This is a genomic window from Pantoea trifolii (assembly GCF_024506435.1).
In the GTDB taxonomy this organism is placed as follows: Bacteria; Pseudomonadota; Gammaproteobacteria; order Enterobacterales; family Enterobacteriaceae; genus Pantoea; species Pantoea trifolii.
Window position 1 is genome coordinate 2,296,040 of record NZ_JANIET010000001.1, and the last position, 56,836, is coordinate 2,352,875.

Below are 56,836 nucleotides of genomic sequence, written 5' to 3' on the forward strand. Positions count from 1 at the left end.
ATGGCGGCTGTTGCACTCATACCAATAGCTGAAGCCCGGCTCATCAATGGCGCGCAGACGTTTCAGGCGCGTGCGATACAGCGCCGCGCGCTCAAAGGCGGCGTCCAGCAGCGCGGAACGCCCGAGCGACAGTTTGATCACGTCGTAACAGAGTTCGAGCGCATCATCCAGCAAGGTAAACATGCGCATGATGTTGTTGTCGCTCAGCAGATCGCGCAGGTTGCCGCGAAAGCCCGGTTCGCCAAGCGTCAGTCGGAAATCCTGCGCGCACTGCGCCAAGCGATCGGCAGATTTCTGCAGCTGCTGCACATCCCGCACTTCGGTGCGATAGGCAATGATGATGTCTTTGGCGAGGTCCTGCAGTTGGCGGCTCGACAGCTGCTGACCGAAATACTGGCTGGCGATATCGGGCAGCTGATGCGCTTCATCGAAGATCATCACATCGGCCTCTGGGATCAGTTCGCCGAAGCCGCCCTCTTTCACCACCAGATCGGCGAGAAACAGATGATGGTTCACCACCACCACATCGGCATCCATGGCTTTTTTGCGCGCTTTGACCACGAAGCAATCTTTGTACAACGGGCAATCGCTGCCGAGGCAGTTATCGTTGGTGCTGGTGACAAAGGGCCAGATCGGACTGTCTTCGGCCACGCCGTTGCAGTTGCTGACGTCGCCATCGGTGGTTTCTGACGACCAGCCGCGCACGCTGATCAAATCGCCCAGCGCCTGAACGCTAAGATCGCCGCCGGTTTGATTCTGCTGCTCAAGACGTTCGAGGCATAAATAGTTGGAGCGCCCTTTCAGCAGCGCGGTTTTGCCGCTGAACTTCAGGGCACGCGCGATGGTGGGCAGATCGCGGTTATAGAGCTGATCCTGCAACGCTTTGGATCCGGTGGAGACGATGACTTTTTTCTTCGCCCGCAATGCCGGCGCCAGATAGGCATAGGTTTTACCGGTTCCGGTGCCCGCTTCTACTACCAGCTCGCCGCCTGTTTTCACCGCCTCGGTTACCGCTTTGGCCATTTGGCGCTGTGCTTCACGCGGTTTAAAGCCCGGAATTGCCTGCGCCAGTGCGCCATCAGCTGCAAAATCGTCTGCCACACTTCCTCACATCAAAAATTAAAACCACTGTAATTATGTCAGGATTCCCGGCGGGCAACCACAACAGATGACATGCGCCCCTGGGATATGGCAGGCTAGCGCAGCAAAATTAAAGGAGAACAGCATGACCATTACGCGTATTGATCCAGAGCACCGCATGTCGGAAGCCGTGGTGCATAACCAAACCGTCTATTACACCAGCGTACCGGAAAACCTGGATGAAGATGCGGAAGCGCAAACCGCCAATGCCTTGGCAGTGATTGACGCCATTCTGACGCGCGTGGGATCGGATAAGAGCAAGATCCTCGACGCCACCATTTTTCTGGTGGAGAAAAGCGATTTTCCGGCGATGAATCGCGCCTGGGATGCGTGGGTTTCGCCAGGCAATGCGCCGGTGCGTTGCACCGTGCAGGCCGGTTTGATGAACCCGAAGTATAAAGTCGAAATTAAAATCATCGCCGCGCTGTAAAATCCGTTCGGGCGTTATTCGTTGTCGTCTTCTTCATCCTCGTCGTCTTCGAACATCGCCCGAATGGCTTCACCTTTATAGGTTTGACGAATCTCCTGCGCCACCTGCGCAATCGCCTGTCCGCTCGACATACCGCCCGCCATCAATTCCTGGATGCGTTCAACCGCTTGCTGCTGTTGCTCATGGGATAACGCTGGAAGACCTGTAAACATAATTCACTCCTGGTGCATGGGGGACGCATTATTACCACGTGGAACAAACGGGTGCCAGCAACAAAAAAATATGTCAGGCTAGCGACCTGCTTGCTGAAGTGATTTGTCCCATGATGGTAAAAAGCCTCGTTCTGAAGTATACGCCCGAAACGCTGTTACACCTTTTTGCTCCGCTGGCCCACCAATGCTGGGCGATGTTGCTGACCTCCGGCCAGGCCGACCACGCGGATAACCGCTTTGATATCCTCACCGCCGATCCGCGCACGACGCTGACCACACGCGGTGCCAGCACCGAAATTGCCTGCGGTAATGAGGTCATTCATTCCGCCGCCGATCCGTTGCTGCTGGTACAACAGCAATGTGACGCGCTGGGTGTGACGCCTGCTTTTGATGCCGATTTACCCTTTCAGGGCGGTGCATTGGGTCTGTTTGGTTACGATTTGGGACGGCGCTTTGAAACTCTTCCAGAGCACGCGCAGCAGGATCTCATCACGCCGGATATGGCGGTGGGCATTTATGACTGGGCGCTGATCGCCGATCACCATCTGCAAAAATTGACGCTGGTTTCGCTCACCGATGCCGAGCAGCGTTGGCAATGGCTGCAAGCACAAACCGCGCCGCCAGCCGAGCCCTTCTCCTTAACCAGCGAGTGGCAATCGAATCTCAGTTTTGACGCCTATGCGCAGCGGTTCAACGCGGTGCAAGCCTATATTCAAGCCGGTGACTGCTATCAGGTGAATCTGGCGCAGCGTTTTCAGGCGGGCTATCGCGGCGATGAGTGGCAGGCATTTTTGCGTCTCACGCAGGCGAATCGCGCACCGTTCAGCGCCTTCCTGCGTTTGCCAAACAGCGCGCTGCTGAGTTTATCGCCGGAGCGCTTCCTCGCTTTACAGCAGCAAGAGATTGAAACGCGTCCGATCAAAGGCACCTTGCCACGTCTGGCGGATGTCGAGGCCGATCGTTTGCAGGCAGAGAAACTTGCTAACTCAGAGAAAGATCGCGCTGAGAATCTGATGATTGTCGATCTGCTGCGCAATGATATTGGCCGCGTCGCCGTGCCCGGCAGCGTCAGCGTGCCGGAACTGTTCGTGGTCGAGCCTTTCCCGGCGGTGCATCATCTGGTCAGCACTGTACGTGCACGTTTACCTGAGACGCTGAGCGCAACCGATTTGCTGCGTGCTTGCTTCCCCGGTGGTTCCATCACCGGCGCACCGAAGATCCGCGCGATGGAGATCATCGAAGAGTTAGAGCCGCATCGCCGCAATGCGTGGTGTGGCAGCATCGGCTACATCAGCCTGTGTGGCCGCATGGATACCAGCATTACCATTCGCACCCTGATTGCGGAGAACCAGCAGCTTTATTGCGCTGCCGGTGGCGGATTAGTGGCGGATAGCGACCTGAACGCCGAATATCAGGAAACCTTTCACAAGGTGAATCGTATTCTGCCCAGCCTGCGCGATGAGACCTGAAATGAGTTTAACCCTTGAGCAGTTCCTCAGCCGCTTTGTCCTGCAACCGCCTTTGCACGTGCCAAAAAGCGCTATCAGCGGACGCCGTGCGGCGGTACTGGTACCGGTGATCGCCGGCGCAGAACCTGGCTTGCTGCTCACGCGCCGCTCATCGCATCTGCGTAAACACGCGGGACAAGTGGCATTTCCCGGCGGCATGCAGGATGCCACTGACGCGTCATTGATCCACACCGCGCTGCGTGAAGCACAGGAAGAAGTGGGAATTCAACCGGAGCAGGTGCAGATTATTGGCGTTCTGCCGCCGGTAACCAGCAGCACCGGTTTCGCCGTGACGCCGGTAGTGGGCATTATTCCAGCTGATTTGGCTTTGCAGCTTAATCCGGACGAAGTGGAAAGCGCCTTTGCCATGCCGCTGGCGGAAGCGCTGCGCTTGAGCCGTTACAGCGATCTCACCTTGCGGCGCGGTCATCGCCAACATCAGGTTTGGTTATCCTGGTATGAGGATTACTTTATCTGGGGCATGACCGCCGGGATTATTCGTGCGCTCGGTCAACAAATCGCCCTGCCGTAGATCTCCTAATGCTTTTGAGTGGGCTCTGACACATCTGCTGCGCCTCTGGCAAATGTGCCTTCTTCAACAACGTGCACGGAAGCTTAGGAGCAGGCCGGTGCCGCTTTTGGTCAGGCAATCCGCAGCGCTGAACGAAGCGAGGAAGCCAGGAGAGCCCGCAGGACGCGGGCGAAAGGCGGAGCCGGGACAGGGACGTCCCGTCTCCGCCGGTCCGTCAGGCTGATGAGCGAAGTGAAGGTACCGCGCTAGCGGCGTGAGGACCGCCGGACCAAAAGTGGCCCCGGCCAGCGCACTCGTCGTCGGCATAACTATCCATCAATGTGCTCAAAACTCACCGCTTCGTTAGCTTTTAGCCAGGAAAACCGATCCGCTTCACAACTGTAGAAACGGATAACTATTTCTGTGGTTTATAATTAGTTTATTTCATGCGAAAAGCTGCTCGTTATCCGGCATGGGCGATTACTATTAGCCGCATAAACGGCTTCTGCCGTACAGAATAAGATTTGTGAGGAGTGTCACCGGTGATTAGTGTTTTTGACATGTTTAAAGTGGGCATTGGTCCATCCAGTTCACATACCGTCGGCCCGATGAAAGCAGGCAAGCAGTTTGTTGAACTGCTGGCCGAACAAGGCAAATTGCAGGACGTGACGCGCGTGGCGGTCGACGTCTACGGTTCGCTGTCGCTCACTGGCAAAGGTCACCACACCGATATCGCTATTATCATGGGCCTGGCGGGTTTCGAACCGGCCACCGTGGATATCGACGGCATTCCCGCGTTCATCAAAGACGTGGAGCAACGCGAACGTCTGCTGTTAGCCAACGGCGCGCGCGAAGTGGACTTCCCCCGTGAAGGCGGCATGGTGTTCCGCAGCGAAAACCTGTCACTGCATGAGAATGGCATGACGGTGTTCGCTTTCGCTGGCGATCTATTAATTCTGAGCAAAACCTACTATTCCATCGGTGGCGGTTTCATCGTTGATGAAGAGCATTTCGGCCAGCCGGTGCTGAACGAAGTTTCTGTGCCGTGGCCGTTCCACTCTGCTAAAGAGCTGCTCAGCCATTGTCGCGAAAGCGGTCTGTCGCTGTCGGGTTTGGTGATGAAGAACGAACTGGCGCTGCATACTCGCGACGAGATTCACGCCTATTTTGGTCATGTGTGGCAAACCATGCAGGCCTGTATTGATCGCGGTCTCAATACCGAAGGCGTGCTGCCGGGCCCACTGCGCGTACCACGTCGCGCAGCTTCCTTGCGCCGCCTGCTGGTTTCATCTTCTAAGCATTCGAAAGATCCGATGGATGTCATCGACTGGGTGAACATGTTCGCGCTAGCGGTCAATGAAGAGAATGCGGCCGGTGGCCGTGTGGTGACAGCACCCACCAACGGTGCCTGCGGCATCGTGCCGGCGGTGTTGGCCTATTACGATCACTTTATCGAACCCGTTACGCCCGATATCTTTATCCGCTACTTCCTCGCCTCTGGCGCTATTGGCGTGCTGTACAAAATGAACGCCTCTATTTCGGGTGCCGAAGTGGGTTGCCAGGGCGAAGTCGGCGTGGCGTGCTCCATGGCGGCGGCCGGTCTGGCGGAACTGCTCGGCGGCAGCCCGGAGCAAGTGTGTGTCGCGGCGGAAATCGGCATGGAGCACAATCTGGGATTAACCTGCGATCCGGTCGCCGGTCAGGTTCAGGTGCCGTGCATTGAGCGCAACGCCATCGCTTCCGTGAAAGCCATCAACTCCGCGCGCATGGCGCTACGTCGCACCAGTGAACCGCGCGTGTCGCTGGATAAAGTGATTGAGACCATGTACGAAACCGGTAAGGACATGAACGCCAAATACCGTGAAACCTCACGCGGCGGATTGGCGATTAAGGTCCAGTGCGACTAATACTCCGCTGATGATTAAAGCAACAGTTGACTATTTTTCTGCATCTGTTGCTACCTCCAACTGAGTAAACCAGATACATTGATTTTGCGCGCGGCCCTTTGTGGCCGCGCTTTTTTTAGTGCCGTATTTTTTATTCAGCCGCGCTAAACCTGGCCGCCTCAATGCCGATAACCTACACGTTAATTTGGCTTCAATCTTTGTTTTGCAAGGTGGTTACTGATGCTCATTCCCCAGCAATTTGTGGGTCAATTTCTCCGTAAGCGACTGCTTATTGCGTTAGTGATCGCCTCGCTGGTTCTGGTCCTGACGCTAACTTTTCGTTATATCGAAGAGAAATCGCGCATTGAGCAGCAGTCGCTGAATTTCGCCACCCGCGCGATTGAACGTTTTGATCGCATGTTCTCGCCGCTGGATGTTTCCGCCAACAACACGCTTGGCCTGGTTGGCGTACCTTGCGCGCAGGTGCGCTATCCGCTGATTGAGAAAATTGCCGCGCTGCAAACCGTGCGCACCGTGCTGTTGGTTCAGGACAATACGCTTTACTGCTCCAGCATTTTCGGCCCGCAAAACCTCTCCTTCAGCCAAACCTACCCTGAGTTAGCCATCAATAATCAGCGCATGATGTTAGCCACGGATAATGATCTGCTGAAAGGATCGCCGGTGCTGCTGCTGTGGACGCCAAAATCGCTGGATAACCGCGAAGGTCTGCTGCAAGTCATTAATATTGAGTTGATGACCAACTATCTGCTCGAGCCGCAGTTGCCGTGGGTGGAGCGCGCGATCTTTAACGTCGGTGGTCAGAGCCTTGAATACGGCAATCCGCTGATTGAGCAAACCGAACCGTCTGAAGATGAAGTGGCTTACGATCAGGCATCGCTGCGTTATCCGTTCAGCATCACCTTGTACGGCCCTTCACCCGCCTGGCTGGCGCTCAACACGCTGCCTTCTCAGTTGCCGCTGGCGCTGATGCTGAGCCTGCTGATGGGTTACATCGTCTGGCTGGCGACCGCCAACCGTATGAGTCTCAGCTGGCAGATCAGTTATGGCATCACCGCTAACGAATTTATGGTCTATTGCCAGCCGCTGATTAACGCCAAAAGCGGCGAGTGTGACGGCATGGAACTGCTGCTGCGCTGGCATAACCAACGTCAGGGCTGGATTGCGCCGGACGTGTTTATTCCGCTCGCCGAGCGCCAGAACCTGATCGCGCCGTTAACCCGCTTCGTACTGGCGAAAGTGGTGGATGAGCTGCCCAACCTGCCGCAATGTCCGTCGTTCCATATTGCGATTAACGTTGCCGCCAGCCATTTCCGCGATCGCGCCATTGTGGAAGATCTGCAGAATATCTGGTGGCCCGCCAATCCGATGCCGAAACTGGTGGTCGAGCTGACGGAGCGTGATGCCCTGCCGATTATCGATCAATCGGTGGTGTCGCAGCTGCATGAGATTGGTGTGCGTCTGGCAATTGATGATTTCGGTACTGGCCACAGTTCGCTGGCTTACCTGAAAGACCTCAAACCGGACGTGCTTAAAATCGACAAGATTTTTACTGCCGCCATTGGCACCGACGCCATTAACGCGACCGTGACCGATATGGTGATCTCGCTGGCGCAGCGCCTGAATATTTCGCTGGTGGCGGAAGGTGTGGAAACTGCGGAACAGGCGCACTATTTGCGTGAGCGCGGCGTTGACCATCTGCAAGGCTATTTCTACGCGCGTCCCATGCCGATTGAAGATTTCCCGCAGTGGCTGGAGCAGCATCAGGCGCAGTTAAGCGCATAAAAAAAACGGCCACTTATGTGGCCGTTTTTACTCGCATCAATCAGCTTACTTACTCGGCGTGTTCTTCGTGATCGAATGGCTTATCTTTGGTCACGCGCACCAGGTCGATACGGTAATCGGTCGCCTCAATCACCTGGAAGTGCAGCGGCGGCAAATCAATCACCTCGCCCGGCAGCGGCAGCTGGCCTTTCTGCGCAATCAACAAACCGGCTAACGAAGCGTGATCTTCATCGGCCTTCACTAACTCGTGATGATCCAGCAGCTGTTGCAGCGAGTGCAGATCGGTACCGCCCTTCACTAACCAACCGTCGCCATCGGCAATGATATCTGGCGTTTCATCTTCATCCGGGAACTCACCGGCAATCGCTTCCAGCACGTCCAGCGGCGTGATTAAGCCCTGTACCACACCAAATTCGTTGGTAACAATCACGAAGCTACCTTTGGCACGACGCAACACGCCCAGCAGATTGATTGGGTCCAGCGTTTCCGGTACCACAATCGCCGGGGTATTAGCAGCAAAGGTTGCCACATCCATACCGTGTTCCAGCGCCACCAGCAGCTCTTTAGCACGCACCACGCCAATGATTTCATCCAGCTCACCACGACACACCGGGAACAAACTGTGTGGCGTATCCAGCAGCTGAATACGGATTTCATCCAGCGGGCGCGAAACATCCACCCACGAAATGTTACCGCGCGGCGTCATGATGCTGCGGATTGAGCGTTGCGATAACGTCAATACGCCGTTAATCATGTAGCGTTCTTCGTCTTTAAACGCTTCCTGCGGCATCGCTTCGGTCAACGAGGTTTCTTCCGTGGTCGTCGCTTGCTTACGCTGGCGTCCGCCCATCAAACGCAAGATCGCTTCGGCGGTGCGTTCACGCATCGGGCGATGTTCCTGATGCTTAATAAAGTTACGGCGCGCAATGTGGTTAAACAGCTCGATAATGATCGAGAAGCCAATCGCCGCGTACAGGTAACCTTTAGGAATGTGGAAACCAAAGCCCTCGGCCACCAGCGACAGACCAATCATCAGCAGGAAGCTCAGACACAGCACCACCACCGTTGGGTGTGCGTTAACAAAATTCGTCAGCGGTTTTGAGGCCAGCAGCATCACGCCCATAGCGATTACCACCGCAGTCATCATCACCGGCAGATGGTTCACCATACCCACCGCAGTAATCACCGCATCCAGTGAGAACACCGCATCCAGCACGACGATCTGAATCACCACCGCCCAGAAACTGGCGTAGCTCTTATTGCCCTGATGTTCGAGTCCGCGGTTCTCGAGTCGCTCATGCAGTTCCATGGTTCCCTTGAATAACAGGAACAAACCACCGAACAACAAAATTAAATCTCGTCCGGAAAAGCTGAAATCGCCTACGCTGAATAGGGGTCGCGTCAGCGTCACGATCCAGGAGATGAGTGACAGCAAGCCAAGACGCATAATCAGGGCGAGCGACAAACCAATCAGTCGGGCTTTATCGCGCTGCTTTGGAGGCAATTTATCCGCGAGGATGGCGATAAACACCAGGTTATCAATACCGAGAACGATTTCCAGCACGATCAGCGTGAGCAAACCCGCCCAAATTGAGGGGTCGAAGAGAAATTCCATCAATGACTCCTTACCGAACGTGATGGCGTACGAAATTGCATCTGCACCAGAGGGCGAGACGAGGGATCGTTACAGTTGGTGATAGCGCTGAAGAGCGTAAAAGCAGGCGCGGAATAGCGCTGAGAACATGTTGAGCGACGTCGGTGACGGTCCATAAAGGTGAGCTGAAGCCCGGTACTCCTGAATAAAAAACAGAACGCTAATGTATCAGTTACATCAACGACGTCAAAAAAATTTATTACATTTACAAATATCTACGTGAACGCATGAATAACGAACAAAAGTGCACATTAGCGCCGTTACGCTCGAAATAGCTGACAAACATCACATAATTTATTTTTTCGATCACTAAAATAAATCGCGACCTTATCGCTGTGCAGCGGATTGTTTCGTTTTATTTATTGATGCTCTTTCTCAATCACATCACTAACGATCCACCTGAAACACTAACGGTAATTTTCAATGATTCCCGGCAATGCCAGAGAATCTCTCACGCGAACGGAGGTAGCAAGTGACCATTGCTATTGTAATTGGTACACATGGCTGGGCGGCAGAACAGTTGCTTAAAACAGCAGAGATGCTGTTGGGTGAGCAGGAAAATGTCGGATGGATTGATTTCGTTCCCGGCGAAAATGCAGAAACGCTAATCGAAAAGTATCAGGCACGGCTGGCAGATCTCGACACGTCAAAGGGCGTGTTGTTCCTGGTCGATACCTGGGGTGGCAGTCCATTTAATGCGGCCAGCCGCATTGTGGTGGACAAGGATGGCTATGATGTCATCGCCGGCGTCAACATTCCGATGCTGGTGGAAACCCTGATGGGACGCGATGACAATCCATCGCTGGAAGAACTGATTCACATCGCGGTAGAAGCCGGTCGTGAAGGTGTTAAAGCCCTCAAGACTGAAACGCCTGCGCAAGCCGCAGCGGCACCGGCTCCGGTTGCAGCGAAAGCGCCCGCTCAGCCGCAAAAACCGATGGCACCTGGCGATCACATGAAAATCGGCCTGGCGCGTATTGATGACCGCTTGATTCACGGGCAAGTGGCCACGCGCTGGACCAAAGAGACCAACGTTAGTCGCATTATCGTAGTGTCTGATGAAGTGGCCAACGATCATGTGCGCAAAACCCTGCTGACGCAGGTGGCCCCGCCGGGCGTCACCGCGCATGTGGTGGATGTCGACAAGATGGTTCGCGTGTGGAACAACCCGAAATATGGCCAGGATAAAGTGATGCTGCTGTTCACCAATCCCACGGATGTAGTGAGGATTGTTGAGCAAGGCGTGGACATTAAGTCGGTCAATATTGGTGGCATGGCGTTCCGTCAGGGCAAAACGCAGGTGAACAACGCGGTATCGGTGGATGAAAAAGATATCACGGCATTCCGCAAACTTAATGAGCGCGGTATCGAACTGGAAGTACGTAAAGTGTCCAGCGATCAGCGACTGAAAATGATGGACCTGATCGCCAAGGTCAATCCGTAGTTCGCCCTTTGCCTGCATATGTGGGCGAATTTTAGAGACCTTGCAGAGGAGAAATGCAATGGAGATAACCACGCTACAAATCATTTTGATATTTATTGTGGCCTGTATCGCCGGAATGGGATCGATTCTTGATGAGTTCCAGTTCCACCGTCCGCTGGTGGCTTGTACCTTAATTGGTGCAGTCCTCGGTGATATGAAAACCGGTATCATCATCGGCGGTACGCTGGAGATGATTGCACTGGGCTGGATGAACATTGGTGCGGCTGTTGCACCAGATGCGGCGCTGGCTTCGATTATCTCAACCATTTTGGTTATCGCTGGTGGTCAAAGCGTCGGTGCTGGTATCGCGCTGGCGATTCCACTGGCCGCAGCCGGTCAGGTTCTGACCATCATCGTGCGTACCATCACTGTCGCCTTCCAGCACGCCGCCGATAAGGCAGCCGAGAAAGGTAACCTTAATGCGATTAGCTGGATCCACGTTTCTGCGCTGGTATTGCAGGCGATGCGTATTGCCATCCCAGCTTTGATCGTGGCGATTTCTGTTGGTACGCACGTGGTTCAGGAACTGCTGAACTCGATTCCTGAAGTGGTCACCAACGGCCTGAACATCGCCGGCGGCATGATCGTGGTAGTCGGTTACGCGATGGTCATCAATATGATGCGCGCGGGCTACCTGATGCCGTTCTTCTACCTTGGCTTCGTTACTGCAGCCTTCACCAACTTCAATCTGGTTGCGCTCGGCGTGATTGGCGTGGTGATGGCGGTGCTGTATATCCAGCTGGCACCGAAATATAACCGCGTTGCAGGTGCTGCAAATGCCGGTCCTGCAAACAATGACCTCGATAACGAACTCGACTAGGAACAGGTGAAATCATGGTTGATACAACTAACACTCCAAAGAAACTCACCCCCGGCGATGTCCGTGGTGTGTTCCTGCGCTCTAACCTGTTTCAGGGTTCGTGGAACTTTGAACGTATGCAGGCGCTGGGTTTTTGCTACTCAATGGTGCCGGTGATTCGTCGCCTCTATCCAGAAAACAACGACGAACGTAAACAGGCGATTAAACGTCACCTGGAGTTCTTCAACACCCACCCTTACGTGGCAGCGCCGGTATTGGGCGTTACCATGGCGATGGAAGAGCAGCGTGCCAACGGTGCGCCGATTGATGATGCGGCGATTAACGGCATCAAAGTGGGTCTGATGGGGCCGCTGGCAGGCGTAGGTGACCCGATCTTCTGGGGTACCGTGCGTCCGGTGTTTGCTGCACTCGGTGCTGGTATCGCCATGAGCGGCAGCTTGCTAGGTCCGTTACTGTTCTTCATCCTGTTTAACGCGGTTCGTCTGTTAACGCGTTATTACGGCGTGGCGTACGGCTACCGTAAAGGTGTGGATATCGTCAGTGATATGGGCGGCGGTTTCCTGCAGAAACTGACGGAGGGCGCGTCGATTCTCGGCCTCTTTGTCATGGGGGCCTTGGTTAACAAGTGGACGCATGTGAATGTACCGCTGGTGGTGTCGCGCATCACGGACCAGACCGGTAAAACCACGGTTACCACGGTGCAATCGATTCTCGATCAGCTGATGCCTGGCCTGATTCCACTGCTGCTAACCTTTGGCTGTATGTGGCTGCTGCGTCGTAAAGTGAATGCGTTGTGGATTATCGTCGGCTTCTTCGCCCTCGGTATCTTCGGTTACTGGATCGGCCTGCTCGGTCTGTAATCAGCCAGCCGGGAGCCACGCTCCCGGCTATTTTTGAGCGGCATTACCTGAGCGCCCACGTTGAGGTAATTTCGATTGAGGAAGAGTATTTTATGTCACTGACTGACGCGCTGATCGCCCTGCTGATTGCAGGCTTCATTCTTTTCGCTATCTATGATGAAGCGATCCTGCCGCGCCGCAACGGCCCGACCAAACTGCGCGTCGCGCTGCGCCGTCGCCATAAGATCGATAGCGCCATTTTCGTGGTGCTGCTGCTCATTCTTCTGTGGAACAACATTGATAAACATGGCACGCAACTCACCACCAATTTGCTGATGGTGCTGTGCTTTATGGCGATTTGGCTATTCTGGGTGCGTAGCCCGAAGCTGCTGATGAAGGAAAATGGACTGTTTTTTGGCAGCGTGTGGATCGATTACGCTCGCATTCAGAGTATGAACCTGTCGGAAGACGGCATTCTGGTGATGCAACTGGAGCAGCGTCGCCTGCTGATTGCCGTCAAACAGCTTGATGATCTGGAACGTATCTACAATACGCTGGTGGAAGCGCGTTAATCGCGCTGCCACAACGTTAGCATGAAGTCGGCATCACAGGTAAACTCGCTGGATGCCGCAAGGTCCTGCCACACCTCTTCGCGCGCACGCCAGGCAAATGGCGTCATCTGCAATAAGCTCACCGCCTCACTTCCGCTCAACGTCATGCTGTAATTCTGGTTTTGCTGACTGATCTGCTTAAAACCGGCATACATCTTCTCTTCTGCCGCATGCAGCTGCACTTCGCAATAAATCAGCGCCTTGAATTGCTGCAAGTGATGCGGACCCGGCGTCACCGTTAGCAGGTAGCCACCCGCTTTAATCACACGGCTCAGCTCCTCTTCATTACAGGGCGCATAAATGCGCACTACGCCATCCAGAGAAGCATCGGCAAAAGGCAAACGCTGGCTGGAGGCCACGCAGAATTTCACCGTGCGATAGCGTTTAGCGGCCATGCGAATCGCTGCTTTTGCGACATCCAGACCAAAGAGTTGTGCCTGCGGCAACGCATCGGCCAATGCTGCGGTGTAATAGCCTTCTCCGCAGCCGATATCTAATAGCTGCGAATTTTGATTACTCAGGTGCTGCGCAAGGATTTCGGCAACACCCGCGCGCAACGGCTGATAATGTCCAGCATCGAGGAAGGCACGCCGTGCCTGCAGCATCTCAGCGCTATCGCCCGGTTCGCGCGAACCTTTGTGCTGCACCGGCAGCAAATTGACGTACCCTTCTTTGGCCTGATCAAATTGATGCCCAGCATCACAGCGGAAGCTATTCGCCTGCTGCAATAAAGGCTGATGACAAAGTGGGCAAATCAAAGACATAGATAACTCCGGGTTAGCAATTCGCGGCGCAGTTTACCCTGATCATCTGGCTACAGAAAGGATAAAAGAAAAAGCCCCGTTCAGTGAACGGGGCTTTAGGATTCGTTTCAGTGGTGCATGGCACCGAGCCTGAGGGCGAAATCAGATTGGGGTAACGTTGACCGCAGCAGGACCTTTCTGGCCGTCCTGGATTTCGAACTCAACGCTTTGGCCTTCGGCCAGAGTTTTAAAACCATTGCCCTGGATTGCAGAGAAGTGTACGAACACATCTTTGCTACCATCAGCAGGAGTAATAAAACCAAAACCTTTAGACTCGTTGAACCACTTAACCTGACCTTTAATCTTTGCCATTTCGCAAATTTCCTTTCAATGATTATATTGCCCGCAGGCAGACTTACAGATAAACCAGAGACATTACTGAATGAGGCACTAATTTAAGGTTCGGCAAGGAAGCGGTATTCAACGTCAACGTCTTTACTCGTAACTTCTTTACTGAAGATGCCATACATAAACAGAACTGTACCTCGTTTGACCCACGATTTGTTATCACATATCCGTAAATTAATGGCAAGCCATTTTTAAACGGTGATCGACGTGACGCACATAATTAGTTAATTGCCGCTGCACTTCATCAATCAACATATTGACACCCAACTCGTTAGGTGCGCAAAAAAGGGTTATCAGTCAGTATAGTTAGCGCCTAATCCTCACTTAGTCAAGCGCAGCGGTAATGTCTAAACAGGTACATTTTAAAGGGGTAAAAAGTACGACAAAAATATTGCACTAATATGGCATCAATAAAATATTCCACTAAAAAGTTCGCCAGCCACACAACAACTGCGCGCCGTTCAAATCTTGTACAAATAGTTTTCTCAGGTATAAGTTATTAATTGCTTTGCACCAAAATCAGGAGAAACCAATAATATGCGCCCCATATAAACGCATTAACATTGGGTGGCATTTATCTCAATTTTAACTATCAACCCAACAATTAAATGTTAAAAAAAACATTGATGAGCTTGATTTAACAAAAACTCCTTAGGATTAATCTTAGTTGAAATTCTTTCTGGCAGAGATCATCGCTATTCATACTTGATTCAGGAAGCGAATTCACTAAATGGCATTATCCCGCCACGCACCATTTCAGTGCGCAGCCGGTTGCCCTGTCGGCGATTAATTCACCCCTTCCAACGCCTTAACGTTCCGGGATCATCCGAATAAAATCGCGTTTTTCATCCGCGTCTTCATCCGCTAGTGGTTTTGCTGTGGATGGCTGTGCGTCAACCAGACGACGCAGCAGCACATTCTGTTTCTTTTGCTCTTCGATAACGGCTTCCAGCAAACGGATCTGCTCACTGGCACGCACGCTAGCCCGGTTAACAAAGAACCAGACAATAAAGGCCACAAGAATGATGATGGCCAGAACGCCATAGTTGAACAGCGGGCTGGTGTTTGCGGCTAATTCGTTCATAACTGCCTCTGTAGTCAAAAATCAAACCTCTACTCCGCCGCTGATTCTACTCGTTGCCGGGGCAAAAGATAATGGGTAGCGACGGAAAGCAGATTATCCCGCAAGACCTCTTTCAGTTATCTCTGATCGATTCGATAGCGAAAGCGAGGCATGCTGCTACAGTAGATTCGCAGCCATGTTGGACGCGCTGCGTTGTGTATCACAAGGAGAAAAGATGAAACTACTTATTCGGACGATTATGCTGGTGGCACTAATTTGGTTGGCGATGCTGCTAACCGGCTATGGCGTACTCACCGGCAGCAATAAGAATGCGGCGGGATTGGGACTGCAATGCAGTTATCTGACCGCACGCGGCATGATTACAGCACAGTATCTGCACACAGACAGCGGTATCGTCGGCGTAACGGATTGCCCACTGCTGAAGAAAAGTGGCGAAGTGGTCGACAATTAAACGTTGAAACGGGCTGGAAACAGCCCGTTTTCATTTCAGAACGGATAGTCGTGATAGCCCATTTGTTCAGACAGATTGCGCGCCGCACGGTGCAGCATCGCCACATACTCATTTTTGGCTTCTTCTGAAAAACGAATGGTGGGGAAAGAGATGCTCAATCCCGCAATCACCACACCAAAGCGGTCAAACACCGGCACCGCGATACAGCGTAAGCCCTCTTCCTGCTCTTCATTATCTTCGCCAAAACCCTGCTCTTTCACCTGATCCAGCACCGCCAGCAGCGCTTCTGCAGTGACAATGGTTTTGGCAGTGCTGCGGCGGAACTCCACTTCGCTGAGGATCTCCTGTACTTCAGCGCGATCGCGCCATGCCAGTAACACTTTACCAATTGCGGTGGTGTGCAATGGATTGCGGCGGCCGATGCGCGAATACATGCGCAGGTTATACAATGAATCGATTTTATGGATATAGACGATGCTGTCTTCTTCCAGCGCACCGAGGTGAATGGTTTCTTTGGTCAGACGTGACAGCTCACGCATCTCAATATCGGCGCTACGAATCAGATCGACGTTCTGTAACGCTTTGGCCCCGAGCTCAAACAGCTTAAGCGTCAGCGAGTATTTCTCACTTTCCCCTTCCTGCGCCACATAACCAAGCGATTTCATGGTCTGTAAAAAGCGATAGACGGTGCTTTTCGACATCATCACGCGTTGGGACAATTCGGTGATTCCGTGATCGCGCTCTTCGCCCAGCGCCTGCAGAATGCCAAACACTTTCATCACCGATGAAACCGAGTCCGGCTGTTTATCGTTATCGCTGCTCGCCATGGCGCGTATCCTTTTTTGACAGTGTTTCAAAAAAAACGGAACAGAAGCGCCAGTATATGCTTTTCAACCTGATGGCGGCAACGACTGACGCTAAGTGACACATCCACACGTAATTTTATGTCAATGAATGCGGTGCTTTTCGGCAGCGAATTGATTAGCATGATGATATTCACTTCCTTTACTTACCTAACTTATGCCTTCTACTGTTGCTCAGGATGGATTGCCCATTCCACAGCGCTATGGCGCGATCATTACCATTGCACTCGGTATCATGATGGCGGTGCTGGATGGGGCTATCGCCAACGTGGCTTTGCCGACCATTGCCCGTGAACTGAATGCCAGTCCAGCCGAATCGATCTGGATTGTTAACGCCTATCAAATCGCTATCGTTATCTCGCTGCTGTCGCTATCGTTTCTTGGCGATATGCTTGGCTACCGCCGCGTCTATCAGGTTGGACTTGCGCTGTTTATCGCCACCTCGCTGTTTTGCGCCCTCTCCTCATCACTGAACACGCTAACCGTGGCCCGCGTGCTGCAAGGCTTTGGTGGCGCAGCGCTGATGAGCGTCAACACGGCTTTAATCCGCATCATCTATCCGCAGCGATTTCTCGGACGCGGTATGGCGATCAACTCGCTGATCGTTGCGGTGTCGAGTGCGGCTGGCCCCACTGTGGCGGCAGCGATTCTTTCCGTCGCCAGTTGGAAATGGCTGTTCCTGATCAACATTCCACTTGGCATCGTTGCGTTATGGCTGGCGTTGCGTTTCCTGCCGGATAACCCGCAGAAAGCCAAACAACAGAAATTCGACGTGCCCAGCGCCGTAATGAATGCCCTGTTCTTTGGCCTGCTGATTACAGCACTGAGCGGCTTCTCGCAAGGGCAAAACGGCTGGTTGATTGTGGCCGAGTTGGTGGCATTAGTGTTGGTGGGCATCGTGTTTGTCCGTCGCCAACTGGCGATGCCGGTGCCATTGTTGCCGGTGGATTTGCTGCGCATTCCGATCTTTTCGCTCTCGATTGGCACCTCAATTTGCTCATTCTGCGCGCAGATGCTGGCGATGGTGGCGCTGCCGTTCTTCCTGCAAAACGTGTTGGGTCGTGATGAAGTAGCAACCGGTTTGCTGCTCACGCCGTGGCCGCTGGCAACCATGGTGATGGCGCCGATTGCGGGTCGACTGATAGAGAAATTCCATGCCGGATTATTGGGCGGATTGGGATTAGCGATGTTCGCTGCCGGCCTGTTCCTGCTGGCGCTGTTGCCGACTCAGCCAACGGATGGGGATATCATCTGGCGCATGATGCTATGCGGTGCCGGTTTTGGCCTGTTCCAGTCACCTAACAATCACACCATCATCACCGCAGCACCGCGTAATCGCAGCGGTGGCGCCAGCGGCATGCTCGGCACCGCGCGTCTGGTAGGACAAAGCAGCGGCGCGGCGCTGGTGGCGCTGATGTTTAATCTGTTCAACGATAGCGGCACGCACGCGTCACTGCTATTGGCGGGCAGCTTTGCCAGCGTCGCCGCCGTGGTGAGCCTGGCGCGTATGACGCAGACAAGGCAGACTGTCGAATCCTGAAAACAACAAGGGCGCCATCTGGCGCCCTTGTTCTTGGTATGTCGACAATGACTACTTCAGGTATTCACCGCTGCGCAGCGCTTCGATACGTTTATCGAGCGGCGGGTGCGACATGAACAGCTCGCTCAACGATTTGTTTTTACCGTTGATACAGAATGCCATCATGCTGCCTGGCTCCTGCGGCTCGTAGCTGGTTTTCAGACGTTGCAGCGCGGCAATCATCTTCTCGCGACCCACCAGTTTCGCGGAACCCGCATCGGCGTGGAATTCACGGTGACGTGAGAACCACATGGTAATGATGCTAGCGAGGAAGCCGAACAGCAGTTCCAACACCATCGAGACGGCAAAATAGACCATCGGATTTCCGTTGCTGCTCTCTTCACCGTCGCGGTTACCCGACAGGAAGCCGGAAGCAATCTGCGCCAGAATACGCGAGATGAAAATAACAAAGGTGTTCACCACACCCTGAATCAGCGTCATGGTGATCATGTCACCGTTAGCGATGTGGGAGATTTCGTGCGCCAGCACCGCTTCCGCTTCATCGCGGCTCATGTTTTGCAACAAGCCAGTGGAAACAGCCACCAGCGACGCGTCACGTCGCGCACCTGTCGCAAAGGCGTTAATGTCGGGCGCGTGATAAATCGCCACCTGCGGCATTGCAATGCCAGCCTGTTGTGCCTGGCGGCCGACGGTTTCCATCAGCCAGCGTTCCGTCTCATTACGCGGTTGTTCAATGACCTCACCGCCAACGGATCGTAACGCCATCCATTTGGACATCAGCAGTGAAACAAACGCACCGCCAAAGCCAAACAGACCTGCCATAATCATCAGACCCTGAACACTGCTTGACTGGATTCCTGTCAGACTCAAAATCAGTCCGAATACCAACATCACCGCCAGGTTGGTGAGCAGGAAAAGAGCAATACGCATCATAAACGTTAATCTTCCTCAGTTGTGCACGCGCATATGCGCGGATATCTATCCTATGGTCATCGCCGCGCATTTCAAGCAACCTTAATCTTTAAGTGCCTAAAAAGACATAACTTTACATTAGGAAGCGAAGTGCGCACTTCAGTGCATCAGCCGCGCTTAATAACGATTTTAGCCTAAAAAAAAGCACCGCCGAAGCGGTGCTGTTTCATAGGCCAGACGGTTATTTCGCGCTTTCGGCTGCAGGCTGAGATTTTTCCAGCTGCGCCATGTCGTTAGCGATTTTCACCGTTTCATCCAGATACGGATCGGGCTCTTTATAGTCTTTCGGTAGATCTTCGATGCTCTTCAGCGGCGCTTTGCCTTCCGCCTGATAGCGTGCGTTGATACGTTCCAGACGCAGTGCATCATCTTCGCGGTTCTCTTTCTCACGCTGAGCAAGATTGAGCGACACGATATTACGCTTGTCTTTCATCGCATCGAAACGCGCAATATCTTTCATGATGTACTGGAACTCGCGATCTTTGGCGATGCGATCGGCGTGCTCTTTGGTCAGCTGCGGTACCAGCGGCGCGATATCGCCGGTCTTGGTGTAGCTTGCCGCATTCACGCTGTCCCAAGGCAACGCATTGTCCTCGAACTTCTCTCCGGTTTCTGCCGCTTCGACGCCGGTTGGCATCAGCAGATCCGGCGTTACGCCTTTACGCTGAGTACTTCCGCCGTTGATACGGTAGAACTTCTGAATGGTGTACTGCACGGAACCCAGCGCTGGCCACTCAGGACGCAGCATCTGATCGTAAATGCGGTTCAGAGAACGATACTGCTGCACGGTGCCTTTGCCGAAGGTCGGTTCACCGACAATCAGCGCACGACCGTAATCCTGCATCGCCGCAGCGAAGATTTCAGACGCCGAAGCACTGAAGCGATCGACCAGCACCACCAGCGGACCTTTGTAATAGACTATGCCGTCGTTATCGCTGTCTTCGCGCACGCGTCCATTGTTATCACGCACCTGCACCACCGGGCCGCTAGGAATAAACAGGCCAGAGAGTGAAACGGCTTCGGTCAGGGCGCCACCGCCGTTGGTACGCAGATCGATCACCACGCTGTCGACGTTCTGCTTCTGCAATTTCTGCAGCTGCACCTTCACATCATCAGTCAGGCCAACGTAAAAGCCAGGAATGTCGAGCACGCCGACCTTCTCTTTACCAACGTTGTGCACGGTACCTTTCACGGCGCGATCTTCCAGACGGATTTTTTCACGCGTCAGCGTGACGGTGCGGGTTTTCGTGCCCTTACCGGCTGGCAGGATTTCCAGACGTACTTTGCTGCCTTTCGGTCCTTTGATTTTTGAAACCACATCATCCAAACGCCAGCCAATCACATCTTCCATCGGCTTGCCCGGCTGAGCGACACCGACAATGCGGTCGCCGACGCTGATCGCTTTACTCTTCGCCGCCGGACCACCCGCGACCATCGAGTTGATCACCGTGTAATCGTCATCCATCTGCAGCACTGCGCCAATACCTTCCAGCGACAGGCTCATTTCGGTATTGAACTGCTCGGTGTTGCGCGGTGAAAGATAGTTAGTGTGCGGATCGATTTCATGCGCGAACGCAGTCATCGCCAGCTGGAACACATCTTCACTGTTGCTTTGCGCCAGACGACGGATGGCAAAGTTGTAACGCTTAGTCAGCGTTTCGCGAATCTCTTTCTCATCTTTACCGGCCAGTTTCAGGCTCAGTTCGTCATATTTAACTTTGGCATCCCACAGCGCGTTGAGCTCATCAACGCTCTTCGGCCATGGCGATTTTGCCCGGTCAATGTCAATGGTGTCATTGCCGGTGAAATTCATTGGGCGGTTCAGCACGCTCAGCGCATATTGATAGCGCTCAAAGCGACGTTTCTGCGCCAGATTGTAGAGATCGTAGAACACATCCAGCTTACCGCTGCGGAACTCATCACCGACGGTGGTTTTCTTATCGGCGAATTGCGCGACATCCGATGCCAGCAGCACGTTGTGGCTGTAGTCGAGCAGATTCAGGTAGCGATCAAAAATTTTCGCGGAAAAATCCTGATTCAAATCGAACTGGCGATAGTGAGAGCGGGTAAAACGCGAGGTAACGCGTTCGCTGACGGTGGGATGCTGTGGATCTTCGTGTAGCTGGGGAATCTGGTCGGCGCGGGTAATATTATCTGCACCAAAGGTGGGGCCTGCTAAAAGCAGGCCCGCGATCATACCGATCTTTAAAATAGTGTTCATGCCAGGGTCAGCCTCCGTTTCAGAACTGCAAATGTTCTGCGCGCACAATCATAGCCATGCCGGAAGCGAGCTGAACCCGAACGCCATCTTTGGTTATTTCCAGAATGGTAGCGTCCATTGCACCTTTGCCTGCGGTCACTTTAATGTTCTGGCCGGGCTGCAACGTTGAGGTGTCAGTGACAGGTTTAGCACGCGGTGGCTGCGGCGCTGCGGCACGTTCAGTAGCGGCCGCACGCGGCGCCTGAGGGCGTGGCTTACGCGGTGCATCACCTTCGGCAGCTTTACGCGGAGCAGGCTTGCGCGGACGACGTTCAGCGGTCTCTTCACCGGCTTCACGCTTCTTCGCTTTCTGCTGATCGCGCTGCGCCTGAACGCGGGCTTTCGCTTCTTCCAGTTGCTTGCGCGCATGTTCAACGTGTTGCTCATCCAGCACGCCACAGGCGTTACCATCGAGATCGACACGGATGGCACCTGCTTTGATGCCATAAAGATAACGCCAGCTAGAGGTATAAAGACGTAAGGCAGAACGCAGTTGCGTCTTGCTCAGGCTCAGTTCGCCTTGAACACGCTCGACCAGATCTTGAAAAATGCCGATTTTGAGCGGACGCGCCTCGCCTTCGGCGCTAAAGCATTGCGGAAAACGTTCCGCCAAAAAGGCGATAACTTCTTTACTGCTATTCAACTTAGGTTGATTTTCCATGAAATTTCCTGATTACAACGGATTTGCCGACCAGAGCAGGCATGAACAGGCGACATTATAATGACAACATCGCCAAATGCTATGTGATCCAGTCGATTAGCTGTGCGTCAGCTGAATAAATTTTACGATGTCGCTGCCCGCCAGCACTTCACAAAGCCCGTCGGTAAGGGCCACCAGCCCCGCTTCATCCTCGCTATCGAAGCGAGAATAAACCGTACTATCAATGTCTAAAACACCCACGAGGGTGCCATTTACTTTCAGAGGAATCACGATTTCGGCGTTGCTGGCGGCGTCACAGGCGATGTGGCCCGGGAACGCGTGCACGTCTTCCACCAACTGCACTTTGTCCGCGGCTACCGCAGTACCACACACGCCTTTGCCAACCGGAATACGTACGCAAGCGATTTTGCCCTGGAACGGGCCCAGCACCAGCGTGTTCGGTTCCGTCAGTAAATAGAATCCAGCCCAGTTCACGCCTTCCAGACGTTCAAAAAGCAGCGCGCTGCAATTACCGAGCGCGGCCAGGAACGAGGTTTCGCCCGCCAACAGAGCGCGGATATCGCGATTCAAATCCTCGTAAAAAGCTTTTTTGTTCATTGTTCAACCATAACTCGTCACTGTGGTGACCTTGTTGTCACTCAGTTGTTAAAATAAGCACTAATAATCCAGGCGCATAAGGTGATTCATTTTGTTAGTTACTATACCCTTAGCAGTCGGTGGATAAGCGTATTCTGGTACCACCGAATATTGCAGGCAAATTTGCGCTACTCAGCATGCCGGTAAACGTAACGAACGATGGGCACTTGCGTCACCTATGAAAATTCACGCTATCAGCCAGACGTTGCCCCACGCACGTTATCAGCGTTGTCCGCAATGCGATACCCTTTTTTCCTTACCGGATGTGAAATCGCATCAGACAGCCTATTGCCCTCGCTGCCATGCACAAATTCAGAGCGGCCGTGACTGGTCGATGACGCGACTCACCGCTATGGCGGTGGTGATGATCGTGCTGATGCCGTTCGCCTTAAGCTTGCCGTTGGTGGATATTCGCCTGCTTGGCATGCGCATTAACGCCAGCCTGGTGGAGGGCGTGATTCAGATGGCGCAGCAAGGCAACATCCTCACCGCTTCGATGGTGGCGTTTTGCACCATTGGCGCGCCGGTTACGCTGGTCGTTGGCATCCTCTATCTTTGGCTGGGCAACGCGCTGGGTATGAACCTGCGCCCGGTCCTGCTGATGATGGATAAACTCAAAGAGTGGGTGATGCTGGATATCTATCTTGTCGGCGTGGCGGTGGCCTCAATCAAGGTGCAAGATTACGCCTCGTTGGAAGTGGGCTACGGTTTAGTGGCTTATATTGCGTTGACGGTGCTCAGCCTGCTGACGCTGATTCACCTCAACGTCGAACAGCTGTGGGAACAGTATTATCCGCAAGCGATGCCCACTTCTCCGCCCGAAGAGTGGCAGGTGTGCCTTAACTGCCATCAAACCGGTGTAGCTGATGAGCGTGGGCGCTGCACGCGTTGCCACACGCCGCTCGACTATCGCCGCCGCCACAGTTTGCAGAAATCCTGGTCAGCGCTGATTGCCTCAATTGTGCTGCTGATACCCGCCAATTTGCTGCCGATTTCGGTGGTTTACGTGAATGGCGCACGCCGTGAAGACACCATTTTCTCCGGCATTCTGGGATTGGCATCGGGCAATATTCCGGTCGCCGCCGTGGTGTTTATCGCCAGTATTCTGGTGCCCTTCACCAAAGTGTTAGTGATGCTGACCTTACTGATCAGCATTCATTTCAAATGCGAACAGGGTTTGAAAACCCGCATTCGCCTGCTGCGCGCCGTCTCCTGGGTGGGCCGCTGGTCGATGCTGGATCTGTTCGTGATTGCTGTAACCATGTCGCTGGTCAATCGTGATCAGCTACTGGCTTTTACCATGGGACCGGCCGCCTTCTATTTTGGTGCCGCCGTTGTTCTGACCATTATGGCTGTAGAGTGGCTTGATAGCCGCCTGATCTGGGATGCACATGCAACAGGAAACGCCGACTACACCGACTAGCGCCAATCTGCGCAACAAGCGCAAGATTTCGCCGTTCTGGTTATTGCCCATCATCGCCCTGCTGATTGCTGGCTGGCTGCTGTGGACCAATTATCAGGAGCGCGGTACGACGATCACCATTAACTTCCAGACCGCCGACGGGATTGTGCCAGGCCGCACGCCTATTCGCTATCAGGGCGTGGAAGTGGGCACGGTGCAAGGCATTGTGCTGAGTGATGACTATCGCAGCATCCAGATTAAGGCCAGCATCAAAAGCGACATGCGCGATGCACTGCGTGAAGACACCCAATTCTGGCTGGTGACGCCGAAAGCCTCGCTGGCGGGCGTCTCCGGGCTTGATGCACTGGTCGGTGGTAACTACATCGGCATGATGCCGGGCAAAGGTAAAGAGAGCGATCACTTCACCGCGCTCGATACTCAGCCGAAATATCGCGTCAATACCGGCGAGCTATTGATCCATCTGCGTGCACCGGATCTCGGCTCGCTTAACACCGGTTCGCTGGTCTACTACCGCAAAATTCCGGTGGGTCGCGTCTACGATTACAGCCTGAACAACAGCACCGATGGCGTCACCATTGATGTGCTGATTGAACGCCGCTTTGTCAATCTGGTGAAAAAGCAGAGCCGCTTTTGGAATGTCTCCGGCGTTGATGCGGATGTCAGCCTGAGCGGGGCCAAAGTGAAGCTGGAAAGCCTGGCCGCGTTGGTGAACGGTGCGATTGCCTTCGATTCGCCCAATGACGGTGAGCAAGCGCAGGTGGATGCCAATTACCAGCTCTATCCGGATCTGGCGCGCAGTCAGCGCGGCGTGCAAGTGAAACTGGATTTGCCGAGCGGCGATAACCTGAAAGCCGATAGCACGCCGCTGATGTATCAGGGACTGGAAGTCGGCACCTTAACCAAACTCAACCTGCTGGATGGCGGCAAAGTCACCGGCGAGTTAACGGTCGATCCTTCAGTAACCGGTTTGATGCGCAGCGGTACGCGCATTGAGATGCGTACACCGAAGATCAGCCTGACCGACACCAATCTCAGCAGCCTGTTAACCGGTAATACCTTTGAGCTGGTGCCAGGCGAAGGCGAGCCGCAGGATCACTTCACCGTGTTGCCGGCCAGCGAAACCCTGCTACAAAAACCGGACGTGCTGACGGTAAAACTCAGCGCGCCGGAAACCTACGGCATCGATGCCGGCCAGCCGGTGATGCTGTATGGCATGAAAATCGGCCAGGTGATTTCGCGCACGCTGGATGAAAATGGCATCAGCTTCGTTGCGGCTATCAATCCGGAGCACCGTAATCTGGTGCACGCCGACAGCAAGTTTGTGGTGAATAGCCGCCTCGACGTGAAGTTTGGCCTCGACGGTATGCAGGTGCTGGGCGCCAGCGCACGCGAATGGGTGGATGGCGGCATTCGCCTGATTCCCGGCGCGAAAGGCAATCCATCCAGTCGTTATCCTTTATATGCCGATGCGGAACGGGCTCAGGAAGGCATCGTGGGGGAACAGCCGCCAACCACGCTGAAACTCACCGCCAACAGCTTGCCAGATGTGCAGGCCGGTTCGGTGCTGCTGTACCGCAAATTCCAGGTCGGTGAAGTGGTGGATGTGGTGCCTCGCGCGGATGCGTTTGAAATTTCGATTCACATTCAGCCGCAATATCGCAAGCTGCTCACCAGCGAGAGCGTGTTCTGGGCCGAAGGCGGCGCCAAAGTGCAACTCAACGGCAGCGGCTTGACCGTACAAGCGTCTCCGCTCAACCGTGCGCTAAAAGGTGCCATCAGCTTTGATAATCTGACCGGCGCGCAGGCGGCGAAAGGCGTTAAGCGCGTGCTGTACGCATCCGAAACCGCCGCGCGTGCAGTTGGCAGCCAGATCTCGCTGCACACCTATGATGCCAGCAAACTGGCGGCGGGAATGCCGATTCGCTATCTCGGCATTAATATTGGTCAGGTTGAATCACTGGCGCTGAGTTCGGATAACAACCAGGTTGTCGCTAAAGCGGTGCTTTATCCGGAATACGTGCAGGACTTCGCGCGCATTGGCAGTCGCTTCTCGGTGGTATCGCCGGAGATTTCTGCGGCGGGCGTGAATCATATCGAAACGCTGTTGCAGCCTTATCTCAACGTCGATCCGGGTAAAGGTGCGCCGGCGCGCACCTTCGAACTGCAGGAAAGCACCATCACCGATTCACGCTACCTGAACGGCCTGACGATTTATGTCGATGCCGCTGACGCCGGATCGTTGTCGGTGGGCACGCCAGTGCTGTTCCGTGGCGTAGAAGTGGGCACGGTCACCGGAACGTCGCTGGGCAATATGGCGGATCGCGTGCAGATAGCGCTACGCATCAGTAAGAAGTATCAACATCTGGTGCGTAACAACTCGGTGTTCTGGCTGGCTTCCGGCTATAACTTCGATTTTGGTCTGATTGGCGGCGTGTTGAAAACCGGCACCTTCCAACAGTTCATTCGCGGCGGCGTACAGTTTGCCACGCCGCCGACGGTGCCATTAGCACCGCAGGCCGGCGCCAACAAACACTTCCTGCTACAGGATGAAGCGCCGAAAGCGTGGCGCGACTGGGGCACCGCAATTCCGGACCCTCATCAACCTTAAGCAAATCGGGCAGCCTGGCTGCCCGATTCTTTTTCGCGTGTTACACTTCGCGCTCTTTTCGTTTCCCGGTAGATGCCCGTGTCCGATCGCTTTCCCGAAGATTTCCTCGCGCTGATGCGCGCCAGCCTTGCTGACGACGCCGAACTGCAACGCTTTCTCGCTATTAGCCAGCAACCGCTGCGTCGCAGCTTACGCGTTAACACTTTAAAAATTAGCGTGCCAGATTTCCTCGCCCGCACCGCCGATTATGGCTGGCGCTTATCGCCCATTCCGTGGTGCGCTGAAGGGTTCTGGATTGAGCGTGACGACGAATCGTTGCCGCTCGGTAGCGTAGCGGAACACCTGAGCGGACTGTTTTATATTCAGGAAGCCAGCTCAATGCTGCCGGTCACCGCGCTGTTTGATGCCGCTCCCGATGCACGTCAGGTGATGGATGTGGCTGCCGCGCCGGGTTCAAAAACCACGCAGATGGCCGCGCTGATGCGCAATGAAGGCGCTATTCTGGCGAACGAATACTCGGCCAGCCGCGTTAAAGTGCTGCATGCAAATATCAGCCGCTGCGGTGTCAGCAATGTGGCGCTGACGCATTTTGATGGCCGCGTGTTTGGTGCCGCGCTGCCGGAGCGTTTCGATGCCATTCTGCTCGATGCGCCCTGCTCTGGCGAAGGTGTGGTACGTAAAGATGCCGACGCGCTGCGTAACTGGACGCTGGCCAGCACCGAAGCGATCGCTGAAACCCAACGCGATTTGCTGGACAGCGCTTTCCATGCCTTGCAGCCCGGTGGCACGCTGATTTACTCCACCTGCACACTGAATCAGATCGAGAATCAGCAGGTGATTCACTGGTTGCAACAGCGTTATCCCGATGCGGTTGACATCGTGCCGCTGAACGGCCTGTTCGCCGGAGCCGATCGGGCGTTAACCGCCGAAGGTTTCCTGCACGTGTTCCCGCAGATTTTCGATAGCGAAGGTTTCTTCGTCGCGCGTCTGCGTAAAACCGCCAGCATTCCGGCATTGCCCACGCCAACCTATAAAGTCGGCAAACTGCCCTTCTCGCCGGCCAGCCGCAAGTTGAGCGCCGAAGTGCAGCAGGCGGCGGCAAAAGTCGGCTTGCAGTGGGATGAGAACCACACGCTGTGGCAGCGCGATAAAGAGCTGTGGCTGTTCCCGGCGGCGCTGGAGAGTTGGCTGGGCAAAGTGCGCTTCTCGCGCATCGGCCTTAAGCTGGCAGAAACCTTCCCGAAAGGCTATCGCTGGCAGCACGAAGCGGTGGTGGCGCTGTCGCAGCCAGGTAGCGCACTGGATTTCGAACTCACTGATGCGGAAGCGGAAACCTGGTATCGCGGTCAGGATATTCATCCGGAAAACTTGCCCAACCGGGAAGAAGTGATCGTCACCTACCAGCAGCAGCCGCTGGGATTGGCGAAGAAAGTGGGTAATCGCATTAAAAACAGTTATCCGCGTGAACTGGTGCGTGACGGGCGTCTGTTCCGTTAAGCGTTACTGCAATTGCACCAGAGTGAGATGATTACCGAATACTGCGCCGGTATCGATGTAATGCTGATTCGCCACATTGAGCGGTTGTTCTAACGGCGTGTGGCCAAAGTAGAAATCACTGGCGCCATCGATGTGGGCTGAACTGCCACGTTGATGGCGTCCCAGCCGATCGCGACTCCACACCACTTGTTGCCAGTCAACATCCTGCCCCAATGCATAATGGCTGGCAGGATAATCGGCGTGGGCAATCACTACTACGCGATTGCCGAAATCCAGATGCAGGATCAACGGTAACTCAGCGCAGCGTCTTAACGCATGGCGCGCAGCAATTAATTTTGCGCCCTTCAGCTGCCAAAACCACTCGCCGCCGTTCATCATCCACAAGGTTTGGTCGCGACCATCCAGCGCAGCGAGCGCCATCTGTTCGTGGTTGCCGCGCACGCAGCGAAACCAGGGTTCCTGCATCAGCGCTAAACAGCCAGGACTGTCCGGCCCGCGATCGATTAAATCGCCCACCGACAGCAACAAATCCTGCTGCTTATCGAAATCCCGCTTCTGCAGTTGCGCATCGAGCTGGGCGCGGCAACCGTGCAGATCGCCAACCACCCAAATCTTTCGCCACATTTGCGTGTTTACCGTTTGGTAAAGCATGTAATCTTCCCCGGTTGACTGGAAGTTTAGTGAGCCCGGCATAAAGTATAGTCTTGTCAGGTTTAGCCAGCGGAGGGAGCAGCATGAGCGGACGGAAGCAATTCATTGGTGTATTGATCGTTATTTTCATTGGTAGCTTGCTGCTACTGGAATCACTCGCTCGTCTGGTACATCTGTTATTTGTGGGATAATTACGCGACTTTACATTCCGCGCTAAACGCCTAAACTCCTTTGCGCATCATATAAAGGAGCCTGTATGAGCCAGAATATTTACGACAATCCAACCTTTTTTGCCGGTTACGCCACCTTGCCACGTTCCGTTAAGGGATTAGACGGCGCGCCAGAATGGCCCGCACTGCGTGCATTACTCCCAGACCTGCAGGACAAACGTGTTCTCGATTTAGGCTGCGGCTACGGCTGGTTTTGCCGATACGCGCAGCAGCAAGGCGCGCGTGACGTGCTGGGACTGGACGTTTCCGAGAAGATGCTGGCGCAGGCCGCGACCATGACGCAGGGAACGCAGATTCGCTATCAGCGCGCCGATATAGAAACGCTGCAGCTAACCGAATCCTTTGATCTCGCCTACAGCTCGCTGGCGCTGCACTACCTCACCAATATTGACGTACTTTTCGCTACCCTGTTTGAGGCGCTCACGCCGGGCGGCGCGCTGGTGTTTTCCTGTGAACATCCGATTTACACCGCGCCTGCACAACAGCAATGGATAGTGGATGAGCAACAGCAACGCAGCTGGCCGGTCAATCACTATCAGCAGGAAGGCGAACGCATCAGCAATTGGTTTGCCGATGGCGTGAAGAAGCAGCATCGCAAACTGGCGACCTGGATTAATGCAGTGATCGGCGCAGGATTTGAGATGGTGCATCTCGATGAATGGGGACCGAGCGAAGAGATGGTTGCGCTGAATCCCGCGCTGGCGGAAGAACGCGATCGTCCGATGATGTTTTTGCTGGCAGCGCGTAAACCATTGTGACGTTGTCTTGAGGCTGCACACTGCAGCCTTTTACATATCCCTGCGACGCTATTTGTGACATTCAGGGGGCATTGCGTACTAGCGCGTGATTAAAAAGATCGCCAGCAAGAAGAAGGCTAATAAACCGGCGAATGTCAGCGTTCCAATACGCGGCGTTTTGGCGCGGCCAACTACCACACCAATAAAGATACAAAGCAGCGTTAAGGTGCCAATCATTACCCAGAGAAGATATTGTGTATTTGCCATGAAGGATCCTTATCCGGCCATTAATCAGATGCGCCAACGTTATACCATTTTTCGCACAGACTGACTGCAGCTATATGACCGCACCTTTTCTGCTGATTATTTCCCGTCCGGTCATCATTAAGTCGCGTTATGCTCGCAACGCATAGCCTTGAGATTTTCCAACTGCTGTAAACGCGCTGCAGCCTTATTGTTCGCACTGGCTTTCGCAATGCCGTTACCAATACCAAAATCCCCGACGAAGCCGAGTATGGTCAGCGCGTCAAACTCGCCAGTTTTATCGATCTGCTGCTTAACACTTTGGCTTTTAGCAATCTCCTGATTTAGTGCTGCACAGTCGTAGGTTGCGCTTCGGCATCGCTCACATTTGCAGACTGCGGATATTGTTTCAGCGCGCAACCACTCAGCAGCATGGCGATCAGAATAACAGGCTTGTACATCTTGCAAGATTCTCACTAAAGCGGCGATTTATTTCGAGAAACTGTAGCATCTGGGGGAGATGACGATCGGGGGAATAAGTAACGTTAAGATGGGTATTTAAAAATAAAAAAGCACTGCCTAAGCAGTGCTAATAATTTTGATATCAGGCAATTACCTAATAAGCCCTAATAATTATCAGGGCAGAATATCCGTTATTATGCAGTTTTCAACATAATCATTGATGACTTGCAGAAAATGCATTTAGCGCCATGTGGGTTCATTTTAGTAATATCGAACGCGGAGGTGCGATATTGTGAACTCTGGCAATGCGGACATCTTAAACGATGATAAATGCGAATAATTACAGACCTAATACATTTGTTGCAGACGGACCTTTAGGACCATCTTCAACTGAAAACTCAACACGCTGACCTTCATCAAGTGAGCGATAATCAGTGCCCTGAATGGCTGAGAAGTGGACGAAAACGTCCTTGCTGCCATTTTCAGGAGAAATAAAGCCGAAGCCTTTTTCTGAGTTGAACCATTTTACCGTTCCAAGAATTTTATTAGACATAATTTTTACCTTTTAAATGAGCCTATTGGCGTAAGGGCCGAGTTGCAGATACGAATCAGAACTTAGGATAAGACTCAAAGAGAAAGGGCTTGAAGCGGCACTAACTGGGATGAGAAATACAATGGGAACTAACCTTCTAACTGTCTGCTATTCAGACCGACGAAGCATTAACGCATTTATTTGCGCCACTAGCAAGCGAAAAGAACATTTAATTCTCGATGAGTAATAATGGTTTTTTAATTTAAAACGCAAAAAACAGACAAAAAAAGACCCAATACGATTCCTGTATCGGGTCCAGGGAAATGGCTCTTTGAGAGCCGTGCGCTAAAAGTTGGCATTTTTGCAGGCGAGGACGCCTTGCCATTTAAAGGTAGACCAGGATTGAGGGTTTTCCAGCCAATCCACAGGTTTGATACGCAAAGGTGACAACTCTGTGATCGGAGTGACAGAACGAGAAAGCAAGCGTAGCGGCAGAAATGTGCGCTACGCCTGAAAAATGAGGGGATTACTTATCGCACAGTTGCTGAGCGCGATCGTTGATCGGCTGCAGACTCATTTTCTGATCGGGATGGGCTTTATCAACGGCGACGATGGTGTCGATCGATTGCAGCGTGCCCTGCCCGGCAGTTTTGCGCGCTAAGGCTTTATCGTTGAGCGGATACTGCAGCAACGTACCCGGATTAATCGCGAACAGTGCACCGTCTTTCTCGCAGGTCAACATCACCTCTTCGCGGGTGAAGGGCCATTTGTCTTTTCCAATCTCAAAACGGCTGACGGTAATAATCTGTGCCGCCATCGCCTGGCTGCACAGCGCCATCAATACGCAAGCTGGAATCAGTTTCTTCAGCAAAATATCGACCTCATTTCATCTTCTTTAATGACACATTCAGGTCGGTGACAGTGTGGCAAACACGCTCACCAACCCAATAACAATAACGGCCAGCAGCAGCTCAAGCTGCGTCAAGCGAATAAACAGATGCGCTGCATTGCTGGCCGCCAGGCGAAAGCGCGGCACCAGCAGATATCGATTGGTTAACGCGATAGCGATCATCAGCATGACCAGCAGCACCTTCACCACCAGCAGCTCGCTCCACAGCGTAACTTGCCAATTTAGCGGTGAACCGGCAATCAGCAAGCTATTGATCGTGCCCGTCAGCAGCGCTAACGCTACTGCAAGGTGACCGTAACGCGAGAAGCGCATCATGCAGCGTATAGCATCAGTGCGAAAGGCAATCTGCCGTGCTTCACGCATCAGCACTAACAGTGGCAATAATCCGCCCGTCCAGAATGCAGCTGCAATTAAATGCAGCGCGTGATTGCCTTGTTGCAGTAATCCAGGCCAGCCATCGCGCATCGCCGCATGCCCTACGCCGGCTAAAGCCATCAGCTGCAACAGGCCGCTGCATAGCAGCAGATTTTGCCGCAGTGAGCCACGCAGCAGCAGCGCTAACGTGCTCAGCAGTGCGAAGGCAATTTCCCAGCGCCAAACCTGACCGAAGCGCGTGCTGAGCACCGCTTGCCAGGTTACCCTGTCACTGAAATTTCGCCAGTCGCCGCTCATTAAGCCGGTTTGCGTTGCCAGCATCAGCACCGCGCTGAACAAACTCAGCAGCGCGCTGGTACGTAAAATTGAACCTAAACGTTGTGATAGCAGCGGACGATAGCGGCGCGGTGCCAGCAGCGCGGTATAGAAGGCGCTACCAGCGAGCAGCAGCACCGACAAAAAATGCAGCGCTCGCAAGCCAACCCACAACGTGCTCAAACTCATCAATCACTTCACGCTGAAGGTGTAGCTGCCTGTGGTTTTATGCCCATCAACGGACAGCACGTGCCAGTTAACCTGATAATTGCCCGATGGCAGCGGCTGGCTGATCGGCACAATCAACTGATCATGGTGTTTATCGTTGAGTGTGGCTTTCCCGACCGCCACCGGCTGATGTTGAGCATTGAGCACATCTACGCCACTGAATGCCGCTTCAACATCTTCGGTAAAGGTCAGCGTTAAATTCTGCGGGGAGGTTTCCACCACCGCTTTATCGGCGGGGACCGGTGTTTTCAGGTGAGCATGCGCAATGGCAAACTGGCTGAAGGCCAGCGTTGATGACGCCAGAAGTAGCGCGACGATCGAGTTGAACGCAGTTTTCTTCATGACTTCTTCCCTTTTAAATACGGCAAACCACCGTAAACGTGGCAGCAGGATACGCCGCCGACCCAAAGCTGTCGAGACTTGCGGTGCGATCCAATTCCCTTGATCCCAGGGTCCGAAACCATTACTTTTGCCCCTGTTTATCAGGAGAAAAGCATGAGCCAAAACCTTGCCCTGCTCTCGCAGGAAGAGAAAGACAAAGTGAATGTCGATCTGGCCGCCGCAGGCGTTGCATTTAAAGAGCGTTACAATATGCCGGTGATTGCCGAAATGGTGGAACGCGAGCAACCCGAAGCGCTGCGTGACTGGTTTCGTCAGCGCTTAATGAACTATCGCCAGGCCTCGCTTAGCCTGTCGCGCCTGCCTTACGAACCTAAGCAGAAGTAATTTATGTTACGTGTTATTGATACCGAAACCTGCGGCCTGCAGGGCGGCGTGGTGGAAGTGGCGTCGGTAGATGTCATTGATGGTCAGATCGTTAATCCAATGAGCGACTTAATCTGCCCGGATCGCCCCATCAGCCGTCAGGCGATGGCGGTACATCGTATTACCGAAGCGATGGTGGTGGGCAAACCCACCATTGAAGAAGCGATTGGCCGCTACCACGGCAGTCCGCATTACGTGGCGCACAACGCCAGCTTTGATCGCCGCATGTTGCCCACCATGCCCGGCGAATGGATCTGCACCATGACGCTGGCGCGTCAGTTGTGGCCTGGCATTAAATACGGCAATCAGGCGCTGCGTCATAGCCTGAAGCTGGATGTCACACCACCGGCCGAACTGCATGCGCACCGCGCATTGTATGACTGCTACGTCACCGCTGCGCTGCTGATCCGCATTATGGAAACCTCAGGCTGGAACGCCGAGCAAATGGCGAATTTATGCCAGCCCGCGCCGGTGAGCGGCGATGTGTTCCCGTTCGGCAAATATCGCGGTCAGAGCATTGGCAGCATCGCGCGCAAAGATCCCGGCTATCTGCGTTGGGTGCTGGAAAATGTGCGCGATTTGCGCCCACCGTTGCGGCAGGCGCTGCGCAAGTATGTGAAGAGCGATCAGTAATCGACGCGGTCTGGCAGGCTGCCCTGCGCCAGGCCGATCAGGAAAGTGAACTCCTGTGCCACACCTTCATACGCTTTGAAACGACCCGATTTGCCGCCGTGACCAGAATCCATCTCAGTACAGAGTAACAGCAGCGAATCGTTGGTTTTCAGCTCGCGCAGTTTCGCCACCCACTTAGCCGGTTCCCAATACTGCACCTGTGAATCGTGCAGGCCGGTGGTGACCAGCAAATGCGGATAGGCTTTGGCTTCGATGTTGTCATACGGGCTGTATTGACGGATGAGGTGATAGAACTCCGCCTGTTCAGGATTGCCCCACTCATCGTATTCGCCGGTGGTCAGCGGAATCGTTGGATCGAGCATGGTAGTGACCACATCCACAAATGGTACCTGCGCCACCACGCCGTGGAACAGATCTGGTGCCATGTTCACCACTCCGCCCATCAGTAATCCTCCGGCGCTGCCGCCCATCGCGTAGAGCTGCTGACGATTGCCATACCCTTTCGCCACCAGCGCTTCGGTGACATCAATAAAATCAGTGAAGCTGTTGATTTTATTCTTCAGGCGGCCACCGTCATACCATTGCTGGCCGAGTTCGCCGCCGCCGCGCACATGAATAATGGCGTAGACGAAGCCGCGCTCGAGCAAGCTGATGCGGCTGGTGCCAAAGCTGGCATCCATGCTGCTGCCGTAAGCACCGTAACCGTACACCAGCAACGGATTGTTGCCGCGCTGGAAATGCTTGCGGTGATAGACCAGCGAAACCGGTACTTCCGTTCCATCGCGCACCGTAATCCACAGATGCTCGCTTTTATAGTCCTCAGATTTAAATCCCGGCACCGGCGTGCGCTTTAGCACACGGCGATCGCCGGTCTCCATGTTCAGTTCGAACAGGGTGGTTGGCATGGTCATTGAAGAGTAGCCATAACGCAAGGTGTCGCTTTCCGGCGAAGGATTGTAGGCAAGCCAGGTGACATAGGCCGGGTCGTCAAAGGCGATACCGAAGCTTTCGCCGCTCTCCCAGTTAATCTGCCGCAAGGTATTTACGCCGTGCTGCCGCTCTTCCACCACCAACCAATGGCGGAACAGCTGGAAATCTTCCAGCACCACGTTGTCACGCGCCGGGATCAGCGATTGCCAGCGCGCTTCCGCCAGCCACGCGCTGCGATAGAGACCGAAGTTTTTACCGTCGCGATTCGAGCGGATGTAGAACTGATGATTGTAGTGATCGATGCTGTATTCGTGGTCACGGCGACGTGGGCAAAATGTTTGCGGCTGCGCATCCGGATATTCAGCATCGATCAGCAGAATTTCGCTGGTGTTGGTGCTATATAGCGCAATCAGAATGAAGTGCTCGGAGGTGGTTTTGTGCACGCTCACGTGGAAGGAATCATCCTTCTCTTCATACACTAGCTGATCGTCAGATTGCGGATGTCCCAGCTCATGGCGCCAAACCTGATACGCCAGCAGCGTTTTCGGATGCTTACGCACGTAATAGAGCGTACGGGAATCGTTGGCCCAGGCAACGCTGGAGGATGCATTGGTCAGCAGTTCCGGATACCAGCTGCCGCTCTGCAGATTACGGAAGCGAATGCCATATTGACGGCGCGACAGGAAATCTTCCGCTAACGCCATCACCTGATTGTCTGGCGTAATCGCCAGCGCGCCCATGGTGTAAAAATCACTGTGCGCGGCGCGTTGGTTACCATCGAGCAGCAGCTGCCACGGCTCCTCAGCCGGCGCGTCTAGCGGCTGGCGGAAATAGGCGGGATATTCGTTGCCCACTTCATAACGGCTTTGATAGCGATAACCATTTTTCACATAGGGCACCGAGTGATCCTGCGGCGGAATACGGTCGACGATCTCTTTCAGCACCCGTTCCTGCAGCGGGTTCTGCGACGCCATCATGGCGCGGCCATAATCATTTTCGGCATGCAGATGGGCCAGCACTTCTGGATTCTCGCGGTCGTCATCACGCAACCAGTGATAATTGTCGATGCGCGTTTCACCGTGCAGATTCATGGCATGGGGAATTTTTTTCGCGTGTGGCTGATTCATTAGGCTCTTCTCACTGAAGGACAACATTCAGCAAGCGTGGCACTAATCACGCGTGATGCCAAGCTGCACGCAGCATCACTTTGCGCAGGGCAAACCAGACAGGGAAAACGAAGGCTGCAGATGCAACCTTCGTAGGGGATTACGCGGCTTTTTCCGCGTCGATATCACGCTGAATACCGTCGCGCACATCCTGGGGAATTTTCAGCGCATCGCCGAGCGCGGAGAGATAGCTGCGCTCCATAAAGTGGTCGACATCAATGGCGGCACAGCTGAGGAAATAGAGCTCCAGCGCCTCTTCTTCGTTTTTAACATCAGCGGCCAGCCAGTTGGGATCGAGCGGGCGATTCATTGCCTGCTGAATCAACGCTTCGGCTTGCGCGCCGTAGCCCGCCTGCTGAATGTTTTGCTCAATCGCGGCGCGCTCCTGATCGTCAATATGACCGTCACTTTTCGCCGCGAACACCAGCGCCGTGACTAATCGCTCTGCACGTTGATCCATCGGCGTTTGCAGCTGACCAAAGCCCGCATCGTCCTGATGGGTTTCACGTATGCGCTGTTTGTACTTATTCCACAGCAGCGCGCCCGCCGCCGCGCCGCCGCCCAACAACAAGGCTTTGCCGCCATATTTGGTCAGCAGCTTACGCGTGGATTTACTGCCCACCAGCAATCCCGCCAGCCCGCCCAATGCGCCGGGTGCCAGCATGTCACTTAAGCCGCCCGATTTTCCGTCACCGCCCTTCTTCGCCAGCACCGATTGAATTTGCTGTAGCCAATTACTCATCGTTTAACTCCCGTTTAATTTTCCGTTCTCCATGCTGCCGCAGGCTATGTCAGTTAACGTCAGAGCGGGAAAAGTATGGCAAACCTGATCGTGGCGAAAGCGTGAGTACGCAAACGTTTTCGTTTATACTGCGCGCGCATTTTGACTGCTAAGGTGAAATTATGACGACTCTCGGAACCGCGCTGCGCCCTGCCGCTACGCGTGTCATGCTGTTAGGTTCAGGCGAATTAGGCAAAGAAGTGGCACTAGAGTGCCAGCGTCTGGGTGTGGAAGTGATTGCGGTGGATCGTTACGCCGATGCCCCAGCGATGCACATGGCGCATCGCAGCTATGTGATCAACATGCTGGACGGTGACGCGCTGGCCGCATTGATTGCCCAGGAAAAGCCGCACTTCGTGGTGCCTGAAATTGAAGCCATCGCCACCGAAAAACTGCTGGAGCTGGAAGCCCAAGGTCAGAAAGTGGTGCCAACCGCACGCGCCGCACGTCTGACCATGAACCGCGAAGGCATTCGTCGTCTGGCAGCGGAAGAGTTGTCGTTACCGACCTCGACTTACCAGTTTGCTGACAGCAAAGAGAATTTTGTGGCCGCCGCTGAAGCGATTGGATTCCCGTGCATCGTTAAGCCGGTGATGAGCTCATCCGGTAAAGGCCAGAGCTTTATCCGCGAAGCCAGCCAGCTGGACAAAGCCTGGGATTATGCGCAGCAAGGCGGACGTGCCGGTGCGGGCCGCGTGATCGTTGAAGGCGTGGTGAAGTTTGATTTCGAGATCACTTTGCTGACCATCAGCGCGGTGGATGGCATCCACTTCTGCGCGCCGATTGGTCATCGTCAGGAAGATGGCGATTATCGTGAATCATGGCAGCCGCAGCAGATGAGTGAACTGGCGCTGCAACGCGCGCAGGATATCGCCGCCAATGTGGTGAAAGCGCTCGGCGGATACGGCCTGTTTGGCGTGGAGCTGTTCGTCTGTGGTGATGACGTGGTGTTCAGCGAAGTGTCACCGCGTCCGCACGATACCGGTATGGTTACGCTGATTTCGCAGGATCTGTCTGAGTTCGCGCTGCATGTGCGCGCCTTCCTCGGTCTGCCAATTGGCGGTATCCGTCAATACGGCCCTGCGGCGTCGGCAGTGATTGTGCCTGAGCTGAACAGCCAGAACGTGCAATTCGGGAATATCGAAGCGGCGCTGGGTGCCGGGTTGCAGCTGCGCCTGTTTGGTAAGCCGGAGATTGCCGGTCAGCGCCGTTTGGGTGTGGCGTTGGCGACCGGTGAAAACACCGATGACGCTATCGCGCGCGCCGTTGCCAGTGCGGCAGCGGTGAAAGTGGAAGGTTAAGTGTAAGTTGAAAGGTCGCCATGAATGGCGACCCTACCAATTTATGCACGCGCCCCTTCAACCGCTTCACGCGCCAGACGCGTAATACGATCCCAGTCACCGCTTTCCAGCGCATCATTCGGTACCAGCCACGAACCGCCGATACACAGCACGCTTTTCAGCGCCAGATAATCACGATAGTTCGCTGGCGAGATGCCACCGGTTGGGCAGAAACGCACCTGCGGGAACGGACCACCAATCGCTGATAATGCTTTCACGCCACCATTGGCTTCCGCCGGGAAGAATTTGAACTCACGCAGGCCGTAATCCATGCCGGTCATCAGTTCTGAAACCGTGCTGATACCAGGAATCAATGGTACCGGACCTTCAACCGCCGCTTTCAGCAGCGATTCCGTCAATCCTGGGCTGATAACAAACTGCGCACCGGCATCAGTGACTTCTTTCAGTTGCTGCGTGTTGATCACCGTGCCCGCACCAACAATCGCTTCCGGTACTTCTTTAATCATGGCGCGCAGTGCGTCCATCGCCACCGGGGTACGCAGCGTAACTTCCAGCACGCGCACTCCACCCGCAACCAGCGCTTTCGCCATCGGCACGGCGTGTTCCAACTTGTTCACCACGATGACCGGCACGACCGGGCCAGTTTTCAGGATCTGTTCAGCACTTGTTTTCCAGTTCTTCATCACGTTTCCTTAGTTGCATCAGCCCGGCGTTTAGCCACGCTGTCAATAATTGGGGTCTACCATACAAGATCGGCTGGAACGGCGTCCATCGGATATCAAAATTTTTTGAAACTCAGGTTCACTTTTAAGAAAAATGAATTTTGGCCGAAAAAAAGCCCGCACATTAGGCGGGCTCAGCATTAGGTCTTTATTCAAACTCGTTCCAGGAACGGCCATCGCGGGTAATCATCGCGACTGAGGCAACCGGTCCCCACGTTCCCGCCTGATACGGCTTCGGCGCTTCGGCATCGGCATTCCAGGCATCGATGATCGAATCCACCCAACCCCACGCCGCTTCCACTTCATCACGACGCACAAACAGCGCCTGAATACCGCGCATGGTTTCCAGCAGCAGACGCTCGTAAGCATCAGCCAGATGTGACTGGTTAAAGGTTTCGGAGTAACTCAGATCCAGCTTAGTGGTCTGCAGTTTATGCTTGTGGTCGAGTCCCGGCACTTTGTTGAGGATTTCGATATCCACACCTTCGTCCGGCTGCAGACGAATGGTCAACTTGTTCTGCGGCAATTCAGCGTACGAATCTTTAAATAGGTTCATCTCAGGATTCTTGAAGTACACCACCACTTCAGAGCATTTGGTTGGCAAGCGCTTGCCGGTACGCAGATAGAACGGCACGCCAGCCCAACGCCAGTTGTCGATATCCACGCGGATAGCCACGAAGCTTTCAGTGGCGCTCTGCTTGTTCGCGCCCTCTTCTTCCAGATAGCCTGGCACTTTCTTGCCCTGCACAAAGCCGGCGGTGTACTGACCACGCACGGTTTTCTCGCGCACGTTGGTTTGATCAATACGACGCAGTGAGCGCAGCACTTTTACTTTTTCATCACGAATCGCATCCGCGCTCAAATCAGACGGCGGCGACATGGCAATCATGGTAAGGATCTGCAACAGGTGGTTCTGGATCATGTCACGCATCTGGCCGGCTTTGTCGAAGTAACCCCAACGGCCTTCAATGCCCACCTCTTCCGCCACGGTGATCTGCACGTGATCGATGGTGCGATTGTCCCAGTTGTTGACGAAGATGGAGTTGGCAAAACGCAGCGCCAGCAGGTTGAGCACCGTCTCTTTACCCAGATAGTGGTCAATACGGAACACCTGACCTTCTTCAAAGTATTTGCCAACGCTGTCATTGATCTCTTGCGAGGTTTCCAATGAGGTGCCGAGCGGCTTTTCCATCACCACGCGCGCTGGTTTGGCGTTCAGCTTGGCGGCGCCCAAACCGTCACAGATCGCGCCAAAGGTGCTTGGCGGCATGGCGAAGTAGTTGATGGTGACGCGGTTTTTCTGGTCAAGCATTTTGCCCAGTTTGGTGAAATGCGAGGTGTCATTTACGTCGAGGTTACAGAAGTCGAGACGGCTACTGAGTGTGTCCCACAGCGCTTCATCGATCTTCTCTTTCATGAAGGTTTCCAGCGCTTCACGTACCACTTTGGTGTACGCGGCTTTGTCCCAATCCGCGCGACCCACGCCAATAATGCGAGTGGTTTCATGAATCTGACCGGCTTTTTCCAACTGATACAGTGATGGCAACAGTTTACGGCGCGCTAAATCGCCTTTGGCACCGAAAATCACCAGATCGCATGCCTGGGCTGTTTGTGTAACCGCCATTTTCCTCTCCTCGTTGCAGGATATACCCGGTTTGAGCGTTCTCATCACGCCGGGTCCTTATTGTAATTTTCTTACAGCACAATGTACGTTTTTCGCCGGTTCAGGACAACCCGAACACCGCGTTTTGCTGGCGTTAACTGTGAACGTAATAAAGGTGTTAAGTGTGTTGTAGCGTGCCATTTGAGCACATTTTCTGTTTCGATATTTGTCGTGGCAAAACACGTCAGCGATCAAAGTATCGCAAAAAATTCGCGTTTACATTTGTCCTCCGCTGCGTGCGAGGGGCTATTACACGGTATATTCTTAGGAATTGGCAGCGATTTCATTGATTGATGAACGCGGAAAAGTGATTGACGCTCATTAGGTTAAACCATGCTGGAACAAATTCAGGCGCAACTCGATGCGTTAAGTAAATCAGAACGTAAAGTCGCAGAACAAATTCTCGCTGCGCCGCAGCAGGCGATGCACTCCAGCATCGCCACGCTGGCACGCGCCGCTGACGTCAGCGAACCGACGGTGAATCGCTTCTGCCATCGTATGGGGTCGCGCGGCTTTCCTGACTTCAAATTGCAGCTCGCACAGAGCCTGGTGAAAAGCCCGAACTGGGTGAGCCGCGATGTGGAAGAAAATGACAGTGTGGAAAGTTATAGCCACAAAATTTTTGATTCCGCATTAGCGGGCCTCAGCCGCGTTCGCCAGCAACTCGATTCTCAGGTCATTCGTCAGGCTGTTCAGGCCTTATCAAACGCCCATAAAATTGCCTTCTTTGGCCTTGGCGCTTCCGCCGTTGTCGCGCATGACGCCACCAATAAATTTTTGCGTTTTAATCTGCCGGTCATCTGGTCAGAGGATATTGTGATCCAGCGCATGAGTTGCATAAATAGTGGTCCAAATGATGTGTTTGTTCTCATCTCGCATACTGGTCGCACCAAAAATATGGTAGAACTGGCTCGCCTGGCGCGTGTAAACGCTTCCACTGTGCTGGCTATCACTTCTCCGGGTTCCCCGCTGGCGGCAGAAGCCACACTGGCTTTGACGCTCGACGTGCCCGAAGATACCGATATCTACCTGCCAATGGTTTCCCGCCTCGCACAATTAACCGTGATTGATGTTCTGGCGACAGGGTTTACCCTTGAGCGCGGCGCCGCTTTCCGTGAAAATTTGAAACGGGTGAAAGAAGCGCTGAAAGATTCACGCCTGGAGAAACAGGCGCAGGAAAATAATTAACATCACATTCACAATGTGAGTCGAATCACAGCCCATCGATCATATAGAATAGATGAACACTACGTGTCACTTGAGAGCGACACGATACTTTGCTAACGGAGTCCTTCATGTCCAGACGTCTCAGAAGAACCAAGATCGTTACAACCCTCGGTCCAGCCACCGATCGCGACAACAACCTCGAAAAAATCATCGCGGCGGGTGCTAACGTTGTACGACTCAACTTCTCCCACGGCACACCGGAAGATCATCAGCAGCGCGCCAATAAAGTCCGTGAAATCGCGGCGAAACTGGGCCGTCATGTGGCGATCCTTGGCGACCTGCAAGGTCCAAAAATTCGCGTCTCCACCTTCAAAGAAGGCAAAGTGTTCCTTAACGTCGGCGATCGTTTCCTGCTGGATGCCGACTTAAGTAAAGGCGAAGGCGACAAAGAAAAAGTCGGTATCGATTACAAAGGCTTGCCAGAAGATGTGGTGCCAGGCGACATCCTGCTGCTGGACGACGGTCGCGTACAGCTGAAAGTGTTGGAAGTTCAGGGCGTAAAAGTGTTCACCGAAGTTACCGTCGGCGGCCCGCTGTCTAACAATAAAGGTATTAATAAACTCGGCGGCGGCCTCTCTGCCGACGCGCTGACCGAAAAAGATAAGGTTGATATCGTTACCGCCGCGAAAATCGGCGTGGATTATCTGGCCGTCTCCTTCCCACGTAACGGCGAAGATATGAATTACGCCCGCCGTCTGGCGCGCGACGCCGGTTGCGATGCCAAACTGGTGGCGAAAGTGGAACGTGCTGAAGCCGTTGCCTCACAGGAAGCGATGGATGACATCATCCTCGCCTCTGACGTGGTGATGGTTGCGCGCGGCGATTTGGGTGTCGAGATTGGCGATCCTGAACTGGTGGGTATTCAGAAAGCGTTGATCCGTCGCGCGCGCCAGCTGAACCGCACCATCATCACTGCAACGCAGATGATGGAATCGATGATCACCAATCCAATGCCAACGCGTGCCGAAGTGATGGACGTGGCGAACGCCGTTCTGGATGGTACCGATGCAGTGATGCTGTCGGCGGAAACGGCTGCAGGCCAATACCCGGCTGAAACCGTATCAGCAATGGCAAAAGTGTGCCTCGGCGCAGAGAAAATCCCGAGCGTTAACGTTTCTAAGCACCGTCTGGAAGTGCAGTTCGATAACGTTGAAGAAGCGATTGCCATGTCGGCGATGTATGCTGCCAACCATCTGCAAGGGGTTTCAGCCATCATCACCATGACTGAATCGGGCCGTACCGCGCTGATGACTTCACGTATCACTTCCGGTTTGCCGATCTTCGCCATGTCACGTCATGAACGTACGCTGAACCTGACCGCGCTGTATCGTGGCGTTACGCCTGTGTTCTTCGACAGCAATAATGATGGTGTTGCCGCCGCACACGATGCAGTAAACCTGCTGCGCGAAAAAGGTTTCCTGGTTTCAGGCGACCTGGTGATTGTTACCCAGGGCGATGTGATGTCGACCACGGGCACCACCAATACCAGCCGTGTACTGCGCGTAGATTAATACGCACCACCCACAGCGGCTGTAACAACATGGACAAACGCGACTGCCTGGCAGTCGCGTTTTTATTTTTTTGACAAGGAGGCCAGATGGCCCGCTATCAACCTATTACTCAACTCACCGGGCGCGTGCTGCTGTTTCCACTCGCGCTGGTATTGTTTGAGTTCGCCACTTATATCGCGCATGACATGATTCAGCCCGGCATGCTGCTGGTAACGTCGGAATTCAGCGTCGGCCCGGAATGGGTATCTACCTCGCTAACCGCGTATCTGATGGGTGGCGTGGTGCTGCAATGGCTGCTTGGTCCGCTCTCGGACAAATATGGCCGCCGTCCAGTATTGCTGTTTGGCATTCTGTTCTTTGCCGCCGCCTGTATTCTGACGACGTGGGTCAGCAGTATTGAAGAGTTTGTCGCGCTGCGTTTTGTGCAGGGCATTAGCCTGTGCTTTATTGGCGCAGTCAGCTATGCGGCGGTGCAGGAAGCCTTTGACGAAGCGCTGGCGGTGCGCATGATGGCGCTGATGGCCAACGTCGCGCTACTGGCACCGTTAGCCGGCCCGCTGGCCGGTGCGGCATGGCTTACCGTAGGCGAATGGCGCAGCATGTTCTGGCTGTTTGCGATTTGCAGCGTGATTGCGTTTGCCCTGCTGTGGCGCGTAATGCCGGAAACGGCAGGCGATCGCAGTCACTCTATCGCCCTGCCAACGCTGGCGCGCGGCTATGCCCGTTTGGCGCGCGATCGTCAGGTGATGTACGGATCCTTTGCGATTGGTTTGGTGTTTATCCCGATCCTGACATGGGTGGCGCTGTCGCCCGTGATTCTGATGCACGATGAAGGCTTGTCGCGCATGCAATATGCGCTGCTGCAGTTGCCGGTATTTCTGGCGATGATTGCAGGCAATATCACGCTCGGAAAACTGGCGGGACGCGTGCCGATTGAGCAGCCAGTGAAATTTGCTGCGTGGCCAATCCTGATTGGTTTAAGCATTTCGCTGCTGGCGAACTTGCTTAATAGTCACACCTATCTGCTGCTGACTGCCGGTTTAAGTCTGTACGCTTTCGGCGCGGGCATGGTGAATGCCGGTCTGTACCGTCTGACGCTTTATTCTAGCAACGAAGGCAAAGGCAGCGTGGCGGCGATGCTCGGCATGATCAGCATTCTGACCTTAGCAGTCGGGATTGAGCTGGCGAAAAGCGGCTACTTCAGCGGCGGCACACCGTGGTTTAGCGGGATTAACTTCGCCGCTGGCGTGCTGTGGTTTGGGCTGGTGACGCTGTTCCTGCGTGAACGTAGGCGCCGTAGTCATGTGGCAGCAATAGAATGACAAAGGGGCCAAACGGCCCCTTAATTATTTTTTACGTGGATAAAGATCTTTGCGCGCGTAAGGTTCAATATCACCTTCCTTACGCGTTTTTAGCAGCTTCAAAATCCAGGTGTACTGTTCTGGATGTGGGCGCACAAACACCTCTACTTCTTCATTCATGCGGCGCGCCAACGTATTGTCATCGGCATCCAGTAAGTCATCCATAGGCGGACGCACATAGATTTCCAGACGATGGGTTTCGCTGTTATACACCGGGAACAGCGGCACCACCCGTGCACGGCACACTTTCATCAAGCGGCCGACTGCCGGCAACGTTGCTTTATAAGTGGCAAAGAAATCCACAAACTCGCTGTGCTCCGGGCCGTGATCCTGGTCCGGCAGATAATAGCCGTAATAACCCTGACGCACCGATGCGATAAACGGCTTAATGCCGTCATTACGCGCATGCATGCGGCCGCCAAAACGGCGTCGTACGGTATTCCACAAATAATCCATTAACGGATCACTTTGATTGTGGAACATCGCCGCCATCATCTGGCCTTCAGACGCCAGCAGCATCGCCGGAATATCCACGCCCCAACCATGCGGCACAAGGAAAATAACGTTCTCTTTGTTTGCCCGCAGTTGCTCGATGATGTCCCGGCCGTGCCAGTCAACGCGCTTACGCACATGTTCGGGATTGCGTAATCCGAGTTCAACCATCATCGCCATCGCCTGCGGTGCGGTGGCAAACATACGATCAGCAATCTCTTCGCGCTGCGCTTCGCTCAATTCCGGCAGGCAATAATAGAGATTGATCAACGCACGGCGGCGCGCACTTTTCGCCAGTTTACCGGCGAACTTGCCCAATCCGCCCAGAATCGGATCGCGCACTTTGGCCGGAAGTAATGCCATGCCGGCCAGCGCACCAATCGCCAACCAACTTCCCCAGTATTTAGGCATTAAAAAAGAACGTTGAAAAACGGGAATAAACTCACTGTTATTTTTCTTTCGGGTTTCCATGCACTCGCCTCTGACAATGACCGGTCAATAATAGTGACGATGGTTAATTTTGCAATCTTCATGCGCCAGATAGCAAAAAACCGACGAGGAATCCGTCGGTTTTTTAGTGTTACGCGCAATAATGCGTTATTTCAACGTCAACTGCGGCAACCAGGTTTTGACTTGCGCCATGTAAGTGCTGCGATCTTTACCCGTCAGCCCTTCCATGCGCGGCAGTTTTGCCGTCAATGGATTCACTGCCTGATTGTTGATCCATACTTCATAGTGCAGATGCGGGCCGGTTGAACGTCCGGTGTTACCCGAAAGCGCAATACGATCGCCGCGTTTCACTTTTTGTCCTGGTTTCACCAGCGCTTTACTCAAGTGCATATAACGCGTCATGTACTGACGACCGTGACGAATTGCCACGTAATTTCCGGCAGCACCGCCGTTTTTCGCCATCACCACTTCACCATCACCCACGGCTAACACGGGCGTACCAATCGGCAGCGCGAAGTCGACACCTTTATGCGGTGCAATGCGTCCGGTTACTGGGTTAAGGCGACGCGGATTGAAGTTAGAAGAAACACGATACTGCTTAACCGTTGGGAAACGCATAAAGCCACGCGCTAAACCTGATGCGTTGCGATCGTAGAACTTACCGTCTTCCGCGCGGAAAGCGTAATAATCTTTGCCGCCGGTGCGTAAACGCACGCCCAGAAGTTGACTTTGAGCACTTTTGCCATCGAGCATTTCACGTGACATCAATACACTGAAATCATCACCGGCCCGCAGTTTGCGGAAGTCCATTTGCCACTGCATCGCTTTAATGACGTTGCTGGTTTCTGCGCTGGTCAAACCCGCACGTTGCGCGCTGGCGGCAAAGCTACCGCGCACTTCACCTTTCAAGACGCTGTTACGCCACTCACCCTTTTGCAGCTCCTGCTGCATCTTAAAGCTGCCGTTGTCGGCGCGCTGATAAGTACGGGTTTCACGACGATCGATTTCCCAGCTGAAGGTTTGCAGTTGACCATCGGCATCCAGCGTCCAGCTAAGCTGCTGACCAACGCGCATGTTACGCAAATCTTTATCGCTGTTGACCAGTGCATTGATGTCGCCCATCTCAATACCGTATTGATTTAACGCGCTGCTCAGCGTATCGCCTGAAGAGACGGTGTAATCATGTACGTTGGGATTGTCCGGAACGTCTTTATCGATGTCGTCAGCAGGAATATCGTCGGCTGGCTCTTCCGTCGTCTGGTCAATCGGCTCGCTGGCTTCGGGCAACAGCGTACGCAGTTCGTCTTTATCCAACGCGATGGTTTTCACGATGGGCGCAACATCACGCGGATGGTAAACGTAAGGCCGCCATACGGCGACGGCCAACGTAACAACGGTTAATGAACCCAGCATAACGCGGTGGGGGCGCGGCAAATTATTAAATGCGAGGGCGACAGAGCGGGCTATCTGCTGCACTTTTACCTATTCCTCATGCTCCATTCAGGCAGCTCGCATACTGGCTCGACAACTGTGAAAGGAATTTCACGTAGCTGTCTTTGGATAAGCTGATGTCCATTCCCAATGGATCTAACGTGCCTTTACGCACGGAAGTTCCACGGGACACGGCATCGATGACGGCCGGTCTGAATTGTGGTTCAGCGAAAACGCAAACGGCTTTCTGCTCAACCAACTGTGTTCGTATTTGATGTAAACGCTGGGCGCCCGGCTGGATCTCAGGATTGACGGTAAAATGACCTAAAGGCGACAAACCGTAATGTTTTTCAAAGTAGCTGTAAGCGTCGTGAAAAACGAAATAACCCTTGTTCCGCACAGGCGCGAGTTGCGCGCCGATGTGTTTGTCTGCATCGGCTAATTCTGCCTTAAATTCCTGCAGATTAGCGTCAAGTTTGGCTTTGCTTTGCGGCATAAGTTCCAATAATTTTCCATGGATTGCAACCGCAGTTTGTAAGGCCATGTCAGGAGACATCCACAGGTGCATATTAAACTGTCCGTGGTGATGATGCGCATGAGACACGTCCTGGTGTTCGGAGTTTTCTGAGTCATGATCGTGATCGTGACCGTGCTCATGTTCATCATCGTCATCGTCGCCGCTAATCAAAAGCGGTTTTATACCCGGCAAAGCGGCAATTTCGAGGTTTTTATTGGCGGGTAATTCGGCTGCGGACTTCGTTAGAAAGGCTTCCATTTCTGGCCCGGTCCATACAACTAAGTCTGCGTTTTTAATACGTTTTACATCGGAAGGACGTAAGGCATAATCATGCTCTGATGCGCCATCAGGCAGCAATACTTCAACCGGCGTAATGCCATCTGCGATAGCCGCTGCGATAAATCCGAGAGGTTTGATTGAAGCGACAACTGCAGAGTGCGCGGGTAACGCGCTTGTGGCAGCAATTGCCGCAGCAGTAAGGGTGAAAATAAGGCGCTTTTTATTGTGTAACATAATACGTCATTCCATCGTGACCCGTTGATGGAATGTGATATTATAACATTCGAAATTCAATGCAACCCGTAAATAACATGCCGCCACTTGTTACCCTTGAAAACATTTCTGTGAAATTCTCCCAGCGTCCAGTGCTTGCAGGCATTAGCCTTACACTTGAGCCGGGAAAAATTCTCACGCTGCTCGGCCCGAATGGCGCCGGCAAATCCACGCTGGTGCGCGCGGTGCTGGGGCTGCTCAAACCCACCAGCGGCAGCGTCAAGCGTGCCACTGATTTGCGTATCGGTTATGTGCCGCAAAAACTGCACATTGACCCGACATTACCGATCACCGTAGAACGCTTTATGCGTTTGTCCCGTGGCACCAAACGCGATGCCATTTTGCCGGCGCTGAAGCGCGTTCAGGCTGGACATCTGCTGCACGCGACGCTGCAAAAACTCTCCGGCGGTGAAACCCAGCGAGTGCTGCTGGCGCGCGCATTGCTTAATGAGCCGCAGTTGCTAGTACTCGATGAACCAACTCAAGGCGTTGACGTCAACGGCCAGGTTGCGCTGTACGATTTGATCGATCAATTGCGCCGCGAACTGAACTGTGGCGTGCTGATGGTTTCACACGACCTGCATCTGGTGATGGCGAAAACCGACGAAGTGTTGTGTCTCAACCATCACATCTGCTGTTCCGGCACGCCAGAAGCGGTGTCACAACATCCCGAATTTATTGCGATGTTTGGCCCACGCGGCGCGCAGCAGTTGGCGATTTATCGTCATCATCATAATCACCGTCACGATTTACAGGGACGCATTGTTCTGCGCAAAGGAAATGGCCCGTCATGATTGAACTGTTATTACCTGGCTGGCTTGGCGGCGTTTTGCTGGCGCTGGCAGCCGGTCCACTTGGCTCGTTTGTGGTTTGGCGCCGTATGTCCTACTTTGGCGATACGCTTGCGCATGCATCCTTGCTGGGTGTGGCGTTTGGTTTGCTGCTTAACGTGAATCCCTACTATGCGGTGATTTTGGTGACCGTGTGTCTGGCATTGGGATTGGTGTGGCTGGAGCGTCGCCCGCATCTGGCCATCGACACTCTGCTCGGTATTATGGCGCACAGCGCGCTGTCGTTGGGTCTAGTGGTTGTCAGTCTGATGCAAGGCGTGCGTGTTGACCTGATGGCTTATCTGTTTGGCGATCTGCTGGCGGTGACGCCCGATGACTTATGGATGATGGGCGGCGGCGTGGCGATTGTACTGGCGGTGATGGCGTGGCAGTGGAATTCACTGTTGTCGATGACCATCAGCCCGGAGCTGGCGCAGGTCGATGGCGTCAACATTCAGCGCACGCGTTTGATGCTGATGCTGGTGACGGCATTAACCATCGGCGTGGCAATGAAGTTTGTGGGTGCCTTGATCATTACATCGCTGCTGATTATCCCGGCGGCGACGGCACGTCGCTTCTCGCGCTCACCGGAACAGATGGCCGGTTTTGCGGTGATTGCCGGTATTATCGCGGTGACCGGCGGACTCACCTTCTCCGCCACCTATGATACGCCAGCCGGTCCTTCGGTGGTGTTATGCGCCGCGGTGTTGTTCATCATCAGCATGGCAAAAAAACCGGCGGCATAACGCCGGTTACTCTTCGCGACTGATGCTAAAGTGTTTATAAGCATGCTGCGTTGCCATTCGGCCGCGTGGCGTGCGTTGAATGAATCCTTGCTGGATCAGGAAGGGTTCAATCACATCTTCGATAGTTTCCCGCTCTTCGCCGATTGCCGCAGCCAGATTATCTAAGCCAACCGGACCACCCGAGAACTTATCGATAATCGCCAGCAGCAATTTGCGATCCATGTAATCAAAACCCTGGCTGTCGACGTTAAGCATATCCAGCGCGCTGGCTGACACTTCGCCGCTCAGATTGCCGTTGGCACGCACTTCCGCAAAGTCACGCACGCGGCGCAGCAGGCGGTTTGCGATACGCGGCGTACCGCGCGCACGACGTGCAATCTCTAACGCGCCCTCTTCACTCAACGCCAGGCCAAGACAGGCCGCGCTACGGCCAACGATGTGCTGCAGATCGGGGACGTTGTAGAACTCAAGGCGCTGCACGATGCCGAAGCGGTCACGCAGTGGCGAGGTTAAAGAACCGGCGCGCGTGGTGGCGCCAATCAGGGTAAACGGCGGCAGATCGAGCTTAATCGAACGCGCCGCGGGACCTTCACCGATCATGATATCCAATTGATAATCTTCCATCGCCGGATACAGCACTTCTTCAACCACCGGCGACAGGCGATGGATCTCATCGATAAACAGCACATCATGCGGCTCAAGATTGGTAAGCATCGCCGCCAGATCGCCGGCTTTTTCCAGCACCGGTCCGGAGGTCGTGCGCAGATTGACGCCCATTTCATTGGCGACAATATTAGCCAGCGTGGTTTTACCCAATCCCGGCGGGCCGAAAATCAGCAGATGATCGAGGGCATCGCCACGCAGTTTCGCCGCCTGGATGAAAATCTCCATCTGCTCGCGCACCTGCGGCTGACCAACATATTCTGTCAGCAGCTTGGGACGAATGGCACGATCGAGCGTTTCTTCTTCGTTAAAGGAACTGCCCGAGACCAGGCGATCGGCTTCAATCATGCTTTACCTCAAATAGCTGCGCGCAGGGCTTCACGAATCAGGGTTTCGCAATCTGCATCCGGTTTACCGACTTTGCTGATCATCCGGCTGGCTTCCTGCGGTTTATAGCCGAGAGCCACCAGCGCTGAAACCGCTTCGGCTTCAGCATCGTTATTGTCTTGTGCGGCGGAAGGCGTGGTCAACGTAAAGGTTGAATCACCACCAAACAGATCGCCGTGCATGCCGATAAAGCGATCTTTCATCTCCACAATCAAACGCTCGGCGGTTTTTTTACCCACGCCCGGCAGTTTGATCAGAGAGGCAATCTCTTGTCGCTCAACGGCAGTCACAAATTGCTGCGCTGACATTCCCGACAAAATCGCCAGCGCCAGTTTAGGCCCAACGCCATTCACCTTGACCAGCTCGCGGAACAGCGTGCGTTCCTGCTTGTTGTTAAAACCGAACAGCAGCTGCGCATCTTCACGCACTACGAACTGAGTGAAGATGATCGCTTCCTGATTGATCTCCGGCAGCTCGTAAAAGCAGGTCATTGGCATGTGCACTTCATAACCGACACCATGCGCCTCAATCAACACCAGCGGCGGCTGTTTTTCCAGAATGTTGCCTCGTAAACGACCAATCACCTGAGCAGTTCCTTAATCTGTAAGTAAGCCTGAGTTTATAGCATAAAAAAGGCTGGATGAATATCCAGCCTTGGCGTTTGCTAACCCGATCGCATGCGCCCGCGCGTCATCACCAATTTGGTGTCACTCATGCGCACCGCATTTTGGCTCATATGGCAATGCGTGATGGCGATGGCCAGCGCATCGGCGGCATCCGCTTGCGGATTGGCTGGCAGTTTCAGCAAGGTTCGCACCATATGCTGTACCTGACTTTTCTCTGCGCCGCCGGTGCCGGTGACGGTTTGCTTCACCTGACGCGCCGCATATTCAAACACCGGCAAATCATGATTCACCGCCGCGACAATCGCTGCACCGCGCGCCTGGCCCAGCTTGAGCGCTGAGTCCGCATTCTTCGCCATAAACACCTGCTCGATGGCGAAATAGTCGGGTGAGAACTGCGTGATGATTTCGCTAACGCCTGCGTAGATCAGTTTGAGGCGCGTCGGCAAATCGGTGACGCTGGTGCGGATACAGCCGCTGCCCAGATAGGTAAGCTGGCGGCCGGTTTGGCGGATAACACCGTAACCGGTGACGCGCGAGCCGGGATCGATCCCGAGAATTATCGCCACAGCGCGTCTCCGGTGAGTGGGGTTTTAAGCAACGCCATTACAGCGTTTCTGCGATCTCATCAGAGATTTCACCGTTATGGTAAACTTCCTGCACGTCGTCACAGTCTTCCAGCATGTCGATCAGGCGCAGCAGTTTCGGCGCAGTTTCGGCATCCATTTCGGCTTTGGTGGAAGGGATCATCGAGACTTCAGCCGAGTCCGCTTTCAGACCGCCCGCTTCCAGCGCATCACGCACTGCACCCATCTCTTCCCATGCGGTGAAGACATCAATCGCGCCGTCGTCATAGGCCACAACGTCTTCTGCACCGGCTTCCAGCGCCGCTTCCATCACTGCATCTTCGTCCTGACCTGGCGCGAAGGAGATAACACCCTTCTTACTGAACAGGTAAGCAACAGAACCGTCAGTACCGAGGTTGCCACCGGTTTTGGTGAAGGCATGACGCACTTCACCCACGGTACGGTTACGGTTGTCGCTCAGGCACTCAATCATTACCGCTGAGCCGCCCGGACCGTAACCTTCATAAATGATGGTTTCCATGTTGGAATCATCTTCACCGCCCACGCCGCGTGCGATAGCACGGTTCATGGTGTCGCGCGTCATGTTGTTAGACAGCGCTTTGTCCATCGCTGCGCGCAGACGTGGGTTAGAACCCGCATCGCCACCGCCCAGCTTCGCGGCGGTGACCAGCTCGCGAATGATTTTGGTGAAGATTTTACCGCGCTTAGCGTCCTGAGCAGCCTTGCGGTGCTTGGTGTTCGCCCATTTACTGTGTCCAGCCATCTTACATTATCTCCGATCTTTTACTGGGTGCAGGCTATCTTACTTGCGATCTTGTCCCCCGGCAGTGCTCGCAATCCTCACGTACAAAAGTACGCTCCGGTTGCTGTGCGCTGGCGGTGAACAACCTCGCGGCGCCGATTACGCCTGACTGTTCGATATTGTTCGGTGCGTTGGTATCAAACACACCAGATTCATAAAACTTAATGCATTCGCCACGGGAAAAACGCGCGGCGGCGAGCATTCAGATAAATTCTTCAATTGCCTGGCGGTTACTCCAGGACTTGGTGAGGGCTGCGGCAGCGGCGGGTTCGAGCCAGCGCGCGGCGAGATGCTCGGTGAGCAGCAGCTCGCGCTCTGCGGGTATCGCCAATCTGAACCAGTGTTCGCGATTGTGCGTGGTGCCCGGTGCGTAACGATGGCGATAGTGCGGGAAGATCTCAAACTCGATTTGCTTGTGGCAATCGTCCAGCACTAACTTTTCGTGCGCAATATCGATGGCAAGTTCTTCTAACACTTCGCGCTGAGCCGCCTGGCGCGGGGTTTCGCCCGCTTCCAGGCTGCCAGTGACCGATTGCCAGAAGCTGTCGTCATCACGTCGCTGCAGCATTAACACCCGGCCGGTATCGCGGGCAAAAATCACCACCAGCACCGAAACCGGATGTTTAAAGCCCATTACTTGTTCTCTGTCTTTTTTTTCTTCGGCGCCACCAGAATGCCGAGGTCCAGCAACGCAGCTGGATTGGCTTCGCTTGGGGCTTCGGTCATCATGCACGCTGCGGCGGTGGTTTTCGGGAACGCGATCACATCACGGATGTTATCGGTGCCGGTCAACAGCATGGTCAGACGATCCAGACCGAACGCCAGGCCCGCGTGCGGCGGCGTACCGTATTTCAGTGCGTCGAGCAGGAAGCCAAACTTCTCACGCTGCTCTTCTTCGGTGATACCGAGAATACTGAATACCGTCTGCTGCATTTTTCCGCTGTGGATACGTACGGAACCGCCGCCCACTTCGTAGCCGTTAATCACCATATCGTAGGCATTGGCCACCGCTTGTACCGGATCGGTTGCCAGCTCTTCTGCGCTCAGGTCTTTCGGCGACGTGAACGGATGGTGCATCGCTGCCAGGCCGCCCTCTTCATCTTCCTCAAACATGGGGAAATCGATTACCCACAGCGGTGCCCAGGCTTTGTCATCGGTGATCTGCAGATCGCGGCCCACTTTCAGACGCAGCGCGCCCAGCGCATCTGCTACCACTTTAGCGCGGTCCGCGCCGAAGAAGATCAGATCGCCATCTTGTGCGCCCGTGCGGTTGAGAATGTCTTCAACGATTTCTGCGCTGAGGAACTTGGCAACCGGGCTTTGAACGCCTTCGAAGCCTTTGGCGCGTTCGTTGATCTTCATCCACGCCAGACCCTTGGCGCCGTAGATTTTGACAAATTCGCCGTACTCATCGATTTGCTTACGCGTCAGCGCAGCGCCGCCCGGTACGCGCAGGGCCGCCACGCGGCCTTTGGCATCGTTGGCCGGACCGGCAAACACCTGGAACTCTACGTTTTTCAGCAGATCGGCAACGTCCACCAGCTCCATCGGGTTACGCAGGTCTGGCTTATCGGAACCGTAACGGTTCATCGCTTCCGCAAAGGTCATCTGCGGGAAGTCACCGAGATCCACGCCTTTGATGTTGATCCACAGTTCACGAATCAGACGTTCCATCTTTTCACGCACCTGCTCGGCGGTCATGAAAGAGGTTTCCACGTCGATCTGGGTGAATTCTGGCTGACGATCGGCACGCAGATCCTCGTCACGGAAACACTTAACGATCTGATAGTAGCGGTCAAAACCCGACATCATCAGCAGCTGTTTGAACAGCTGTGGCGACTGTGGCAGCGCGTAGAATTTACCTTTATGTACGCGGCTCGGTACCAGATAGTCACGCGCGCCTTCTGGCGTGGCTTTGGTCAGCATTGGCGTTTCGATATCGAGGAAGCCCTGGTCGTCCATAAAGCGACGCACGAAGCTGGTAATTTTAGCGCGGGTTTTCAAACGCTGCGCCATTTCCGGACGACGCAGGTCCAGATAGCGATAGGTCAGGCGCGCTTCTTCGCTGTTCACCTGGTTAGAGTCCAGCGGCAGCGGTTCAGCACGGTTGATGATGTTGAGCTCATGAGCAAACACTTCGACTTCGCCGGTTGCCATGTCGCTGTTTTTATTCTTTTCGTCACGTGCACGCACGGTGCCGGTGATCTGGATACAGAATTCGTTACGCAGCTCAGATGCCAGCTGGAAAGCGTCCTGACGATCGGCATCGAAGAACACCTGTGCGATACCTTCACGGTCACGCATATCGATAAAAATCAGGCTACCCAGATCGCGACGGCGATTTACCCAGCCGCAGAGAGTGACTTGCTGACCCACGTGAGACAGATTGAGCTGTCCGCAATATTCTGTACGCATAACGTATCCTTTTAACTTCGCCGCTGCTGCCAGACAACATCAGGCCGCGTAACCTTCTGAGATGCTGTCGCAAAAAAGGCGGCTATTATAATGGAAAAACCCAGGCAGGATAAGTGGAGCCCGATCAAAGCGGACAAAACATTATGCTTTATCGCGCTGTTTTTCCTGCCGACATCAAAACAGGGTACATTAAGCCGCCCTTTCCCGCCCCTAAAGGATTCAGGAGTTCGCGTTGACACTTCGCATAGGATTACCGCAATGGCAGCACGCGCAATGGAAACAGTTTGGCATTGAGACCTTAGCCGACTACGCGCAGCTGTTTGGTTGTGTGGAAGGCAATACCACGTTGTATGCGCTGCCGAAGCCGGAAGTGGTGCTGCGCTGGCGTGATATGACGCACGACGATTTTCGTTTCTGCTTTAAGTTTCCCGATAGCATCAGCCATAAAGCGGCGCTGCGCGATTGCGATGAGTTGCTGACGGAGTTTTTCCGCCTGCTCGATCCGCTGAGCACACGCATTGGTCAATATTGGCTGCAGCTACCCGCCGCGTTTTCACCGGCACAGCTGGTTGATTTATGGTCCTTTCTCGACAGTTTGCCACGCAATTTCCGCTATGGCGTTGAGGTGCGGCATCAGGCGTTTTTTGCCAAAGGTGAAGCCGAACGCGCGCTGAATCGCGGTTTACTGGATCGTGGCGTTAATCGGGTAATTTTAGATAGCCGTCCGGTGCATGCTTCAACCTCACAAACCGCCGCCGCCGTGGATGCGCGATCGAAAAAGCCGCGCGTGCCACCGCATGCGGTGCGCACCGGTTCGCAACCGATGGTGCGTTTCATTGGTAGCGATAGCGCGGCGGAGAGCGTGCCGCTGTTCCAGCCGTGGCACAGCAAGCTGCAAGCGTGGCAGCTGGATAGCGATCCTATGCTGTTTATTCACACGCCGGATATGGGCGAGGTGTTTCCGCTGATTCAGGCGTTGTGGCCACAGTTGCAGCAGCTGGAGCCATCGTTACGCGATCTGCCCGACTGGCCGCAGCAATCAAGCCTGTTTTAGACGCAACGCAAAGGATGCAGCCTGGCCGCGTTTCTGCCAAAATAGCGCCCTTTCCGTTTTCTCTCCGGACCTTTCATTATGTCTGATCGCGATACGCTATTTTCCGCGCCCATCGATAAGCTGGGCGACTGGACCTTTGACGAGCGCGTAGCTGAAGTTTTTCCCGATATGATTCAGCGCTCGGTGCCGGGTTATTCCAACATCATTTCGATGATTGGCATGCTGGCAGAACGCTTCGTTCAGCCGAATAGCCAGGTTTACGATCTTGGCTGTTCGCTGGGTGCCGCCACATTGTCGGTGCGCCGCAACATACATGTGCCTGGCTGCCAGATTATTGCTGTAGATAATTCGCCGGCGATGGTTGAGCGTTGCCGTCGCCACATCGATGCTTTCCGCGCGGATACGCCGGTACAGGTGATCGAAGCGGATATTCAGGATATCCACATTGAAAACGCCTCGTTGGTGGTGCTGAACTTTACCCTGCAATTCCTTGAGCCGCCG

Annotated in this window: 57 protein-coding genes and 1 pseudogene (2 of these 58 cut by a window edge); 25 read left to right on the forward strand and 33 right to left on the reverse strand. The window is 54.1% G+C overall.

The features are described 5' to 3' along the window. On the reverse strand, window positions 1-1,101 hold the 5' portion of the coding sequence (locus NQH49_RS10660) for a DNA repair helicase YoaA (RefSeq protein WP_256696597.1). 810 nt of this gene lie to the left of the window's left edge; 1,101 of the gene's 1,911 nt are visible here — the first part of the coding sequence; it begins with the start codon at window positions 1,099-1,101; its stop codon lies beyond the left edge, outside the window. Between the two features lie 124 nt (window positions 1,102-1,225). Between NQH49_RS10660 and NQH49_RS10665 the strand changes: the two genes are divergently transcribed. Then, window positions 1,226-1,570, forward strand: a complete 345-nt coding sequence (locus NQH49_RS10665) for a RidA family protein (protein ID WP_061718729.1) — start codon at window positions 1,226-1,228, stop codon at window positions 1,568-1,570. 14 nt (window positions 1,571-1,584) lie between these two features. On the opposite strand, the gene NQH49_RS10670 is transcribed toward NQH49_RS10665, so the two are convergent. After that, a complete protein-coding gene (locus NQH49_RS10670; protein WP_008110398.1) occupies window positions 1,585-1,782 on the reverse strand; it encodes a YoaH family protein in 198 nt (65 codons plus the stop codon). Window positions 1,783-1,892: 110 nt separating this feature from the next. On the opposite strand from NQH49_RS10670, the gene pabB reads away from it, so the two are divergent. The 4 genes from pabB (at window position 1,893) to NQH49_RS10690 (ending at window position 7,490) form a co-directional block, all read left to right on the forward strand. Continuing rightward, entirely contained in the window at window positions 1,893-3,251 is a 1,359-nt protein-coding gene (pabB, locus tag NQH49_RS10675; RefSeq protein ID WP_256696598.1) for an aminodeoxychorismate synthase component 1, read from the forward strand. 1 nt (window position 3,252) lies between these two features. Continuing rightward, window positions 3,253-3,822 carry a CoA pyrophosphatase gene (locus NQH49_RS10680; protein WP_256696599.1) on the forward strand — a complete coding sequence of 190 codons (570 nt, stop codon included), beginning with the start codon at window positions 3,253-3,255 and terminating at the stop codon, window positions 3,820-3,822. A gap of 521 nt (window positions 3,823-4,343) precedes the next feature. Continuing rightward, complete coding sequence (locus tag NQH49_RS10685) at window positions 4,344-5,708, forward strand: L-serine ammonia-lyase (RefSeq protein WP_256696600.1); 1,365 nt, start codon at window positions 4,344-4,346, stop codon at window positions 5,706-5,708. Between the two features lie 219 nt (window positions 5,709-5,927). Further along, entirely contained in the window at window positions 5,928-7,490 is a 1,563-nt protein-coding gene (locus NQH49_RS10690; protein ID WP_256696601.1) for a cyclic di-3',5'-guanosine monophosphate phosphodiesterase PdeD, read from the forward strand. Window positions 7,491-7,539: 49 nt separating this feature from the next. On the opposite strand, the gene NQH49_RS10695 is transcribed toward NQH49_RS10690, so the two are convergent. Then, the gene (locus NQH49_RS10695; RefSeq protein ID WP_256696602.1) at window positions 7,540-9,105 is read right to left on the reverse strand and encodes a TerC family protein; all 1,566 of its coding nucleotides are present in this window, start codon (window positions 9,103-9,105) and stop codon (window positions 7,540-7,542) included. Window positions 9,106-9,616: 511 nt separating this feature from the next. Here NQH49_RS10695 and manX point away from each other — a divergent pair. The 4 genes from manX (at window position 9,617) to NQH49_RS10715 (ending at window position 12,858) form a co-directional block, all read left to right on the forward strand. Then, complete coding sequence (gene manX, locus NQH49_RS10700) at window positions 9,617-10,588, forward strand: PTS mannose transporter subunit IIAB (RefSeq protein ID WP_008110409.1); 972 nt, start codon at window positions 9,617-9,619, stop codon at window positions 10,586-10,588. A 58-nt stretch (window positions 10,589-10,646) separates the two neighbouring features. Next, window positions 10,647-11,447, forward strand: a complete 801-nt coding sequence (locus NQH49_RS10705; RefSeq protein ID WP_008110410.1) for a PTS mannose/fructose/sorbose transporter subunit IIC — start codon at window positions 10,647-10,649, stop codon at window positions 11,445-11,447. 14 nt (window positions 11,448-11,461) lie between these two features. Further along, window positions 11,462-12,307 (forward strand): PTS mannose transporter subunit IID, encoded by an 846-nt coding sequence (locus tag NQH49_RS10710; RefSeq protein WP_008110411.1) that lies wholly within the window; start codon window positions 11,462-11,464, stop codon window positions 12,305-12,307. Window positions 12,308-12,399: 92 nt separating this feature from the next. Continuing rightward, window positions 12,400-12,858 (forward strand): DUF986 family protein, encoded by a 459-nt coding sequence (locus NQH49_RS10715; RefSeq protein WP_061718723.1) that lies wholly within the window; start codon window positions 12,400-12,402, stop codon window positions 12,856-12,858. On the opposite strand, the gene rlmA is transcribed toward NQH49_RS10715, so the two are convergent. From rlmA to NQH49_RS10735, 4 genes are all read right to left on the reverse strand, one after another. Then, the gene (gene rlmA / locus NQH49_RS10720; protein WP_256696603.1) at window positions 12,855-13,661 is read right to left on the reverse strand and encodes a 23S rRNA (guanine(745)-N(1))-methyltransferase; all 807 of its coding nucleotides are present in this window, start codon (window positions 13,659-13,661) and stop codon (window positions 12,855-12,857) included. The two genes, NQH49_RS10715 and rlmA, sit on opposite strands and share 4 nt — an antisense overlap. Window positions 13,662-13,802: 141 nt before the next feature. Further along, window positions 13,803-14,012, reverse strand: coding sequence for a transcription antiterminator/RNA stability regulator CspE (cspE, locus tag NQH49_RS10725; RefSeq protein ID WP_008110414.1), 210 nt, complete (start codon window positions 14,010-14,012; stop codon window positions 13,803-13,805). Window positions 14,013-14,095: 83 nt separating this feature from the next. Next, window positions 14,096-14,170, reverse strand: a complete 75-nt coding sequence (locus NQH49_RS10730) for a DUF2627 domain-containing protein (RefSeq protein ID WP_110866451.1) — start codon at window positions 14,168-14,170, stop codon at window positions 14,096-14,098. 686 nt (window positions 14,171-14,856) lie between these two features. Beyond that, the gene (locus NQH49_RS10735; protein ID WP_256696604.1) at window positions 14,857-15,132 is read right to left on the reverse strand and encodes a YebO family protein; all 276 of its coding nucleotides are present in this window, start codon (window positions 15,130-15,132) and stop codon (window positions 14,857-14,859) included. 214 nt (window positions 15,133-15,346) lie between these two features. Between NQH49_RS10735 and NQH49_RS10740 the strand changes: the two genes are divergently transcribed. Then, complete coding sequence (locus tag NQH49_RS10740; RefSeq protein ID WP_008110416.1) at window positions 15,347-15,583, forward strand: YobH family protein; 237 nt, start codon at window positions 15,347-15,349, stop codon at window positions 15,581-15,583. Between the two features lie 35 nt (window positions 15,584-15,618). Here the strand turns inward: NQH49_RS10740 and kdgR are convergent, their stop codons facing one another. Beyond that, the gene (gene kdgR, locus NQH49_RS10745; RefSeq protein ID WP_256696605.1) at window positions 15,619-16,410 is read right to left on the reverse strand and encodes a DNA-binding transcriptional regulator KdgR; all 792 of its coding nucleotides are present in this window, start codon (window positions 16,408-16,410) and stop codon (window positions 15,619-15,621) included. Between the two features lie 193 nt (window positions 16,411-16,603). Between kdgR and NQH49_RS10750 the strand changes: the two genes are divergently transcribed. After that, window positions 16,604-17,986, forward strand: a complete 1,383-nt coding sequence (locus NQH49_RS10750; protein WP_256696606.1) for an MFS transporter — start codon at window positions 16,604-16,606, stop codon at window positions 17,984-17,986. A gap of 51 nt (window positions 17,987-18,037) precedes the next feature. Here the strand turns inward: NQH49_RS10750 and htpX are convergent, their stop codons facing one another. The 4 genes from htpX to NQH49_RS10770 form a co-directional block, all read right to left on the reverse strand. Next, window positions 18,038-18,919, reverse strand: coding sequence for a protease HtpX (htpX, locus tag NQH49_RS10755; protein WP_256696607.1), 882 nt, complete (start codon window positions 18,917-18,919; stop codon window positions 18,038-18,040). A gap of 220 nt (window positions 18,920-19,139) precedes the next feature. Further along, a complete protein-coding gene (gene prc / locus NQH49_RS10760; RefSeq protein WP_256696608.1) occupies window positions 19,140-21,179 on the reverse strand; it encodes a carboxy terminal-processing peptidase in 2,040 nt (679 codons plus the stop codon). 19 nt (window positions 21,180-21,198) lie between these two features. Beyond that, entirely contained in the window at window positions 21,199-21,879 is a 681-nt protein-coding gene (gene proQ, locus NQH49_RS10765) for an RNA chaperone ProQ (RefSeq protein ID WP_008110425.1), read from the reverse strand. 96 nt (window positions 21,880-21,975) lie between these two features. Continuing rightward, window positions 21,976-22,476, reverse strand: a complete 501-nt coding sequence (locus NQH49_RS10770) for a free L-methionine (R)-S-oxide reductase MsrC (protein ID WP_256696609.1) — start codon at window positions 22,474-22,476, stop codon at window positions 21,976-21,978. Window positions 22,477-22,693: 217 nt separating this feature from the next. On the opposite strand from NQH49_RS10770, the gene yebS reads away from it, so the two are divergent. The 3 genes from yebS to rsmF all read left to right on the forward strand — a co-directional run bounded on the left by yebS (window position 22,694) and on the right by rsmF (window position 28,043). Further along, the gene (gene yebS / locus NQH49_RS10775) at window positions 22,694-23,938 is read left to right on the forward strand and encodes a membrane integrity lipid transport subunit YebS (RefSeq protein WP_256696610.1); all 1,245 of its coding nucleotides are present in this window, start codon (window positions 22,694-22,696) and stop codon (window positions 23,936-23,938) included. Beyond that, the gene (locus tag NQH49_RS10780) at window positions 23,907-26,546 is read left to right on the forward strand and encodes a PqiB family protein (RefSeq protein ID WP_256696611.1); all 2,640 of its coding nucleotides are present in this window, start codon (window positions 23,907-23,909) and stop codon (window positions 26,544-26,546) included. Before yebS ends, NQH49_RS10780 begins: the two co-directional genes overlap by 32 nt. A gap of 72 nt (window positions 26,547-26,618) precedes the next feature. After that, window positions 26,619-28,043 (forward strand): 16S rRNA (cytosine(1407)-C(5))-methyltransferase RsmF, encoded by a 1,425-nt coding sequence (gene rsmF, locus NQH49_RS10785; protein WP_256696612.1) that lies wholly within the window; start codon window positions 26,619-26,621, stop codon window positions 28,041-28,043. 3 nt (window positions 28,044-28,046) lie between these two features. Here the strand turns inward: rsmF and NQH49_RS10790 are convergent, their stop codons facing one another. After that, a complete protein-coding gene (locus NQH49_RS10790; protein WP_256696613.1) occupies window positions 28,047-28,694 on the reverse strand; it encodes a metallophosphoesterase in 648 nt (215 codons plus the stop codon). A 256-nt stretch (window positions 28,695-28,950) separates the two neighbouring features. On the opposite strand from NQH49_RS10790, the gene NQH49_RS10795 reads away from it, so the two are divergent. Next, complete coding sequence (locus NQH49_RS10795; RefSeq protein WP_256696614.1) at window positions 28,951-29,682, forward strand: class I SAM-dependent methyltransferase; 732 nt, start codon at window positions 28,951-28,953, stop codon at window positions 29,680-29,682. Window positions 29,683-29,760: 78 nt separating this feature from the next. On the opposite strand, the gene NQH49_RS10800 is transcribed toward NQH49_RS10795, so the two are convergent. The 7 genes and pseudogenes from NQH49_RS10800 to copC all read right to left on the reverse strand — a co-directional run bounded on the left by NQH49_RS10800 (window position 29,761) and on the right by copC (window position 33,068). Continuing rightward, window positions 29,761-29,928 carry a hypothetical protein gene (locus NQH49_RS10800; protein WP_008110452.1) on the reverse strand — a complete coding sequence of 56 codons (168 nt, stop codon included), beginning with the start codon at window positions 29,926-29,928 and terminating at the stop codon, window positions 29,761-29,763. Window positions 29,929-30,045: 117 nt separating this feature from the next. After that, window positions 30,046-30,365, reverse strand: a pseudogene (locus NQH49_RS10805) (hypothetical protein). Window positions 30,366-30,560: 195 nt separating this feature from the next. After that, complete coding sequence (gene ymcF, locus NQH49_RS10810; protein ID WP_085982370.1) at window positions 30,561-30,704, reverse strand: cold shock small protein YmcF; 144 nt, start codon at window positions 30,702-30,704, stop codon at window positions 30,561-30,563. 2 nt (window positions 30,705-30,706) lie between these two features. After that, window positions 30,707-30,919, reverse strand: a complete 213-nt coding sequence (gene cspE, locus NQH49_RS10815; protein ID WP_007889586.1) for a transcription antiterminator/RNA stability regulator CspE — start codon at window positions 30,917-30,919, stop codon at window positions 30,707-30,709. A 505-nt stretch (window positions 30,920-31,424) separates the two neighbouring features. After that, a complete protein-coding gene (locus NQH49_RS10820) occupies window positions 31,425-31,772 on the reverse strand; it encodes a YebY family protein (protein WP_256698413.1) in 348 nt (115 codons plus the stop codon). A 33-nt stretch (window positions 31,773-31,805) separates the two neighbouring features. After that, complete coding sequence (copD, locus tag NQH49_RS10825) at window positions 31,806-32,687, reverse strand: copper homeostasis membrane protein CopD (RefSeq protein ID WP_256696615.1); 882 nt, start codon at window positions 32,685-32,687, stop codon at window positions 31,806-31,808. Between the two features lie 3 nt (window positions 32,688-32,690). Continuing rightward, window positions 32,691-33,068, reverse strand: a complete 378-nt coding sequence (gene copC, locus NQH49_RS10830) for a copper homeostasis periplasmic binding protein CopC (protein ID WP_256696616.1) — start codon at window positions 33,066-33,068, stop codon at window positions 32,691-32,693. Between the two features lie 153 nt (window positions 33,069-33,221). Here copC and NQH49_RS10835 point away from each other — a divergent pair, with 153 nt between their 5' ends. Beyond that, window positions 33,222-33,452 (forward strand): DNA polymerase III subunit theta, encoded by a 231-nt coding sequence (locus NQH49_RS10835; RefSeq protein WP_008110458.1) that lies wholly within the window; start codon window positions 33,222-33,224, stop codon window positions 33,450-33,452. 3 nt (window positions 33,453-33,455) lie between these two features. After that, window positions 33,456-34,124, forward strand: a complete 669-nt coding sequence (gene exoX / locus NQH49_RS10840) for an exodeoxyribonuclease X (RefSeq protein ID WP_008110459.1) — start codon at window positions 33,456-33,458, stop codon at window positions 34,122-34,124. On the opposite strand, the gene NQH49_RS10845 is transcribed toward exoX, so the two are convergent. Beyond that, the gene (locus NQH49_RS10845; protein ID WP_256696617.1) at window positions 34,118-36,181 is read right to left on the reverse strand and encodes a prolyl oligopeptidase family serine peptidase; all 2,064 of its coding nucleotides are present in this window, start codon (window positions 36,179-36,181) and stop codon (window positions 34,118-34,120) included. The two genes, exoX and NQH49_RS10845, sit on opposite strands and share 7 nt — an antisense overlap. A gap of 139 nt (window positions 36,182-36,320) precedes the next feature. Continuing rightward, window positions 36,321-36,962 (reverse strand): tellurite resistance TerB family protein, encoded by a 642-nt coding sequence (locus NQH49_RS10850; RefSeq protein ID WP_137385935.1) that lies wholly within the window; start codon window positions 36,960-36,962, stop codon window positions 36,321-36,323. Window positions 36,963-37,123: 161 nt separating this feature from the next. Here NQH49_RS10850 and purT point away from each other — a divergent pair, with 161 nt between their 5' ends. Beyond that, window positions 37,124-38,302: a formate-dependent phosphoribosylglycinamide formyltransferase gene (purT, locus tag NQH49_RS10855; RefSeq protein WP_256696618.1), complete on the forward strand. Its 1,179-nt coding sequence runs from the start codon at window positions 37,124-37,126 to the stop codon at window positions 38,300-38,302. A 41-nt stretch (window positions 38,303-38,343) separates the two neighbouring features. Here purT and NQH49_RS10860 read toward each other — a convergent pair whose 3' ends face one another. Together NQH49_RS10860 and zwf are read right to left on the reverse strand one after the other, a co-directional pair. Continuing rightward, the gene (locus tag NQH49_RS10860) at window positions 38,344-38,985 is read right to left on the reverse strand and encodes a bifunctional 4-hydroxy-2-oxoglutarate aldolase/2-dehydro-3-deoxy-phosphogluconate aldolase (RefSeq protein WP_008110463.1); all 642 of its coding nucleotides are present in this window, start codon (window positions 38,983-38,985) and stop codon (window positions 38,344-38,346) included. A 187-nt stretch (window positions 38,986-39,172) separates the two neighbouring features. Next, window positions 39,173-40,648, reverse strand: a complete 1,476-nt coding sequence (gene zwf / locus NQH49_RS10865; protein WP_036650196.1) for a glucose-6-phosphate dehydrogenase — start codon at window positions 40,646-40,648, stop codon at window positions 39,173-39,175. Between the two features lie 372 nt (window positions 40,649-41,020). Here zwf and NQH49_RS10870 point away from each other — a divergent pair, with 372 nt between their 5' ends. The 3 genes from NQH49_RS10870 to NQH49_RS10880 all read left to right on the forward strand — a co-directional run bounded on the left by NQH49_RS10870 (window position 41,021) and on the right by NQH49_RS10880 (window position 44,747). Further along, window positions 41,021-41,875, forward strand: coding sequence for a MurR/RpiR family transcriptional regulator (locus NQH49_RS10870; protein WP_256696619.1), 855 nt, complete (start codon window positions 41,021-41,023; stop codon window positions 41,873-41,875). 107 nt (window positions 41,876-41,982) lie between these two features. Beyond that, window positions 41,983-43,425: a pyruvate kinase gene (gene pyk / locus NQH49_RS10875; protein ID WP_008110470.1), complete on the forward strand. Its 1,443-nt coding sequence runs from the start codon at window positions 41,983-41,985 to the stop codon at window positions 43,423-43,425. Between the two features lie 86 nt (window positions 43,426-43,511). Then, window positions 43,512-44,747, forward strand: a complete 1,236-nt coding sequence (locus tag NQH49_RS10880; RefSeq protein WP_256696620.1) for an MFS transporter — start codon at window positions 43,512-43,514, stop codon at window positions 44,745-44,747. Window positions 44,748-44,771: 24 nt separating this feature from the next. On the opposite strand, the gene lpxM is transcribed toward NQH49_RS10880, so the two are convergent. The 3 genes from lpxM to znuA form a co-directional block, all read right to left on the reverse strand. Next, window positions 44,772-45,749 (reverse strand): lauroyl-Kdo(2)-lipid IV(A) myristoyltransferase, encoded by a 978-nt coding sequence (gene lpxM, locus NQH49_RS10885; RefSeq protein WP_256696621.1) that lies wholly within the window; start codon window positions 45,747-45,749, stop codon window positions 44,772-44,774. A 126-nt stretch (window positions 45,750-45,875) separates the two neighbouring features. Further along, on the reverse strand, window positions 45,876-47,204 hold the full coding sequence (gene mepM, locus NQH49_RS10890; protein WP_256696622.1) for a murein DD-endopeptidase MepM: 1,329 nt from the start codon (window positions 47,202-47,204) through the stop codon (window positions 45,876-45,878). 13 nt (window positions 47,205-47,217) lie between these two features. Continuing rightward, the gene (znuA, locus tag NQH49_RS10895) at window positions 47,218-48,189 is read right to left on the reverse strand and encodes a zinc ABC transporter substrate-binding protein ZnuA (protein ID WP_256696623.1); all 972 of its coding nucleotides are present in this window, start codon (window positions 48,187-48,189) and stop codon (window positions 47,218-47,220) included. Window positions 48,190-48,266: 77 nt separating this feature from the next. Between znuA and znuC the strand changes: the two genes are divergently transcribed. Together znuC and znuB are read left to right on the forward strand one after the other, a co-directional pair. Next, window positions 48,267-49,022 (forward strand): zinc ABC transporter ATP-binding protein ZnuC, encoded by a 756-nt coding sequence (gene znuC, locus NQH49_RS10900; protein WP_036650204.1) that lies wholly within the window; start codon window positions 48,267-48,269, stop codon window positions 49,020-49,022. Beyond that, window positions 49,019-49,804 (forward strand): zinc ABC transporter permease subunit ZnuB, encoded by a 786-nt coding sequence (gene znuB, locus NQH49_RS10905; protein WP_061718584.1) that lies wholly within the window; start codon window positions 49,019-49,021, stop codon window positions 49,802-49,804. The genes znuC and znuB overlap by 4 nt, the downstream gene beginning before the upstream one ends. A 6-nt stretch (window positions 49,805-49,810) precedes the next feature. Here the strand turns inward: znuB and ruvB are convergent, their stop codons facing one another. From ruvB to aspS, 6 genes are all read right to left on the reverse strand, one after another. Continuing rightward, window positions 49,811-50,815 carry a Holliday junction branch migration DNA helicase RuvB gene (ruvB, locus tag NQH49_RS10910; protein WP_256696624.1) on the reverse strand — a complete coding sequence of 335 codons (1,005 nt, stop codon included), beginning with the start codon at window positions 50,813-50,815 and terminating at the stop codon, window positions 49,811-49,813. 8 nt (window positions 50,816-50,823) lie between these two features. After that, a complete protein-coding gene (ruvA, locus tag NQH49_RS10915) occupies window positions 50,824-51,438 on the reverse strand; it encodes a Holliday junction branch migration protein RuvA (RefSeq protein WP_007889559.1) in 615 nt (204 codons plus the stop codon). An 80-nt stretch (window positions 51,439-51,518) separates the two neighbouring features. Continuing rightward, entirely contained in the window at window positions 51,519-52,046 is a 528-nt protein-coding gene (gene ruvC / locus NQH49_RS10920) for a crossover junction endodeoxyribonuclease RuvC (RefSeq protein WP_256696625.1), read from the reverse strand. A gap of 37 nt (window positions 52,047-52,083) precedes the next feature. Further along, a complete protein-coding gene (locus NQH49_RS10925) occupies window positions 52,084-52,827 on the reverse strand; it encodes a YebC/PmpR family DNA-binding transcriptional regulator (protein WP_008110488.1) in 744 nt (247 codons plus the stop codon). A gap of 241 nt (window positions 52,828-53,068) precedes the next feature. Then, window positions 53,069-53,500 carry a dihydroneopterin triphosphate diphosphatase gene (nudB, locus tag NQH49_RS10930; protein ID WP_176971744.1) on the reverse strand — a complete coding sequence of 144 codons (432 nt, stop codon included), beginning with the start codon at window positions 53,498-53,500 and terminating at the stop codon, window positions 53,069-53,071. After that, the gene (aspS, locus tag NQH49_RS10935) at window positions 53,500-55,281 is read right to left on the reverse strand and encodes an aspartate--tRNA ligase (RefSeq protein WP_256696626.1); all 1,782 of its coding nucleotides are present in this window, start codon (window positions 55,279-55,281) and stop codon (window positions 53,500-53,502) included. The genes nudB and aspS overlap by 1 nt, the downstream gene beginning before the upstream one ends. Before the next feature lie 232 nt (window positions 55,282-55,513). Here aspS and NQH49_RS10940 point away from each other — a divergent pair, with 232 nt between their 5' ends. Beyond that, window positions 55,514-56,335: a DUF72 domain-containing protein gene (locus tag NQH49_RS10940; protein ID WP_256696627.1), complete on the forward strand. Its 822-nt coding sequence runs from the start codon at window positions 55,514-55,516 to the stop codon at window positions 56,333-56,335. Between the two features lie 78 nt (window positions 56,336-56,413). Next, window positions 56,414-56,836, forward strand: the 5' portion of a protein-coding gene (gene cmoA, locus NQH49_RS10945) for a carboxy-S-adenosyl-L-methionine synthase CmoA (protein ID WP_097097065.1). The gene runs 306 nt beyond the window's last position; 423 of the gene's 729 nt are visible here — the first part of the coding sequence; its start codon is at window positions 56,414-56,416; its stop codon lies off the right edge, out of view.

Coding starts and splice junctions, on each gene's coding strand:
- NQH49_RS10665 (WP_061718729.1), top strand. CDS start 1,226: ATGACCATTACGCGTATTGATCCAGAGCACCGCATGTCGGAAGCCGTG.
- NQH49_RS10670 (WP_008110398.1), bottom strand. CDS start 1,782: ATGTTTACAGGTCTTCCAGCGTTATCCCATGAGCAACAGCAGCAAGCG.
- pabB (WP_256696598.1), top strand. CDS start 1,893: ATGATGGTAAAAAGCCTCGTTCTGAAGTATACGCCCGAAACGCTGTTA.
- NQH49_RS10680 (WP_256696599.1), top strand. CDS start 3,253: ATGAGTTTAACCCTTGAGCAGTTCCTCAGCCGCTTTGTCCTGCAACCG.
- NQH49_RS10690 (WP_256696601.1), top strand. CDS start 5,928: ATGCTCATTCCCCAGCAATTTGTGGGTCAATTTCTCCGTAAGCGACTG.
- NQH49_RS10695 (WP_256696602.1), bottom strand. CDS start 9,105: ATGGAATTTCTCTTCGACCCCTCAATTTGGGCGGGTTTGCTCACGCTG.
- NQH49_RS10705 (WP_008110410.1), top strand. CDS start 10,647: ATGGAGATAACCACGCTACAAATCATTTTGATATTTATTGTGGCCTGT.
- NQH49_RS10710 (WP_008110411.1), top strand. CDS start 11,462: ATGGTTGATACAACTAACACTCCAAAGAAACTCACCCCCGGCGATGTC.
- NQH49_RS10715 (WP_061718723.1), top strand. CDS start 12,400: ATGTCACTGACTGACGCGCTGATCGCCCTGCTGATTGCAGGCTTCATT.
- rlmA (WP_256696603.1), bottom strand. CDS start 13,661: ATGTCTTTGATTTGCCCACTTTGTCATCAGCCTTTATTGCAGCAGGCG.
- cspE (WP_008110414.1), bottom strand. CDS start 14,012: ATGGCAAAGATTAAAGGTCAGGTTAAGTGGTTCAACGAGTCTAAAGGT.
- NQH49_RS10735 (WP_256696604.1), bottom strand. CDS start 15,132: ATGAACGAATTAGCCGCAAACACCAGCCCGCTGTTCAACTATGGCGTT.
- NQH49_RS10740 (WP_008110416.1), top strand. CDS start 15,347: ATGAAACTACTTATTCGGACGATTATGCTGGTGGCACTAATTTGGTTG.
- kdgR (WP_256696605.1), bottom strand. CDS start 16,410: ATGGCGAGCAGCGATAACGATAAACAGCCGGACTCGGTTTCATCGGTG.
- NQH49_RS10750 (WP_256696606.1), top strand. CDS start 16,604: ATGCCTTCTACTGTTGCTCAGGATGGATTGCCCATTCCACAGCGCTAT.
- htpX (WP_256696607.1), bottom strand. CDS start 18,919: ATGATGCGTATTGCTCTTTTCCTGCTCACCAACCTGGCGGTGATGTTG.
- prc (WP_256696608.1), bottom strand. CDS start 21,179: ATGAACACTATTTTAAAGATCGGTATGATCGCGGGCCTGCTTTTAGCA.
- proQ (WP_008110425.1), bottom strand. CDS start 21,879: ATGGAAAATCAACCTAAGTTGAATAGCAGTAAAGAAGTTATCGCCTTT.
- NQH49_RS10770 (WP_256696609.1), bottom strand. CDS start 22,476: ATGAACAAAAAAGCTTTTTACGAGGATTTGAATCGCGATATCCGCGCT.
- yebS (WP_256696610.1), top strand. CDS start 22,694: ATGAAAATTCACGCTATCAGCCAGACGTTGCCCCACGCACGTTATCAG.
- NQH49_RS10780 (WP_256696611.1), top strand. CDS start 23,907: ATGCAACAGGAAACGCCGACTACACCGACTAGCGCCAATCTGCGCAAC.
- rsmF (WP_256696612.1), top strand. CDS start 26,619: ATGCCCGTGTCCGATCGCTTTCCCGAAGATTTCCTCGCGCTGATGCGC.
- NQH49_RS10790 (WP_256696613.1), bottom strand. CDS start 28,694: ATGCTTTACCAAACGGTAAACACGCAAATGTGGCGAAAGATTTGGGTG.
- NQH49_RS10795 (WP_256696614.1), top strand. CDS start 28,951: ATGAGCCAGAATATTTACGACAATCCAACCTTTTTTGCCGGTTACGCC.
- NQH49_RS10800 (WP_008110452.1), bottom strand. CDS start 29,928: ATGGCAAATACACAATATCTTCTCTGGGTAATGATTGGCACCTTAACG.
- cspE (WP_007889586.1), bottom strand. CDS start 30,919: ATGTCTAATAAAATTCTTGGAACGGTAAAATGGTTCAACTCAGAAAAA.
- copD (WP_256696615.1), bottom strand. CDS start 32,687: ATGAGTTTGAGCACGTTGTGGGTTGGCTTGCGAGCGCTGCATTTTTTG.
- copC (WP_256696616.1), bottom strand. CDS start 33,068: ATGAAGAAAACTGCGTTCAACTCGATCGTCGCGCTACTTCTGGCGTCA.
- NQH49_RS10835 (WP_008110458.1), top strand. CDS start 33,222: ATGAGCCAAAACCTTGCCCTGCTCTCGCAGGAAGAGAAAGACAAAGTG.
- exoX (WP_008110459.1), top strand. CDS start 33,456: ATGTTACGTGTTATTGATACCGAAACCTGCGGCCTGCAGGGCGGCGTG.
- NQH49_RS10845 (WP_256696617.1), bottom strand. CDS start 36,181: ATGAATCAGCCACACGCGAAAAAAATTCCCCATGCCATGAATCTGCAC.
- NQH49_RS10850 (WP_137385935.1), bottom strand. CDS start 36,962: ATGAGTAATTGGCTACAGCAAATTCAATCGGTGCTGGCGAAGAAGGGC.
- purT (WP_256696618.1), top strand. CDS start 37,124: ATGACGACTCTCGGAACCGCGCTGCGCCCTGCCGCTACGCGTGTCATG.
- NQH49_RS10860 (WP_008110463.1), bottom strand. CDS start 38,985: ATGAAGAACTGGAAAACAAGTGCTGAACAGATCCTGAAAACTGGCCCG.
- zwf (WP_036650196.1), bottom strand. CDS start 40,648: ATGGCGGTTACACAAACAGCCCAGGCATGCGATCTGGTGATTTTCGGT.
- NQH49_RS10870 (WP_256696619.1), top strand. CDS start 41,021: ATGCTGGAACAAATTCAGGCGCAACTCGATGCGTTAAGTAAATCAGAA.
- pyk (WP_008110470.1), top strand. CDS start 41,983: ATGTCCAGACGTCTCAGAAGAACCAAGATCGTTACAACCCTCGGTCCA.
- NQH49_RS10880 (WP_256696620.1), top strand. CDS start 43,512: ATGGCCCGCTATCAACCTATTACTCAACTCACCGGGCGCGTGCTGCTG.
- lpxM (WP_256696621.1), bottom strand. CDS start 45,749: ATGGAAACCCGAAAGAAAAATAACAGTGAGTTTATTCCCGTTTTTCAA.
- znuA (WP_256696623.1), bottom strand. CDS start 48,189: ATGTTACACAATAAAAAGCGCCTTATTTTCACCCTTACTGCTGCGGCA.
- znuC (WP_036650204.1), top strand. CDS start 48,267: ATGCCGCCACTTGTTACCCTTGAAAACATTTCTGTGAAATTCTCCCAG.
- znuB (WP_061718584.1), top strand. CDS start 49,019: ATGATTGAACTGTTATTACCTGGCTGGCTTGGCGGCGTTTTGCTGGCG.
- ruvB (WP_256696624.1), bottom strand. CDS start 50,815: ATGATTGAAGCCGATCGCCTGGTCTCGGGCAGTTCCTTTAACGAAGAA.
- NQH49_RS10925 (WP_008110488.1), bottom strand. CDS start 52,827: ATGGCTGGACACAGTAAATGGGCGAACACCAAGCACCGCAAGGCTGCT.
- nudB (WP_176971744.1), bottom strand. CDS start 53,500: ATGGGCTTTAAACATCCGGTTTCGGTGCTGGTGGTGATTTTTGCCCGC.
- aspS (WP_256696626.1), bottom strand. CDS start 55,281: ATGCGTACAGAATATTGCGGACAGCTCAATCTGTCTCACGTGGGTCAG.